General features: G+C 52.5%; 41 protein-coding genes (1 of these 41 running past the window's edge). 26 read left to right on the top strand and 15 right to left on the bottom strand.

The window, feature by feature from the left end:
* Nucleotides 1-305 precede the first annotated feature (305 nt).
* Complete coding sequence (gene argJ / locus E6Q52_RS04490) at nt 306-1,532, bottom strand: bifunctional glutamate N-acetyltransferase/amino-acid acetyltransferase ArgJ (protein ID WP_292819020.1); 1,227 nt, start codon at nt 1,530-1,532, stop codon at nt 306-308.
* A gap of 42 nt (nt 1,533-1,574) precedes the next feature.
* Nucleotides 1,575-2,933, bottom strand: coding sequence for a cysteine--tRNA ligase (gene cysS, locus E6Q52_RS04485; RefSeq protein WP_292819018.1), 1,359 nt, complete (start codon nt 2,931-2,933; stop codon nt 1,575-1,577).
* A gap of 283 nt (nt 2,934-3,216) precedes the next feature.
* On the opposite strand from cysS, the gene E6Q52_RS04480 reads away from it, so the two are divergent.
* The 6 genes from E6Q52_RS04480 to E6Q52_RS04455 all read left to right on the top strand — a co-directional run bounded on the left by E6Q52_RS04480 (nt 3,217) and on the right by E6Q52_RS04455 (nt 8,212).
* A complete protein-coding gene (locus E6Q52_RS04480) occupies nt 3,217-4,305 on the top strand; it encodes a tetratricopeptide repeat protein (RefSeq protein WP_292819015.1) in 1,089 nt (362 codons plus the stop codon).
* Nucleotides 4,306-4,407: 102 nt separating this feature from the next.
* Nucleotides 4,408-5,655, top strand: a complete 1,248-nt coding sequence (locus tag E6Q52_RS04475; RefSeq protein ID WP_367124849.1) for a L,D-transpeptidase family protein — start codon at nt 4,408-4,410, stop codon at nt 5,653-5,655.
* Nucleotides 5,655-6,224: a peptidylprolyl isomerase gene (locus tag E6Q52_RS04470; protein ID WP_292819009.1), complete on the top strand. Its 570-nt coding sequence runs from the start codon at nt 5,655-5,657 to the stop codon at nt 6,222-6,224. The genes E6Q52_RS04475 and E6Q52_RS04470 overlap by 1 nt, the downstream gene beginning before the upstream one ends.
* A gap of 46 nt (nt 6,225-6,270) precedes the next feature.
* Nucleotides 6,271-6,765, top strand: a complete 495-nt coding sequence (locus E6Q52_RS04465; protein ID WP_292819006.1) for a peptidylprolyl isomerase — start codon at nt 6,271-6,273, stop codon at nt 6,763-6,765.
* Between the two features lie 3 nt (nt 6,766-6,768).
* Complete coding sequence (locus E6Q52_RS04460; protein WP_292819002.1) at nt 6,769-7,512, top strand: UDP-2,3-diacylglucosamine diphosphatase; 744 nt, start codon at nt 6,769-6,771, stop codon at nt 7,510-7,512.
* A 223-nt stretch (nt 7,513-7,735) separates the two neighbouring features.
* Nucleotides 7,736-8,212: a PEP-CTERM sorting domain-containing protein gene (locus E6Q52_RS04455; RefSeq protein ID WP_292818999.1), complete on the top strand. Its 477-nt coding sequence runs from the start codon at nt 7,736-7,738 to the stop codon at nt 8,210-8,212.
* Nucleotides 8,213-8,300: 88 nt separating this feature from the next.
* On the opposite strand, the gene nusB is transcribed toward E6Q52_RS04455, so the two are convergent.
* Genes nusB through E6Q52_RS04440 form a run of 3 tightly spaced genes read right to left on the bottom strand, consistent with a single transcriptional unit; the run spans nt 8,301 to nt 10,960 of the window.
* Nucleotides 8,301-8,792: a transcription antitermination factor NusB gene (gene nusB, locus E6Q52_RS04450; RefSeq protein ID WP_292818996.1), complete on the bottom strand. Its 492-nt coding sequence runs from the start codon at nt 8,790-8,792 to the stop codon at nt 8,301-8,303.
* Entirely contained in the window at nt 8,789-9,238 is a 450-nt protein-coding gene (gene ribH / locus E6Q52_RS04445; protein ID WP_292818994.1) for a 6,7-dimethyl-8-ribityllumazine synthase, read from the bottom strand. Before ribH ends, nusB begins: the two co-directional genes overlap by 4 nt.
* A gap of 60 nt (nt 9,239-9,298) precedes the next feature.
* Entirely contained in the window at nt 9,299-10,960 is a 1,662-nt protein-coding gene (locus E6Q52_RS04440) for an OFA family MFS transporter (protein WP_292819040.1), read from the bottom strand.
* Nucleotides 10,961-11,126: 166 nt separating this feature from the next.
* Here E6Q52_RS04440 and phoB point away from each other — a divergent pair, with 166 nt between their 5' ends.
* From phoB to lnt, 6 genes are all read left to right on the top strand, one after another.
* A complete protein-coding gene (phoB, locus tag E6Q52_RS04435; RefSeq protein ID WP_019883356.1) occupies nt 11,127-11,831 on the top strand; it encodes a phosphate regulon transcriptional regulator PhoB in 705 nt (234 codons plus the stop codon).
* Nucleotides 11,832-11,941: 110 nt separating this feature from the next.
* Nucleotides 11,942-13,570 carry a hypothetical protein gene (locus tag E6Q52_RS04430; protein WP_292818991.1) on the top strand — a complete coding sequence of 543 codons (1,629 nt, stop codon included), beginning with the start codon at nt 11,942-11,944 and terminating at the stop codon, nt 13,568-13,570.
* 46 nt (nt 13,571-13,616) lie between these two features.
* On the top strand, nt 13,617-14,597 hold the full coding sequence (locus tag E6Q52_RS04425) for a glycosyltransferase family 2 protein (protein ID WP_292818988.1): 981 nt from the start codon (nt 13,617-13,619) through the stop codon (nt 14,595-14,597).
* Between the two features lie 7 nt (nt 14,598-14,604).
* Nucleotides 14,605-14,979, top strand: a complete 375-nt coding sequence (locus tag E6Q52_RS04420; RefSeq protein WP_292818985.1) for a GtrA family protein — start codon at nt 14,605-14,607, stop codon at nt 14,977-14,979.
* Nucleotides 14,980-14,987: 8 nt separating this feature from the next.
* Nucleotides 14,988-15,824, top strand: coding sequence for a ChbG/HpnK family deacetylase (locus E6Q52_RS04415; protein WP_292818983.1), 837 nt, complete (start codon nt 14,988-14,990; stop codon nt 15,822-15,824).
* A gap of 41 nt (nt 15,825-15,865) precedes the next feature.
* A complete protein-coding gene (gene lnt / locus E6Q52_RS04410) occupies nt 15,866-17,308 on the top strand; it encodes an apolipoprotein N-acyltransferase (protein ID WP_292819037.1) in 1,443 nt (480 codons plus the stop codon).
* Between the two features lie 705 nt (nt 17,309-18,013).
* Here the strand turns inward: lnt and E6Q52_RS04405 are convergent.
* The 4 genes from E6Q52_RS04405 to E6Q52_RS04390 all read right to left on the bottom strand — a co-directional run bounded on the left by E6Q52_RS04405 (nt 18,014) and on the right by E6Q52_RS04390 (nt 23,955).
* The gene (locus E6Q52_RS04405; RefSeq protein ID WP_292818980.1) at nt 18,014-21,088 is read right to left on the bottom strand and encodes a CusA/CzcA family heavy metal efflux RND transporter; all 3,075 of its coding nucleotides are present in this window, start codon (nt 21,086-21,088) and stop codon (nt 18,014-18,016) included.
* Between the two features lie 3 nt (nt 21,089-21,091).
* Nucleotides 21,092-22,180, bottom strand: a complete 1,089-nt coding sequence (locus tag E6Q52_RS04400; RefSeq protein ID WP_292818977.1) for an efflux RND transporter periplasmic adaptor subunit — start codon at nt 22,178-22,180, stop codon at nt 21,092-21,094.
* A complete protein-coding gene (locus E6Q52_RS04395; protein WP_292818974.1) occupies nt 22,177-23,457 on the bottom strand; it encodes a TolC family protein in 1,281 nt (426 codons plus the stop codon). Before E6Q52_RS04395 ends, E6Q52_RS04400 begins: the two co-directional genes overlap by 4 nt.
* A 63-nt stretch (nt 23,458-23,520) precedes the next feature.
* Complete coding sequence (locus E6Q52_RS04390; RefSeq protein ID WP_292818971.1) at nt 23,521-23,955, bottom strand: hypothetical protein; 435 nt, start codon at nt 23,953-23,955, stop codon at nt 23,521-23,523.
* A 152-nt stretch (nt 23,956-24,107) separates the two neighbouring features.
* Between E6Q52_RS04390 and glyQ the strand changes: the two genes are divergently transcribed.
* From glyQ to E6Q52_RS04365, 5 genes are read left to right on the top strand one after another with little or no spacing between them, the layout of a single operon-like run.
* On the top strand, nt 24,108-25,049 hold the full coding sequence (gene glyQ, locus E6Q52_RS04385; protein ID WP_029147150.1) for a glycine--tRNA ligase subunit alpha: 942 nt from the start codon (nt 24,108-24,110) through the stop codon (nt 25,047-25,049).
* Nucleotides 25,046-27,145 (top strand): glycine--tRNA ligase subunit beta, encoded by a 2,100-nt coding sequence (gene glyS, locus E6Q52_RS04380; protein WP_292818968.1) that lies wholly within the window; start codon nt 25,046-25,048, stop codon nt 27,143-27,145. The genes glyQ and glyS overlap by 4 nt, the downstream gene beginning before the upstream one ends.
* A 25-nt stretch (nt 27,146-27,170) precedes the next feature.
* The gene (gene gmhB, locus E6Q52_RS04375) at nt 27,171-27,713 is read left to right on the top strand and encodes a D-glycero-beta-D-manno-heptose 1,7-bisphosphate 7-phosphatase (RefSeq protein ID WP_292818965.1); all 543 of its coding nucleotides are present in this window, start codon (nt 27,171-27,173) and stop codon (nt 27,711-27,713) included.
* Nucleotides 27,713-28,426, top strand: coding sequence for a 1-acyl-sn-glycerol-3-phosphate acyltransferase (locus E6Q52_RS04370; protein WP_292818962.1), 714 nt, complete (start codon nt 27,713-27,715; stop codon nt 28,424-28,426). Before gmhB ends, E6Q52_RS04370 begins: the two co-directional genes overlap by 1 nt.
* Nucleotides 28,423-29,136, top strand: coding sequence for a M48 family metallopeptidase (locus E6Q52_RS04365; protein ID WP_292818959.1), 714 nt, complete (start codon nt 28,423-28,425; stop codon nt 29,134-29,136). The genes E6Q52_RS04370 and E6Q52_RS04365 overlap by 4 nt, the downstream gene beginning before the upstream one ends.
* A gap of 58 nt (nt 29,137-29,194) precedes the next feature.
* On the opposite strand, the gene E6Q52_RS04360 is transcribed toward E6Q52_RS04365, so the two are convergent.
* From E6Q52_RS04360 to E6Q52_RS04340, 5 genes are all read right to left on the bottom strand, one after another.
* On the bottom strand, nt 29,195-30,118 hold the full coding sequence (locus tag E6Q52_RS04360) for a DMT family transporter (protein WP_292818955.1): 924 nt from the start codon (nt 30,116-30,118) through the stop codon (nt 29,195-29,197).
* A 116-nt stretch (nt 30,119-30,234) separates the two neighbouring features.
* The gene (locus E6Q52_RS04355; protein ID WP_019883336.1) at nt 30,235-30,462 is read right to left on the bottom strand and encodes a (2Fe-2S)-binding protein; all 228 of its coding nucleotides are present in this window, start codon (nt 30,460-30,462) and stop codon (nt 30,235-30,237) included.
* A 134-nt stretch (nt 30,463-30,596) separates the two neighbouring features.
* A complete protein-coding gene (gene bfr / locus E6Q52_RS04350) occupies nt 30,597-31,073 on the bottom strand; it encodes a bacterioferritin (RefSeq protein WP_292818952.1) in 477 nt (158 codons plus the stop codon).
* A 9-nt stretch (nt 31,074-31,082) separates the two neighbouring features.
* Nucleotides 31,083-31,571: a bacterioferritin gene (gene bfr / locus E6Q52_RS04345; RefSeq protein ID WP_292818949.1), complete on the bottom strand. Its 489-nt coding sequence runs from the start codon at nt 31,569-31,571 to the stop codon at nt 31,083-31,085.
* Between the two features lie 168 nt (nt 31,572-31,739).
* Nucleotides 31,740-32,330, bottom strand: coding sequence for an SCO family protein (locus E6Q52_RS04340; protein WP_292818946.1), 591 nt, complete (start codon nt 32,328-32,330; stop codon nt 31,740-31,742).
* Nucleotides 32,331-32,441: 111 nt separating this feature from the next.
* On the opposite strand from E6Q52_RS04340, the gene E6Q52_RS04335 reads away from it, so the two are divergent.
* Both E6Q52_RS04335 and E6Q52_RS04330 read left to right on the top strand, forming a co-directional pair.
* A complete protein-coding gene (locus E6Q52_RS04335; RefSeq protein ID WP_292818943.1) occupies nt 32,442-33,377 on the top strand; it encodes a branched-chain amino acid transaminase in 936 nt (311 codons plus the stop codon).
* A 35-nt stretch (nt 33,378-33,412) separates the two neighbouring features.
* Nucleotides 33,413-33,601 carry a zinc-finger domain-containing protein gene (locus tag E6Q52_RS04330; RefSeq protein ID WP_292818940.1) on the top strand — a complete coding sequence of 63 codons (189 nt, stop codon included), beginning with the start codon at nt 33,413-33,415 and terminating at the stop codon, nt 33,599-33,601.
* 868 nt (nt 33,602-34,469) lie between these two features.
* On the opposite strand, the gene murI is transcribed toward E6Q52_RS04330, so the two are convergent.
* Nucleotides 34,470-35,252 (bottom strand): glutamate racemase, encoded by a 783-nt coding sequence (murI, locus tag E6Q52_RS04325; RefSeq protein ID WP_292818937.1) that lies wholly within the window; start codon nt 35,250-35,252, stop codon nt 34,470-34,472.
* Between the two features lie 62 nt (nt 35,253-35,314).
* Here murI and E6Q52_RS04320 point away from each other — a divergent pair, with 62 nt between their 5' ends.
* The 7 genes from E6Q52_RS04320 to rimI form a co-directional block, all read left to right on the top strand.
* The gene (locus tag E6Q52_RS04320; RefSeq protein ID WP_292818935.1) at nt 35,315-35,866 is read left to right on the top strand and encodes a cob(I)yrinic acid a,c-diamide adenosyltransferase; all 552 of its coding nucleotides are present in this window, start codon (nt 35,315-35,317) and stop codon (nt 35,864-35,866) included.
* A 34-nt stretch (nt 35,867-35,900) separates the two neighbouring features.
* On the top strand, nt 35,901-37,247 hold the full coding sequence (gene pcnB, locus E6Q52_RS04315; RefSeq protein WP_292818932.1) for a polynucleotide adenylyltransferase PcnB: 1,347 nt from the start codon (nt 35,901-35,903) through the stop codon (nt 37,245-37,247).
* Nucleotides 37,247-37,732, top strand: a complete 486-nt coding sequence (gene folK, locus E6Q52_RS04310) for a 2-amino-4-hydroxy-6-hydroxymethyldihydropteridine diphosphokinase (RefSeq protein WP_292818929.1) — start codon at nt 37,247-37,249, stop codon at nt 37,730-37,732. The genes pcnB and folK overlap by 1 nt, the downstream gene beginning before the upstream one ends.
* A gap of 22 nt (nt 37,733-37,754) precedes the next feature.
* Nucleotides 37,755-38,393: a deoxynucleoside kinase gene (locus E6Q52_RS04305; RefSeq protein ID WP_292818926.1), complete on the top strand. Its 639-nt coding sequence runs from the start codon at nt 37,755-37,757 to the stop codon at nt 38,391-38,393.
* A 184-nt stretch (nt 38,394-38,577) separates the two neighbouring features.
* The gene (panB, locus tag E6Q52_RS04300; protein WP_292818923.1) at nt 38,578-39,387 is read left to right on the top strand and encodes a 3-methyl-2-oxobutanoate hydroxymethyltransferase; all 810 of its coding nucleotides are present in this window, start codon (nt 38,578-38,580) and stop codon (nt 39,385-39,387) included.
* 833 nt (nt 39,388-40,220) lie between these two features.
* Nucleotides 40,221-40,922 (top strand): tRNA (adenosine(37)-N6)-threonylcarbamoyltransferase complex dimerization subunit type 1 TsaB, encoded by a 702-nt coding sequence (gene tsaB / locus E6Q52_RS04295; protein ID WP_292819029.1) that lies wholly within the window; start codon nt 40,221-40,223, stop codon nt 40,920-40,922.
* Nucleotides 40,923-40,927: 5 nt separating this feature from the next.
* On the top strand, nt 40,928-40,976 hold the 5' portion of the coding sequence (gene rimI, locus E6Q52_RS04290) for a ribosomal protein S18-alanine N-acetyltransferase (protein ID WP_292818920.1). Its footprint extends 413 nt past the window's final position; only the first 49 of its 462 coding nucleotides appear in the window; its start codon is at nt 40,928-40,930; the stop codon falls past the right edge of the window.

Raw genomic sequence — 40,976 nt, 5'->3', positions numbered from 1 at the left:
ATCCCATCCCATCCCATCACGCTGAGTAGCGGAGACAAAATAAGAGAAGAGGGAGCGACTGTCCGAATCCCGCGGCGGGCTGCGTAGTTTGCAGCCCGCTAGGATGAGTTTCGTGACCGGCTTATTTTGTTGAGCAACGCAAGGGAGCCGCAGGCCGTGATGGCTGGGTGCCCTCTTTTTGGTTACTTTTTTGGGGCAAGCAAAAAAAGTAACTCGCCAACAAGGCGAAATAAAAAAGCCACCCAAACGAGACTAGGCGTCAGGGTGGCTTTTCAGTGATTCAAGGTATGCTGGTTACTTGCGTATTACGATCTGTAATCCGCATTAATCTTCACGTAATCATAAGAAAAATCGCAGGTCCATACCGTGGCATCCGCCTGGCCGCGATTCAGCACCACGCGAACCAGTATGTCACTTTCTTTCATCACGGCTGCGCCTTGTTCTTCAACATAACTCGCGGCACGGCCCCCTTTCTCAGCGACTAATACATCACCTAAATATAGCTGCATGGTGTTGACGTCGAGGTCATCAATGCCCGCATAACCAATCGCGGCAAGAATGCGGCCCAGGTTAGGGTCAGAGGCGAAGAAGGCAGTTTTAATCAGCGGGGAGTGGGCGATGGCGTAGGCGACTTTGCGGCACTCCTCTACATCTTTACCCGCTTCAACCTGAATGGTCATAAATTTGGTGGCGCCTTCGCCGTCTCTTACGATGGCTTGAGCCAGTTCGGTGGCGACATCGGTTAAGGCGTCGCGCAAGGTGGCAAAGTCTGCACTTTGTTCGTTGATGGCAGCATTGCCTGCTTGGCCAGTAGCCATCAAGATCAGGCTGTCGTTGGTGCTGGTGTCGCCGTCGACCGTAATGCAGTTAAACGATTTATTTACTGCGTGCTGGATAATGCTGTCGAGCGCCGCTTGGCTGATGGCGGCATCGGTGGCGATATAACCCAGCATGGTCGCCATGTTGGGGTGAATCATGCCGGAACCTTTGCTGATGCCGGTAATGGTGATTTGTTTGTCATCAATCATCAGCGTGCGTGAAGTGCCCTTGGCCACAATGTCGGTGGTCATGATGGCTTCTGCTGCATTTAACCAATTATTTTCCTGTAAGTTGGCGACGGCTGGGGCGATGCCTGCCAGCAATCTTTCCATCGGTAAGGTTTCCAGAATCACGCCGGTAGAAAACGGCAAGACTTGCTCAGGGCTAATGTTCAACGCCTGTGCGACGCCAATACAGCTGGCACGCGCGTCATCCAGGCCTTGCTGGCCGGTGCCTGCGTTGGCGCAGCCGGTGTTCACCAGCAGGGCGCGGATGCCTTTGTTGTGTTGTAAATGAGCCTTACAGACAGTTACCGGCGCTGCGCAAAAGCGGTTGAGCGTAAACACACCAGAAACGCTGCTGCCTTCGGGCACGGTGATCACCAGTACGTCTTTACGGTTGGGTTTGCGGATATGTGCCTGGGCAAAACCCAGTTGTACGCCTTTGACAGGCAGCAGTGCTTCGGCGGTGGGAGCAGACAGTTTAACGGGCATCCGTTTTCCTTCAGTTTCTCAAAAGAATGATGTGTTTACAAATCAGGCGCGACGCCAGGTGGTGCCTTGCGCGGTATCTTCTAATACGATGCCTGCATCGGCCAGTGCTTTGCGGATGCGGTCTGCCTCGGCATAGTTTTTGGCAGTTTTGGCCGCAATCCGTGCTGCAATCAGGCCTTCGATATCCAGATCGCTATTGGTTTCGCCTTGCATAAAGCTTTCCGGGTCGCGTTGTAGCAAGCCGATAATCGCAGCCAATTGTTTCAATAATGCGGCAGTGGTGGCGCATTTATCTTTGTTCAGGTCATTGGCCAGTTCAAATAACACGGCAATGGCTTCTGGGGTATTGAAGTCATCGTCCATGGCGGCTTTGAATTTTGCCGCTTGTGGCTGTGCCCAGTCGATGGCACCGTCGGCGACTTCAATGCCACGCAATGCTGTATATAGGCGAGTTAGAGAGGCTTTGGCGTCGTCCAGATGTTTGTCGGAGTAGTTGAGCGGACTGCGGTAGTGCGCACGCAGAATGAAAAAGCGCACCACTTCCGGGTCGTATTGCTCTAGTACTTCTCGAATGGTAAAAAAATTGCCCAGCGACTTGGACATTTTTTCGTCATCAACGCGGATAAAGCCATTGTGCATCCAGTAGTTAGCCATGGTGCAGCCGTGGGTGGCTTCGGATTGAGCGATTTCGTTTTCGTGGTGCGGAAACTGCAAGTCCTGGCCGCCACCGTGGATATCAAAGTGCTGACCTAAATGCGCAGCGCTCATGACCGAGCATTCAATATGCCAGCCTGGGCGGCCATTGCCCCAGGGCGATTCCCAATAGGGTTCGCCAGGCTTAACCGATTTCCATAGCACGAAGTCCATCGGGTCTTGTTTGTGGTTGTCGACATCGACGCGCTCGCCGGCACGCAGGTCTTCCAGTGACTTGCCAGAAAGTTTGCCGTAGTCGTTGAAGCTACGCACTTTATAAAACACGTCGCCATTGCTGGCCTGATAGGCAAAGCCTTTGTTGATGAGCTGGCTGATCATGTCCAGCATGCCTTGCACGTGCTCGGTCGCGCGCGGCTCAATGTCCGGGCGGATAATGCCGAGTTTGGCCGAGTCTTCATCCATGGCAGTAATAAAACGCTGGGTCAGGCTTTGGATGCTTTCGTTGTTTTCTTGAGCACGTTTGATGATTTTGTCATCAATATCGGTGATGTTGCGTACATAAGTCACCTCGTAACCACTGGTGCGAAACCAGCGTGCCACCATGTCAAACACCACCATCACGCGCGCATGCCCCAAGTGGCAAAAGTCATAAACAGTCATGCCGCAGACGTACATGCTGACTTTTTTGGCTGTGATAGGCTCAAAAACCTGTTTGCTGCGGGAGAGGGTATTGTGTAGTTTTAACATGCTAACGAAATGTAAAATGGATGAAGGCGTGATAAAATTAGCAGAAGTATTGTAGTGTTTAATTTTTGTTAAGAGGGCGATGCTTGTTTTTCGTGTCGGCGAAGGCGGTCATGTTTGATCGGATGGTTTGATCTTTTGCCTTCTGGTAAACCACGCAGGACACATACAGAACACATATTGGTGCTGATGCTGCTTGTAATAATCACCTAAAAGCGCACTGTCTCTTGTACAATTCCAGTATAACATACTGCTAAAAATCAACGATTGCTCAGGTAATAAACTCATGAACGCAACATTAAAAAAATCTTTGCTGGTGTTGGGTGTCCTGTTAAGCCAGGTCGCCTTATCTCACTCTGCTTTAGCAGGTCAAACCAATGTCGAGCTGCGTGAAATCAACCAGCTGTCTGAGCAGGGCAATCAAGCTGCTGCGCTGGAGCGTGTGAACAGCTATTTGTCTGCCAACCCTAAAAACGCCGAGGCCATGTTTATGCGTGGCGTGATTCTGGTGGAATTGGGCAAGCGCGATGAAGCAATTAAGTCATTTACCGAGCTGACAGAAAAATATCCTAACTTGCCTGAGCCATATAATAATCTGGCGGTGCTCTACGCTGATCAGGGCCAGTATGACAAGGCGAGAAAGGCATTGGAATCTGCTATAAAAACTCACCCAAGCTATGCGACTGCGCATGAAAATCTGGGGGATATTTATGCGCGTCTGGCGTCTGAGGCCTATGACAAAGCGCTTAAACTAGACACCTCTAATAGCCGTGCGCAAAGCAAGCTGGCCATGATTACCGATTTGTTTGGCGGTAAGCGCACTGTGGCGCGTACGACAACGACGGTGCCGCCTGCGCCAGCAGCCACGACGCCAGCGGTGACTCCACCAGCTAATCCTGCACCCGTGACTCCGCCAGCGACATCAGCGGCTGTGACACCCACACCACCTGCTGCTGCGCCGTCGGTGGTAGAGACTAAAAAGCCTACGGTTGAATCTAAGCCAGTGGAAGAGAAGCCAGCCAATAGCCAACAGGAGCGAGCAGTGCTGGATGCAGTCAATGCGTGGGCCGATGCTTGGGCTGCGCAAAATGTAGACAAGTATCTGGATAGCTACGCCAAGGAGTTTAAAACGCCTGGCGGCGAGTCGCGCAAACAGTGGGAGTCTACCCGCCGTGACCGTGTGAGTCGCCCAAGCAAGATTTCGGTCAAGCTGAGCAATCTGTCAGTCAAGATGGAGAGTGATACTGCAGCCAAGGTCACATTCCGCCAGATGTATAAAGCAACGGGCCTGGATGCAAACTCGAACAAGACGCTGAATCTGGTTAAAGAAGGCGGTCGCTGGTTGATTCAACAAGAGCGCGTCGGCAAGTTCTAAGCTACGTTGCAAGCACCGCTCTAACCCGGCGGCACTACTGTTAAAAACGCTCAATTGGGGGCGAATTTGGCAGCTTAAGCAGGCAAGATTTTAATTAAACAAATGTATAATATCGGCATGAGGAGTTTAAGAAAGTACTGCTATATTGCGTTTGTCAGTGCTGCGCTATTGCCTTGGAATGCAACCGCGGTTAACCATGAAGCGTTAACTGCGCGTTTGTTCGTGCAAAACAAGAACACCAATGCGGTTGAACGCATGCTGGTACAAACGCTGCAATCTATTAAAGAAGGCCGCCTGCAGCAGGCGCTGGATTACGTTGACCAGCTGCTGACGATCTCTCCCAACTTTGCCCTTGCGCACCTGATTCATGGCGATTTACTCTCTGCCAAAGCCCGCATATTAAACAATTTTGGTGATGCCAATACGGCCGATGTCACCCGTATTCAGGATTTCAAAGAAGAAGCAGAAATCCGTATCCGCAATTATTTTGACCGTAACCGTGGCTTGACCCAGCCGAATATGCTGGTCGAGCTGTCAGAAAAACAAAGCCATGTTTTGTTTGTCGATACTGCGCGTTCTCGCCTGTATGTGTATGAAAAAGGCGAGGGCAATGTATTGCGTTATATCGCCGACTACTATGTCACCATCGGTAAAAACGGTATTGGTAAAAAGGACCAGGGTGACAAACGCACGCCGATAGGCGTCTATTTTGCCTCGCGCAAACTCAATCGCCCGTTGCCTGACTTGTATGGCGATGCTGCGTATCCGCTCAATTATCCCAACGAAATAGACAGTTACGAACGCAAAACCGGTTCTGGCATCTGGATTCATGGCACGCCAAGAGACACCTACAGCCGCCCGCCACGCGCCAGTGATGGGTGTGTGGTGTTGTCTAACCCGGACATGAAAGCCTTGCAAGAGGTGTTGCAGGCCGGCAATACGCCAGTGGTGATTGGCGTTAACTTTCAGTGGGTGAATCCAGACTCAGTGCGCAATCAGGACCGTGAAAAAGCAGCCCTGAAATCGGCGATTGAGCAATGGCGTAAAGACTGGGCGGCGCAAAAGACGGATGCCTACCTGTCGCATTACACCAGTGATTTCTTTTATTCTGACGGCGATTTGTCGCGCTGGGCCAGCTACAAGCGCCAGATTCAGGCGGCTAAGCCTAAAGTGAATGTTAACTTGTCTGAGGTCAGTATGTTCACTTATCCGAACTCCAAGCGAAACATGGTGGTCGTAGATTTTGAGCAAGAGTATGTGAGTGCTGCCTTACGTAATGTCATGAAAAAACGACAGTACTGGGTGCAGGAGAATGGTGAATGGAAAATTTTGTACGAGGGATCAGCTTGATGCGTATGTTGTCTTGGATGTTAGGGTGTTGCCTGTTGGCTGCCGTGGGTGTGACCAATGCAGCGACGCAAGTACTGTTTGAAACCAATCAGGGTAATTTTGCCGTTGAGGTATATGCTGACAAAGCGCCTAAAACGGTTGAAAACTTTTTGCAGTATGTCAAAGACGGTTTTTACACCAATACCATTTTTCACCGTGTGATTGGTCGCTTTATGATTCAGGGCGGCGGCTTTGATCGCGAACTGAATGAAAAACCAACACGTGCACCAGTCGTGAATGAGGCTGGTAATGGCCTGGTCAACCAGACTGGCACCATTGCCATGGCGCGCACACCAGACCCTAACTCTGCGACGGCGCAATTTTTTGTGAACGTGGCCGACAACCAGTTTCTGGATTACAGAAGTCCGGAACCAGACCAGATTGGTTACTGTGTCTTTGGCAAGGTTGTGTCTGGCATGGACGTCGTGTTTAAAATCAGCAATTTGCCAACAGGCAATCAACGCGGCTTTTCGGATGTGCCGATTCGGACGGTCATCATTAAACGTGCAACGATAGTGACTAGCAAGTAACTATCCTCAATATCACTGGCATTAGCCACAACAAACGGAGAATATTTTGGTCAAACTGACTACTAACTTTGGCGACATTATCATTGAACTCAACGCAGAAAAAGCACCGATTACCGTGGCAAACTTTTTGAGCTATGTTGAAAAAGGTTTTTACGACGGTGTGATTTTTCATCGCGTGATCAAAGACTTTATGATTCAAGGTGGCGGTTTTGATACCAACATGAAACAAAAAGCAACGGATGCCACCATCAAAAACGAGGCTGACAATGGCTTGTCTAACGACAAGTACACCTTGGCGATGGCCCGTACCATGGTGCCAGACTCAGCTTCTGCACAATTCTTTATCAATGTGAAAGATAACGACTTTTTGAATTTCACGGCACCTACCAGCCAAGGCTGGGGTTACTGTGTGTTTGGTAAAGTGGTTGAAGGGATGGACATTGTTGATAAAATTAAAGCGGTGCCGACTACCAGCCGTGCTGGTCACCAGGACGTGCCGGTCGAGCCAGTGATCATCGAAAAAGCCGTCGTGGTTGCCTAAGGCATGACCACCTGGATCATTTCTGATCTGCACTTATGTGCGCAAAGGCCTGCGGTAACGCAGGCTTTTTTGCATTGGCTGCATACCGAAGTCACGACCGCTGACGCGCTGTATATCCTCGGTGATTTTGTGGAGGTATGGGTGGGCGATGATATTCTCTCTGACCCGCAACATGGCGCCGAATTTGTGCCGATTGTGCAAGCCTTGCGAGCGCTCTCAGAGCGCGACGTTCAGTTGTACTTGATGCACGGCAATCGTGATTTTTTAATTGGCGAGCATTTTGCCCGCGCTTGTGGCTTGCAATTGCTGCCTGATCCCACGTTGCTGACATTCGGCAGCACGCGCGTACTGTTAAGTCACGGTGATGCGCTTTGTACCGATGATGTGGCTTATCAGCAGTTTCGTGCACAAGTGCGCAGCTCGCAATGGCAACAGGCTTTTCTGGCGCAACCACTCTCAGCACGGTTGGCCTTTGCAGAACAGGCGCGCAGCCAGAGCGCAGAAAATAAAAGCAAGTATGGCATGGACATCATGGATGTGAATTCCGCAGCCGTGACCACTCTGCTACGCGAGTACGATTACCCCGAGGTGCTGTTGCATGGTCATACGCATCGGCCCGGACGTCACCCGCTGACTGTAGACGGGCATCAGTGCGAGCGCGTAGTGCTCGGAGACTGGCACGATACCGCCGTCGTTGCAAACATCAATCATACATCCTGCGAGCTGCAGACACTCACCTTAAGCTAATACCATCCCATCAAGATACAGAAGTATTGCAGCGCTGCATTGATGACATGGCATCGCTTGTAAACCTTTGCTGCAGATAAACAACAATTGGATAGTCGCCTAACTAAGCATGTTGGTTTTATTCGAGTTGTAAAATTATTTTAATTAAAGTAGGGTTTAGCTTGCGTTGGCCCCTTTACGACGCATCCATCACAGCCACCTTTTTTACAATGAGGAGCACGCCATGCGTCATTTAAACTTTAAACACATTGCCATTCCGCTGGGCCTGCTCGTTGCCAGTATTGATGCGCAGGCTTTTGAACAGAAAAACATTCATACTACGTTTTCTTGCAACACCGCAGGTAATTGCATCTTTAACCTTGATGTGCCAGACAGTGATCCTATTACCAGTTTTCATGTGCAAGTCAAAACGGACCCCACCGCCCTCACACTGATGTCAGTGACACCAGCCAGCTGGACTCCTGGTAGGAATGTTGGATCGGTTTTTTTTCAAGGGGATAGCTATTATGGAGACCTGAAGTTTGTCATTGGTATCTCTAAAACGGACATCATTAGTTGGTCTTACGATTATCTGGATGGTGCGGGAAACACCGTTGTTACGTCACCTACGATGGTGCCCGAACCGCAGACTTATACAATGCTTCTCTCAGGTTTGTTGATGGTCGGTTTGCTTAGGCAGTATAAAACCTTACAAAAGTAGCACTGGCGAATACAATAAAAAACCCCGAACATTGAGCGCGGGGTTTTTTGCAGTCAGGCAAATGACAAGCCCTGGCACAAGCACATGATTATCTTTTAGTTTGCTGGCCAAACTCATGAGGCCGTGCTTGTGCGGCAATTTTATCTAGCACGCCATTAATGTATTTATGGCCATCAATGCCGCCATAGGCCTTGGCCAACTCAACCCCTTCGTTGATGGCTACGCGGTAAGGGATGCTGACATCAAACATCAGCTCATAGCCAGAGATACGTAAAATAGCATGTTCAATCGGGCTAAGCTCTTCTAGCTGGCGGTCGATAAACTGGCTGATCATGGCATCAATCTCAGCGGTGTGGTCGAGTACGCCGGTCAATAGCAGCTTGAAGTAAGTCTCGTCTGCTTTAAAGTAATCTGGGTCGTCCAGGCTATCCAGCCGCAGCTGCTTCACGTCACCGGCATTCATGCGGTTACTGTAGAGCGCTTTGAGTGCCAGTTCGCGTGATTTGCGGCGGTTTTTACTGCCTTTGCTTTTGGCGGGCGCCGCTTTGTCCTGGCTCAAAGCTGCTTTATCGTCACTCATAGTGCGCTCACTAAATTTGCCATTTCAATGGCGGCTTGGGCGGCTTCAGCGCCTTTTACCGCCACGCGCACTTCTGCTTGCTCATCATTTTCTGTGGTGAGAATCGCATTGGCAACTGGCACGCCGGTATCACGTTGTACTTCTGAAATGCCACGCGCAGACTCATTAGAAACCACTTCAAAATGATAGGTCTCGCCGCGGATAATCGCGCCCAGTGCGATCAGGGCATCATACTTTTCAGTCATGGCCATGTGTAACAGAATCAACGGTGTTTCCAGCGCACCAGGCACGGTGGCGAGGGTGATGTCTTCAGCAGCGACGCCGAGCTTGAGCAGCTCTTGTTCGCAGGCTTGTAATAAGCCCGCGCCAATATTTTCATTAAAACGGGAGAGGACGATACCGATTTTTTTACCGTTACCGTCCAGGTTTTTAGCAATTTTGTTCACTTGTGCGTCCGTGGGTTAAAACATAAACCGCTATTTTAACCCAAACGGCAAGGTTACGGATTATGCGAATAGTGACCAGGCTTTTTGTATGGTCATCCAGATACCATAACTGATAGGAATCAGCACTGCCAGCCACGCCAGTTTAACCAGAATATCAGGCGTTTTCTGGTTGTTTTGTTTAATGCTCACGACCTGTTGGCTGGTGGTTTTACCGCCACTTTGCTCTGCCGCCAATTCGCTATCTGACATAAAGTATTTGTCTGCGACTGGCCGCACTAGCAGGTTGGCGACAAAGCCCACACCCAGCAAGGCTGCCAGCGTCATGAAGATCGGCGCATAAATATCAGCATAAGGGACATTGGCCTCTAGCCGTACGTCGTGCAGATAGTTGACGATGACAGGACCCAAAATACCCGCGGTTGACCAGGCGGTGAGCAGGCGGCCATGAATAGCGCCGACAAACTGCGTGCCGAACAAATCAGCCAAATAAGCCGGGATGGTGGCAAAGCCGCCGCCGTACATAGAAGCGATGATGCAAAATACCAGCAGGAACAACGCCAGTTGATGATGATTGGCTGCGTAAGTGCCACAGACATACATCATGATGCCAAGCACAAAAAAGATGAAATAGGTTGTTTTGCGGCCCAGTTTGTCTGACGAAGTGGCCCAGCCGATGCGGCCAAAAATATTAAACAATGAGATCAGTCCGACAAAACCGGCGCCGACTGCTGCTGCCGCAGCGGTCAGTGCTTCATCAGCCTTAATCTCGGCAAAGCCAAGGGTAGGCTGGCCAATCAATACGCCACCAAATGTTTCCTGCAACATGGGGGCTGCGGCGCCGATAATGCCGATGGCGGCAGACACATTCATGCACAAAATGAGCCACAGTAACCAGAATTGCGGCGTTTTGTGCGCGTTTTTGAGATGCACGTGGCGTGTAGCGACCAGACGATTATGTTGAGTGTCTGGTGGCGTCCAGCCAGAGGGTTTCCAGTTAGCGGCTGGCACGCGATAGCCCAATGAGCCGCAGGTCATAAACACGGCATAAATCAGGGCAAGTACGACAAAGGTTTGCCAGACACCTGGAGCGGTGGGCGTGGCGAAGATGCTCATGAGTTTGGTGGCCAGGGGCGAGCCTATCATGGCGCCGCCGCCAAAGCCCATAATGGCCAGGCCAGTCGCCATGCCGCGACGATCCGGAAACCATTTGATCAGGGTCGAGACCGGGGAAATATAACCCAACCCGAGGCCAACACCACCAATGACACCGCTGCCTAGCCACATCATCCACAACTGGTGTTGGTAGACACCGAGGGCTGAAATTAGCAAGCCACCACACCAGCAAAGCATGGCGACCAGTCCTGCTTTGCGTGGGCCAGCACGTTCCAGCCAGCCACCCCAGACGGCGGCTGAGCAGCCCAGCAGCACAAAAAACAAGGTATACATCCAGCCGAGGTCAAACTGAGTCCAGTTGCAATCGGTGGCGGTCAGCGCTTTGGCGGTGCCTGCCAGTTTGTCCGCAAAGGTGCTTGCCCCAGCGGCGCAAGCGGCCACCGGTTTGCCGTCAGGCCCAGTGAGCGCATTGCCCAGTGGTTTCCAAAAGACGCTAAAGCCATAAGCCATGCCGATGGAGAGGTGGACTGCCAATGCTGCTGGTGGTACTAGCCAGCGATTGAAATGATTGCCAGCGGTGATGTGTTCTTTGGAAAGATTAAGCAAGATTAAAACCCTTTATTAACGTCCGTTACATCTTGTTACAATTTGCTTTAAAAGGCAATAACAGCAAAATTAAATTTATGTGATGTTGTCATTAAAATGTCATAATTCATTCATAAACTGGCGAGCATTCAATCAATACTTTGATCTCAAATTGCTTAAAGGGAGTGTCATGGCTGCAGCGAATATTTTGGTGGTAGAAGACGAACCGGCGATCCAGGAATTGCTGGCGTTGAATATCAAACAAGCGGGGCATCATGCGATCCGTGCCACCAGCGTTGAACATGCGCAAATGCTGTTACGTGAAACCATGCCAGACCTGATTTTGCTGGACTGGATGTTACCAGGCATGAGCGGCATTGAGTTTGCGCGTCGTCTGAAATCGGACAGCTTGACCAAAGAAGTACCGATTATCATGCTGACCGCCCGTGGCGACGAGTTTGATAAAGTGCGCGGCCTGGAAGTCGGTGCAGATGATTATGTGACCAAGCCGTTTAGCCCACGCGAGTTGAATGCGCGTATCAAGGCGGTGTTGCGCAGACGTGCACCGCAAATGACGGATGATCCGATTGAAATTGCCGGTTTGCATCTGGATCCGACCACCCACCGCGTGACTGGCCATAATGTACATATTCCACTGGGGCCTACCGAGTTTAAGTTGTTGCATTTCTTTATGACCAACCCGGAGCGCGTGCATAGCCGTACGCAATTGCTCGACAAGGTTTGGGGGGATCGCGTGTTTGTTGAAGACCGTACAGTGGACGTCCATATTCGCCGCTTGCGCAATGCACTGGTGGCGTCCAAGCATGAAGAAATGATCCAGACCGTGCGCGGCTCTGGTTACCGCTTCTCGGTACATACCGATCCTGGTAATTAATCTGGCAGTCTTGCCCAGATTTATTTGAGCGCGGCAGGGGTCGCGCTCTATCCTCAGGCAGGGTGTCGTGATACGCTTGCGCGTGTCAATTTTTCACGATTAAATAGCCCATGAAACCCCTTTTTGCCCAAGCTTGCTCAGCTGTCACGTATCGCTGGTTGATACGTTTCTTTTGGCTGGCGCTTATCATTTGGGTAGCCCTCACTTTTCGCCAGCACGGCATCAGCAACGACGAGTATGTGCAGCATACTTATGGCCAGATGCTGCTCGACTGGTATCAGTCCGGCTTTAAAGACCAGGACGCTTTTCACTACCGCAATCTATATCTATACGGCGGCCTGTTCGACATTGTTGCCGCCGCGCTCGACCCCTATATCCCGATCATGATCTGGGATATTCGCCACTTGCTTTCAGCCTTGTTTGGCCTGCTCGGTTTTTATGGCGTCTCCAGGTTTGCGCATTTGCTGGGCGGTGAGCGCCTGGCGTTGCTGGCGATGACGCTGCTGTTTCTCACCGTGTCATGGTCTGGCACCATGTTTACCCATACCAAAGATGTGCCCTTCGCCACCTGCATGTTGTGGGCACTGTATGCCACTGCGCTGGTGGTGCGCGATATGGAGAATGTCAGCGGTAAAGCCATTGTGTTGCTCGGCTTCGCGGTCGGCGGCGCATTGGGCTTGCGCGTGGGCGGCGCCTTTGCCGTCATCTACCTGGTGTTGATGGTGCTTGCACGCGTCTTGCTCGACCATAGATCTGAACGCACACCAATCTGGTCGCGCTTGCTGCGCATGGTCTTGGTGTTGCTGCCCGCAGCCGTCCTGGCGTTTGTCTTTATGGCCATGTGCTGGCCGTGGAGTGTGATTGAGCCTGATAACCTGCTGGAAGCCGCCAAGTCGTTCTCACACTTTGACTTTAATATGCAGACCATTGCCAATGGCGTGGTCTACAACATCAGCGAAGTGCCACGCAGTTATCTGTTCCAATACCTGGCAGTCAAATTGCCAGAAGCGGCTTTATTAGGCATTTTCAGTCTGCCTGTGCTGTGGTTTTTGCACCGACCAGCTTTGCGCCTGGCTGATCAGTCGACACGTATGGTTATGTACACCCTGTTGATGGGTATCTTATTCCCGCTCATTTTTGTGATGGATGACCGGCCTGCCTTGTATAACGGCGTGCGCCACTTTACTTTTTTGCTGCCTTTGCTGGCGATTTTCTCGGCTTGGACGATGGTGGCCGTCTGGCAGGCATTCGCCACTAGCCAGTTACAGGCACGAGTGGCTTATCAAGCCATTTGGGGCGGCGTGATGGCTGGCTTGATGCTGGTGACGCTGGTGGATATTGTGCAATTGCACCCATACCAATACGCCAGACTCAACCGTTTAGCAGGCGATCAAACGCAATCCCAGTTTAAGTGGGAGGGCGATTACTGGTCGAGTGCCTTACGTGCCGCCACTGATCAACTCACCGAGATGCCTTTGCCTGCACGCGATACACCTTACTGGGTGGCCGCTTGTGTAGATACCCCGCAAATCGAACCTTATCTGGATGGCCGTTTTAGCGTCACCCGCCGCTGGGAAGAGGCCGACTTTTTCCTCTCCACCACCAATATGCATTGCCATGAGGTGATGCAGGGCAAGCTGATCGGTGGCGTGCAGCGGCAGGGCATGTGGCTGACCGTGATTAAAGACCGGCGCCACCTGCAAGGGGATGATCGCCGCGCTACCCCGGCCAAAAATTAGTCGCATCCACTACAATAACCGCACCGAACCTGCTAATCTGATTGCCATGACTACTGTTGACGCTCACCGCCCCACCGCCCAGCCGCATATCACGGTGATGGTGCCTGCTTACAATGAAGAAAAAAACATTGCGCATACGCTGCAAAATATCCGTGGCGTGTTGCAACAGATGTCACCACATTGGGATATGGTGGTGGTGGATGATGGCAGCCGTGACCATACCTCACAGGTGGTGCAGTCAATGGTGGAAGCGTGCCATGTCACTTTGGTCAGGTTTTCGCGTAACTTTGGCAAAGAAAACGCCATTAGCGCTGGCCTGAGTTATGCCAAGGGCGACGTAGTGATTTGCATGGATGCAGATGGCCAGCATGCTTCAGAGCTCATGTTTACCATGCTGGAAAAATGGCGTGAAGGCTATGATATGGTCTACGCTGTGCGTCAGGATCGTGAGCAGGAGTCGTCCTTTAAGTTATGGGGCTCGCGCCTGTTTTACCGCATGATGAGCGCCAGCACCCATGTTGAAATCCCACGTGATGCCGGTGATTTCCGTTTGATGAACCGCGCGGTGGTGGATGCTTTGTGCGCTTTGCCTGAGCGTAACCGCTTTATGAAAGGCATTTATGCATGGGTCGGCTACAAGTCCATTGGTATTCCTTATACCCCGTTGCCACGCTTGCACGGCGAAAGTGCTTATTCAAAACTCAAATTGATAGCCTTGGCGTGGACAGGCATTACCAGCTTCTCAGTCTTACCATTGCGTTTGGCCAGTTTAACAGGGGCCACGCTGGCTTTATTAGCATTTGCCTATGGTGCTGTGGTGGTGATTGATGCCCTGTTTTTACACGAGTCTGTGCCTGGTTGGCCGACGGTGGTGGCCAGTATGATGTTCTTCGCTGGCGTGCAGTTGTTATTTATCGGCGTACTCGGTGAATACCTCGCCCGCGTCTATGATGAAGTCAAAGGCCGTCCACCTTATATTGTGGCTGAAGTCGTTGCGCCAGCTGCTTCGTCCAGCCATCAATCCTGAGATATATATGCGCGCCTCTGTGCTAGGGTTTGTCAGTGTGGGGGCGTTGGCTGCCGCGGTGCATTATGTTGTGGCATTGTTGGCCCATGCCTGGGGCTGGCAGCCTTCAGGCGCAAACTGGTTAGGCTTTTTATGTGCCTTTCCGGTCAGCTATATCGGGCATCGTCGCTGGTCGTTTCGGGGCACACAGGCTAGTCACAAAGCCGCATTTTTCAAGTTTCTCGCTGTGGCCTTGCTTGGCTTTGTGGGTAATCAGGCTCTGTTATGGCTGGCGTTGACCTACACGCCATTGCCTTTCTGGTTTGTGCTTGGCGTAGTGATGGTGTTGGTTGCGGTCAGCACCTGGCTGCTCAGCCGTTTTTGGGCTTTTCAGCATGATTAAGGCGTTGTATGGCTAAGGTGATTATTTGTGCGGATGATTATGCGCAGTCGGCAGCGATCGATGCCGCTATTTTGACCCTGATTGAGCGTGGCATTTTAACTGCGACCTCTTGCATGACGCTGAGCCCGCGCTGGCCGGAGAGTGCGCGGCAGCTCACCCCGCAATTGCGCACCAAGGCGGACCTTGGTCTGCACCTCGATTTCACCCAATTTTCACGCACCATGCGTGTCGCTCACCCTGTGCTGGTGCTACGAAGCTTGACTGGCTTGCTCAGCACACAAACCGTGATGGCCAATATCAAGCAACAGCTAGATGCGTTTGAAGATGCGTTGCATACGCCGCCAGATTATATTGATGGTCATTTGCACGTGCATCAACTGCCCATCATCCGCGAGGCACTGCTCACCATTTTGCAACATCGCTATAGCCACTTAGCCCCAGCTGAGCGGCCATGGTTGCGTATCTCCAGCCCACCTGTGGAGAGTGGCTTTAAGGCCAGAATCATTCATTGGCTAGGTGCGCAAACACTCAAGCAACTGGCCACCAAAGCTGGGTTTCGCGTCTCACCCCTATTGTTAGGCGTCTACAACTTTCAGGGCGATGCCGCAGCCTATCAGGCACATTGGTTGCACTGGGCCAGGCAACTCAAACAGTTGGCCATCTCTGAAACAGACTTGCCGCCGGTGCTGATGTGTCACCCGGCACGGCCTACGCAAGCCATTGACCCACAAGACCCGATCGCTATCGCCAGGATGATAGAGTGGCAAGTCATGCAATCGGCCGACTTTTCTGCCTGGCTGTCCATGGCGGATATACAAGCGGTGAAAGGTTTGGTGAAAGGGTGATCGCATTGAATGCTGTGAAAGTTTGGGCAAGTCATGCCCCGATGTGGCAACGCGCCACGCTGGCGCTCACCCTGGGTGCGCTCACCGTGCTGGGTTTTGCGCCTTATGGTTTGTTCTGGCTGCCCTGGCTCACGCTAGCCGCCTTGCTGTGCCTGTGGCAGCAAGCCACAACGCTTGCACACGCATTTAAACTGGGTCTGGCCTTCGGTCTCGGTCTGTATGGCTTCGGCATCTACTGGATTTACATTAGCCTGCATACCTTTGGCGGCATGCCGTGGTGGTTTGCCGAATTTGCCACCTTATGCCTGTGTGTATTTATGGCACTGTTTCCGGCGCTTGCCGGTTATTTGGCCAAGCGGCTGGGCCAGTTGTTGTGGGGTGCGCCGCTGTTGTGGGCGTTATCAGACTGGGTACGCAGCTGGATTTTCACCGGATTCCCCTGGTTAACGCTTGGTTACAGTCAGGCGCCGGATAGTCCGCTGGCAGGCTTCTTCCCCGTGATGGGTGTTTATGGCGTTTCTGTGATGGTGATGCTAATGGCGGCTTGTATGCTCGCCTTAGCCACCACTCAGCAGCGTCTACGCCCAATGGGCATCCTGGCTCTGTTACTCATCGGTGGCAGTCTACTCACGCAAGTGCCATGGACCAAGCCCGTCGGCAAGCCGGTCAGCGTGGCCTTGCTGCAGGGCAACATCAGCCAAACCATCAAATGGTCGCCCGAGCACGCCGAACAAACCTTGCGCCAATATGTCGACATGGTGCAGCAAGCCAACGCGCAATTAATCGTCCTGCCGGAAACGGCTTTACCTGTATTGCTCGAGCAACTCGCGCCGGTGTATCTCGATGCGCTGAAACAACACGCCCAAAAGCACCAAGGTGATTTGCTGGTTGGGGTGGTAGAGAGCAAGCATGGGGAATACTTTAATAGTGCCATCAGCCTTGGCGCGTCAGCCACGCAATCTTATTCCAAAAGCCACCTGGTGCCCTTCGGCGAGTTTATTCCGCTCAAAAGCGTGTTCGGCTGGATTTACCGCGACTGGCTGCATATGCCGCTGAGCGATTTATCGCGCGGCACCTCTAAGAAACCACTGCTGATCGCCGGGCAAAAAGTCGGCGTCAACATCTGTTATGAAGACGTGTTCGGCGAAGAAATTGCGCAGCAACTGCCGCAAGCGGAGTTGTTGGTGAACATCAGCAACGATGCCTGGTATGGGCAATCGTTTGCGGCGGATCAGCATATGCAGTTTAGTCAGGTGCGTGCGATAGAAACCGGGCGTATGGTGTTGCGTAGTACCAATACTGGCGCGACGGCGATCATCGATAAAAATGGCCAGGTGTTGCAGCATGCAGCACATGACCAAGCGGTGATATTGACCGGAGATGCGCAGAGTTATCGTGGGCAGACGCCTTATGTGTGGTGGGGGAACTGGGCGTTTCTGGTGTTGAGTGTTGGTGGATTATTGTGGATTCGGTTTAAAAGGTAATTTTTTGGTTTCTTTGTGCATTTAGGCGAGGTTGCTTTTCGCCCTTTTGGCGAGTTACTTTTCTTTGCTTGTAGCAAGCCCGGTTTGTGGAAAGATCTATTTCGCCCTTTCGGCGACCATTCTTTCTTATGCTTGTCCATAAGAAAGAAGGCAAAGAACAAGACACCCCAGCTTCCGCTTGTTCCCTGCGCTACTCGGCTTGTCGGGCGTCCATCGAAACTCAACCTGGCATCTCACACAAAGCGTGAGCTGCTGCGGGATTCGGACAGCCTATGGCCGAAAGCTCCCGCCAACCCTGCGTTGCTCGGCGCTGCAGATGGGGACCCCGAACACCATGCGACTGCAACTGTTCGCGAACTGAATAAAAACAGAATCTGTTTTTTGAACCGTCCAAACTTTGGCACTGCTGCTTAAGTGAGATAAATCCCATTCCATCACGCTGAGTAGCGGAGACGAAGTGGGGGTAGTCGTCCATCGGCTGTTCGAGTTCCGCGGTGGCTTGCGTCTTTTGCAAGCCGCTAGGGCGAGTTTCGATGGACGCCCACTTTGTTGAGCAACGCAAGGGAGCCTTTAGGCCATGATGGCTGGGTGCCCTCTTTTTGGTTACTTTTTTGGGGCAAGCAAAAAAAGTAACTCGCCAACAAGGCGAAAGAAATCGTTGCATTAATCAGCCAATAGCTATTTCGTAAAGAATTACTTTCTCATTTAATCCACTTTCTCTTTGCCGAAAAAGTATTGATACAAAATCGGCAATACAAACAACGTCAAAAACGTGGCCGTAATCAGCCCGCCAATCACCACAATTGCCAATGGTCGTTGAATCTCCGCCCCCGGCCCCGTGGCAAACAGCAACGGGATCAACCCAAACGCGGTGATGCTGGCCGTCATCAGCACGGGCCGCAGGCGTCGTTTGGCGCCTTCATAAGCAATCTTGCTTGCTGCCATGCCTTGCGCGGCCAACTGCTGAAAATGGCTCACCATCACCACGCCATTGAGTACGGCGATGCCTAGCAAGGCAATAAAACCAACCGAGGCGGGCACTGACAAATATTCGCCCGAGAGCCACAGTGCAAAGACGCCGCCTATCATGGCAAACGGGATGTTGGCGAGTATCAGCAGCGCTTTGGGCAGCGAGCCAAAGGTCATGAACAACAGCAGGGCGATGAGCGCAATGGCCATTGGGATGACGATGCTAAGGCGTGCCGCGGCGCGTTGCTGATTTTCAAACTGACCGCCCCATTTGAGCCAGTAGCCTTCGGGTAGTTTGACTTGCTGCTCGACTTTCTGTTTAGCTTCCTCGACAAAACTCACCAGATCACGGCCTTTGACGTTGGCGGTGACGACGACCATGCGGTTGCCACGTTCGCGGTCTATTTTGACCGGGCCTTCTTCGCGCACAACATGGGCGACGCTGGAAAGCGGCACGGTGCCGCCTTGCGGGAGCGCCAGCATCAGTTGGCTGAAGTCTGAGGCGGATTCGCGCACGACCTGACTGCCGCGAAGCAAGATGGGCGTGCGGCGAGTGCCTTCGAGCACGATGCCTAACAATTTGCCTTCAAGCTGACTTTGTAGCAGAGCATTGATGTCGGCCACACTGAGGCCTAACCTACCAGCGGCGACGCGGTCTATGCGGATTTGCAGGTATTGCACGCCACTGTTTTGCGGTGTGTAAACATCTTGATTACCCGGCACCGATTCCAGCACCTTGATGATCTCTTGCGCTTTCTGGTTGAGCACATTGAGGTCGGTGCCAAAGATCTTCAGTGCCAGGTCGCCACGCACGCCGAGGATCATTTCATTGACGCGCATTTCGATCGGTTGTGTGAAGTTGTAATCCAGGCCTGGCACGCTTTGCATGACGTGGCGCAGTTTTTCGATCAGCGCGGCTTTGTCCGGCACCTGCCATTGCGCGCGCGGCTTGAGCACCAGAAAGTTGTCCGTCTGGTTGACGCCCATCGGGTCCAGCCCCAGCTCATCCGAACCCGCTCGTGAATACACGCCCTGAATCTCAGGCACTTGTTGCAACAAGGTTTGTTGTAAATGGCTATCGGTGGTCACACTTTGCGCCAGGGCGATGGATGGCAGTTTTTCAGTGCCGATAATGACGTCACCTTCATCCATGGTCGGCATAAAGGTTTTGCCAATCAGTGGATAGACGACCACCGTGAGCGCCAGCAGAATGGCGGCTACCAGCAGCACCGGGCGTTTGTGTTGCATGGCAGCGCCTAGGCTGTGGGCGTACCAGCGATTGAGGTGGCGGATTAACCACGGATCTTCAGCGGCATGGTCTTTAATCAGGAACGATGCCAGCACTGGGATGATCGTCAGCGACAGCAGCAATGAGGAACCCAGCGCAAACATGATGCTGAGCGCGACTGGCGCGAACAGTTTACCTTCCAGCCCTTGCAGCGTGAGCAAGGGTAAAAACACCGTAATAATAATCACGATACCTGCGCTGACCGGCACGCTGACCTCACGCATGGCGGCAAGGATAATGGTCAGCTTGTTTTGCTCAGGCGTTTTTGGTGCATGCGCCAGATGGTCGACGATGTTTTCTACCACCACCACAGCGGAGTCGACCAGCATGCCGATGGCAATCGCCAGACCGCCTAATGACATCAGGTTAGCTGACATACCGTAGCGCTGCATCAGCCAGAACGTTGCCAGCATGGAGAGGGGCAGCGCGCAGGCGACGGTGAGCGCGGCACGCAGGTTGCCCAGAAACAATACCAGTAACACCAGCACCAACACGACGGCTTCCATCAGCGCTTTATTGACGGTGTGCACGGCCTGTTCTACCAGGTTGCCACGATCGTAAAACACTTCTATCTTCACGCCTTTGGGCAATGCCGGCGCCATTTCGGCCAGTTTGGCGCGCACGCCTTCTACCACTTGCCTGGCGTTGGCGCCACGTAGGCCCAACACCAGGCCCTCGACGGCTTCGCCTTTGCCGTTGCGGCTGACGGCACCATAGCGCGTCAAGGCGCCGATGCGCACTTCTGCCACATCGCCTATGCGTACCGGGCTGCCTTGATGACCTTTGAGGACGGTGTTGCGCACATCATCCAGCGTTTTAAAGGCACCTTCGGCACGTACCAGCAACGATTCTTCGCCATCTTGCAGACGACCCGCACCATCGTTGCGGTTGTTATCGCTGGTTGCTAGCTGCAACTCACTGAGCGCAATGCCACGTGCTTGCAGTTTGGCGTTGTCGGGCACGATTTCAAAACTACGCACTAAGCCGCCCAAGGCGTTGACGTCAGCGACACCAGGCACGGTACGCAAACGCGGACGAATGACCCAGTCGAGCAGGGAGCGTTTTTCCTGCAGGCTCAGCGTGTCTGATTCAATGGTGAACATAAACATCTCGCCCAGTGGCGTGGTCATGGGCGCGATGCCGCCGGAGACTTGGGCGGGTAAATTGGGCCAGGCATTGTTGAGCCGCTCGGTGACCTGCTGGCGCGCCCAGTAAATATCGGTGCCGTCCTCAAAGTCGATGGTGATGTCGGTCAGCGCGTATTTGGCGACGGCGCGCAAACTGGTCTGCTTGGGGATGCCCAGCATCTCTACTTCAATCGGCGCGGTAATCCTCGCCTCGACTTCTTCCGGTGTCATGCCGGGCGATTTGATGATGATTTTGACCTGCGTCGAAGACACGTCTGGAAACGCATCAATTGGGATGGTTTGATACGCGGTCCAGCCTGCAATCAGTAGGCCAATGGCGAAGACGCAGACCAGTAAACGCTGCTTGAGGGAGGTTGCTATAAGCCAATCTAACATACTCTACTCCCCACCCAGGCCAAGCCAGTGGCCTTTTAACGCGGCCACGCCTTGTACGGCGATGGTCTCGTTGCCACGCAAATTGACTTGTACGGTTAACTGCTGGTCTTGCTCCAGCATGACTTTCACAGGCGTCACCGCCACGCCTTTGGCCTCTTGCACAAAAATCACCGCCTGCTCGCCTTGTCTGGCCACCGCGCTTCTGGGCACAGCAAAGCTGCCTGCTGCGGTCTGTTCCACCAGCGCTACATCGACCACTTGTCCCACGGAGAGCTGTTCTGCACCTTGGCTGATGGTGGCCCGCACTTGTGTGGTCTGGTTGTTTTTGTTCAACTGCCGCAATACGGTGTCAACCTTGGCAGTCAAGTTGTGCTTAGGCAAGCGCACTAAGGCACCGGGGCGCAGTTGCTGGGCTTGCGCAATCGGCACTTGTATCATCAGCCATAATGGGCTGGGATTGCTGATAATATAGATCGGCATCGCCATATCCACGCGTGCGCCTACCTGCTGTTGCTGTTCCATAATCTGCCCGCTGATCGGTGCGATAATCGCCATGCCATTTTGCATGCTGCGCTTTTGCGCCAGTTGCTGGATTTGGCCCTCGCTCATGCCTGCCAGTTTCAAGGTCTGTTTGCGCTCATGCATCAGCGCCTGGCTGGTTTCATAAGCGCTTTGCGTTTCCTGTATGCGGCGCTGGGCAATAATGCCATCTTTAAACAACTCCTGATCGCGTTTGAGCGCCTGCTCGTGCAGCCTGGCCTGGGTGTCACTTTGCAAATAGTTGCTTTGCAAAGCCACTAAATCGGGGCTGCTGAGTTGGCCTATGACTTGGCCTTGTTTGACGGTGTCGCCCACGCTGACGTTGAGCCGGGTAATCAAGCCGCCTTGTGGCGCGGTGACGACGCGGGTTTGTGTCGGTGGTAATACTACTTCTGCCGGATAACTGGCGGATAGCCCTTCTTGCTGGGCTTGCAAATGGCCCCATTGCACCTGCATCTGCTTCAGTTGTGCGGATGAGAGCGGTAACAGGGTGGCTGCCGAAGCGTGCAACGACAGGCAAAGCGAGCTAACTAAAAATAGAATTCTTTTCATGGTAGGACTCCTACGGCCTGGTTGTATTTGGCAATGTTCCATTGCACTTGTAGCTGCTGGCTGCTCAAGCTGCGCTCCGCTTCAAAGGCCAGTAATTGCAGGCGTAATAATTGGTTGAGATCGAGTTCGCCCAAACGATAGGCTTTGCGCGCCAGGCTGGCATTTTCACTGGCGATGGCTTGTTGTTGCTGTATGAGCGTGAGTTCCTGACGGCTGACGTGCAGGTTATGCTCGGCTTCGTGCAGGTTGTTTTCCAGCTGGCGGCGCAAGGTTTCCAACTGGGTGCGCGCATCGCCGATGTTCTGCTCGGCATTGGCCAACAGGGGTGCGCGTTGCACTTCGCTTTGCAGCGGAATGTTGATGGCTACCCCCATGCTGGAGTTGTAGGCGTAATCAAAGCCGCCCTGGATGGTGCGCGTGCTGAGGGTAAGCTGCGGGTTTTGTCGCTGCTCTATCATGGTCAGGTCGCGCTGGCCTTCTGCCAGCTTGACCTTGGCTTGCGCGGCCTGCCAGTAAGGCGAGTCAGCATAGTCTTCACGGGTCGATAGTGGCTCTTCCAGTTTGGCAGGCATCTCATTCAGCCCAGTGAGTTGCTGGTAGCGGAATTGCGCGTGCATGAGCTCGGCATGGGCGGTCACGCGCAGGCGTTCGGCTTGCAGGGTTTCCTGGTCTACCTGCATCACTTCCAGTTTGGCCACTTCGCCAGCTTTAAAGCGTTTTTGGACATCTTCGGACAGGCTGCGCATGGTATTGCGACGGGCGTCAGCTAGCCCGACGTCGTTGCGGCGCATGGCGATATCCCACACCGCATTGCGTAATAAATCGGCCGCCAGTTGCTGCAAGCCTGCCCGGTCTTGCGACAGGCTGTCATCGGCCAGGCTGGCTACTTGGCTGCGTGCCTGGCGCTGGCCGGGTAACCAGATTGGGATTTGCATTTGCGCTTGCCACTCGCGCTCGTCACGATTGCTCATCAAGGCATCGTTTTGATGCGAGAAGCCAACTGACGGCGCTTGTGGCAACCAGCTATTGGCCATGGTGCGGCGTGCATGCACCATCTGTTGATGGGCCGCCAGCAACGATTGCTGGGGGTGGATAGCGACGACCTGCTGCAATACCTCATGCAGGCTTAGGCGCGGGTTGGCGGCGACCGTGTCTTCGTGATCGCTGGCCAAGTTGGCCATGCTTTCGGCCATGGCAGGCGTGACATGGCTTATCATCAGCCAGATGCCGCATGCGATTAACCGGGAGTGAAACACTCCCCGAGATAAATGAAACATAGATTCTCCTGAACAAAACAGGCAAACGGATGGCAAGCGCCAGCCGATGCGTTAGTGGTTTGTTCAGGCGTGAGGCGGGGCGCGCGGGGTGTGGCGGGTGAGCGGGGACGGATGTAGGGCGTTGTGATTCGGCTGTCGTGCAAACTGGCGACGTGGCAGCAGCAGGCACATAGACAACACGAATAAGACAGGTACGAGCGCAGCCAGCCAAATATTGGCAAATGCATCAATCAAGGACAATAAAGTATTGCTTTCACTGATGGCTTGACCCAGGCCGATGATTTGACCGTGCGATTTATCTGAGTGCATATGCCAATGAAATGGGTGTTGGGACTCGGCTGTTTCGGTATGCAGTGCAGGAATATCCACCATATGCATATGCGGGCCATCGTCAGCCGCAGTATCGCCTGCCGCATGGGCGTGCATCAGCGGCGCGATGGTTTGCAACAAAGCAAACCATAACGTCAGCAACAATACCCATGTGCGATAAGATTTCATCTTCTCAATCTACCAAATTTTATGTGATGCCACAATCGCAAAAAACCGTAAAAACCACTCTATCTCTTATAACGGGTCAGCAATGCGATTTCTTAACCTAGTCTGAATCAGGTAAAATATTCGTTTTACAATTAAGCAGATCAGGCGTCATGGTGCTGACCTTTCAACAAATCATTTTAAAGCTGCAGGAATACTGGGACAAACAAGGCTGCACATTGTTGCAACCTTACGATATGGAAGTCGGCGCAGGCACCAGCCACACCGCGACTTTCTTACGCGCACTTGGCCCAGAACCCTGGAAAGCCGCCTATGTGCAACCCAGCCGCCGCCCGAAAGATGGCCGCTATGGCGAAAACCCTAACCGTTTGCAACATTACTACCAATACCAGGTGGTATTAAAACCGGCGCCGGCCAATATTTTGGAGCTCTACCTGGGCTCACTCGAAGCGCTAGGCTTTAATCTGCAAGAAAACGACATCCGTTTTGTGGAAGACGACTGGGAAAACCCGACGCTGGGCGCCTGGGGACTGGGCTGGGAGGTCTGGCTCAACGGCATGGAAGTGACGCAGTTCACTTACTTCCAGCAAGTCGGCGGCATCAACTGCAAGCCGATTACTGGTGAAATTACTTATGGTTTAGAGCGTTTGGCCATGTATCTGCAAGGCGTAGAAAACGTCTATGACCTGGAATACTCGCCAGGCGTGAAATATGGCGATGTGTTCCACCAGAATGAGGTGGAGCAATCGACTTATAACTTTGAGCATTCTGATGTCGACTTTTTGTTCACCGCCTTTAATGCGCACGAAAAACAAGCCAAGCATTTGATGGAAAATAAATTGGCTTTGCCGGGCTATGAGCAAGTGCTCAAAGCCGCGCATACCTTTAACCTGCTCGATGCGCGTGGAGCGATTTCTGTCACCGAACGGGCGGCGTATATCGGCCGTATCCGTAACCTGGCCCGCGCCGTGGCCGCTAGCTACCTCGATAGCCGCGCCAGACTGGGTTTCCCGATGGCGCCTAAAGCCTGGGCCGACGAAGTGTTGGCCAAACTGGACAGCGAACAAGCAGAACAAAACAAGAAAGCCGCCGCATGAGTACCCGCAATCTGTTAGTTGAATTATTTGTTGAAGAACTGCCACCAAAAGTTTTAAAAAAACTAGGCGAGTCTTTTAGTGGTGTATTGGCCGAGAGCCTGAAAGCCTCAGGCTTGCTGGCAGACGGCAGCGCGGTGACTACCTTTGCTTCGCCACGTCGCCTGGCCGCGCATATAACCAATGTTTCTGCTAAAGCGGCAGACAAACAAGTGGCGCAAAAACTGATGCCAGCGACGGTGGGCTTGGATGCTAACGGCAATGCAACGCCTGCGCTGCTGAAAAAATTGCAAGCCTTGGGCGAGGGCGAAAGTGCCGTTGCCAAGCTGCGCAAAGAAAACGATGGCAAAGCCGATATTCTGTTTTTGGATGCGACGCAGGCTGGCGCCACATTGGCAGAAGGTTTGCAAAAAGCACTGGATGAGACGCTGGCTAAGCTGCCTATCCCCAAAGTGATGACTTACCAGATTAACGATGGCTGGGAGAGCGTGAATTTTGTGCGTCCGGCCCATGGCTTGGTAGCGCTGCATAGCAGCGAGGTGGTGCCAGTGTCTGTGCTGGGATTGTCTGCGGGAAACACTACGCAAGGCCACCGTTTTGAGGCGAAGCAACCAGTGGTTACCCTCACTTCTGCGGATACATACGCGCAGCAATTGATTGAAGAAGGTGCGGTGATTGCCGGGTTTGATGCGCGTCGTGCCGAGATTGTGAAACAATTGCAGGCCGCTGCTGACAAGCAAGGTTTGAAGCCGATTGAGGATGATGCCTTGCTGGACGAAGTGACTGCGCTGGTGGAGCGCCCTAACGTATTGCTGGGCCAGTTTGAAGAAGAATTTTTGGCTGTGCCGCAAGAGTGTCTGATCTTGACCATGAAGGCCAACCAGAAATACTTCCCGTTACTGGATGCAAGCGGCAAGTTAACAAATAAATTCCTGATTGTTTCCAACATCAACCCGGCTGATGCCAGCAAGGTGATTGGCGGCAACGAGCGCGTGGTGCGTCCACGCCTGGCTGATGCCAAGTTCTTCTTTGACCAGGACCGTAAAAAGACGCTGGAAAGCCGTTTAGCTGGCTTGGGCAAAGTGGTTTACCACAACAAGCTGGGCTCACAAGGCGAGCGCAATGAGCGCGTGGTAGCGATTGCATCTGCGATTGCCCAACAGATTGGTGGTGACGGCTTTGTGGCTAAAGTGGCGCAAGCCGCACGTTTTTCTAAAGTCGATTTGCTGACCGATATGGTGGGCGAGTTCCCTGAGTTGCAAGGCATTATGGGCCGCTATTACGCCCAGCACGAAGGCCTGGCTGATGACGTGGCCTATGCGATTGAAGACCATTATCGTCCACGGTTTGCCGGCGACGAATTGCCACGCAGCCAGGTCGGTGTGGTGGTGGCATTGGCAGATAAACTGGAAACCTTAGTGGGGTTGTTCAGCATAGGTGAAAAACCAACGGGTGATAAAGACCCGTTTGCCTTGCGCCGTCAGGCACTGGGGATTTTGCGTATGCTGATGGAAACCGATTTGCCATTGGCGTTTGACCAGTTGATCGCACAAACTTTGAGCGTCTTTAATGGCGGTCAGGAAGTAGCCGAAGCGATCAAAGCCTTCTGTTTTGACCGCCTGGCGGTGAACCTGCGTGACCAGGGCGCGAGTGCGCAAGAGGTGGACGCGGTATTGTCATTGTCACCGAATCAGTTAGCCGAAGTGCCGCGCCGTTTAAGCGCCGTGCAAGCCTTTGCCAACCTGGCCGAAGCGCCAGCACTGGCGGCTGCCAACAAACGTGTATCTAATATCTTGAAAAAGGTGGAAGGTGAAGTGAAGGCCGCAGTGAATGTGGAGTTGCTGCAAGAGGCGGCTGAAAAAGCCTTGCATCAGGCGCTGGCTGAAACCAAACCCAAGGCTGACCAGTTGTTTGAAACCGGTGATTACACCGCTTCTTTACAGGCGCTGGCAGTATTAAAAGCACCGGTAGACACTTTCTTTGACGCCGTGATGGTGAATGCGGATGATCCAGCACTCAAGGCCAACCGCCTGGGGTTGCTGGCGACCTTGCATCAGGCCATGAACCGCGTGGCCGACTTATCTAAACTGGCCAGTTAATCGCATTGCCGTCAGGAGTTTATGCATGAAATTAGTCATTCTCGACCGTGACGGCGTGATTAACCGCGACAGCGCGACCTTTATCAAAAATCCCAACGAGTGGATTCCGATTCCTGGCAGCCTGGAAGCGATTGCGCTACTTAATCAGCATGGCTATCGCGTCGCTGTGGCGACCAATCAGTCTGGCATCGCGCGTGGCTATTTTGATATGGCCACCTTGAATGCCATACACGACAAAATGCATAAAGCATTGGCGCAAGTGGGCGGCCGCATTGACGCGGTATTTTATTGCCCGCATGCCGCTGATGCGCATTGTGCTTGCCGCAAGCCAAACACGGGCATGCTAGAGGAAATCAGTCGCCGCTTTAATATTGAGCTGACCAAAGTGCCTGGGGTCGGTGATGCCTTGCGTGACTTGCAGGCGTTTGCCAAAGCCGGTTGCCAGCCGTATCTGGTGCGCACGGGTAAGGGTGAAGAAACCTACAACTTGTCTGATGTTCCCGAAAATACCATTGTCGTTGCCGATCTGGCTGCCGCAGTGAAAGACATTATTGCAGGTGACCGATAATGCAAAAAGCCGTGTTGTATGTGCGTGCCTGGTTGTTTTATCTCGGATTGGTGGCACTGACAATCCCGTTTTCGCTACTGGCAATCATCTTAATCCCCTTGCCAGCGGTCACGCGTTCACGCTGGGTCAGCGGTTGGGCGTATAGCGTGTTGTGGTGGCTCAAGGTCACTTGCAATCTGCGCTACGAGGTCCGTGGCCGCGCGCATATTCCTGCGCATGCCCATATTATTCTGTCTAAACATCAGTCCGCCTGGGAGACCATCGGCTTGCAGTGTATTTTTCCGCCGCAAATCTGGGTGATGAAAAAAGAATTACTGATGATTCCTTTCCTGGGCTGGGCATTTTGGGCGCTGGATGCGATCCCGATTGACCGTAGTGCTGGTCGTGAGGCTTTAAAAAAGCTGGTGAATCATGGCAAAAATAGACTCGCACGCGGCTTGAGTGTGGTGATTTTCCCCGAGGGCACGCGCATGGCGCCAGGCGTGCGTGGCAAATATCATATCGGTGGTGCCTGGCTGGCGTCGCATACCGCCACAACCGTGGTGCCCGTGGCGCACAATGCTGGACGTTTCTGGCGTAAAAACTCCATGCTTAAATATCCAGGTGTCATCCAAGTGGTGATTGGTCAGCCGATAGAAACCGCTGGTCTCAAGCCAGATGCCGTCAATAAACTGGTTGAAGACTGGATTGAAGCCGAGATGTTAACCCTGTGATTGCGCGGCAGCTGCAACTGCCTAACGGGCATCGTATCGATTATCAGCTCGACCTGCGTGCGCGCAGGACCATAGGCCTTAAAATCACCGCCAATGGCTTGGTGGTGCACGCACCAACACGTATTTCTGCCACGCAACTCCAGCAAGTGTTATTAGAAAAATCCAGCTGGATACAGCAAAAACTCGCCTTGCGCGAAGCTAATCAGGTCGCGCCCATGCAATGGCAGGACGGCGAACCGCTATTGTTTATGGGGCAGGATATTGTACTGACGCTGCAACAGCATGCCACTAATAAAGCGGTGACACTGCAAGGCAACCAGTTACTGATTAGGTCGCCACAGATCGACCAGCCAGCGCTGGTCGCACGCAAAGTACTGCAATGGTATGCGCAGCAAGCGCTGCCGGATTTCACGCGCAGAGTTGAACTCATCGCCGCGCAGATGGGCGAAAAAGTCAGTGCCGTGGGTCTTTCAAATGCTAAATCACGCTGGGGCAGTTGTAACAGCCGCAAACAGATTCGCCTCAACTGGCGCTTGATACAAGCACCACCGCATGTCATTCAATATGTCGTCTGCCACGAAATGGCACATCTCAGGGAGATGAATCACTCGGCTAAATTCTATGCCGTGCAAGCCAGCCTGTTCCCGGGCTATGTCCAGGCTGAAAAAGACTTAAAAGCGCTGTCATCTATCTTGCATCGCATGGCTTGAATGCGGTGTCAGGCCTGCCTGCCATCTCACCTTCATCAACACTCAGACTGTTTAATACTCAAACCTTGCCAGAGGCTGCGTTGTTAGCGCTGTTGGCTAGCCAGATTCCAGAAAAAATAGTCAACATGCCCGCCAGCTGATAGCCATGAAAAGGTTCTTTTAACAATAGGCTGGAAAGCAGCGAGCCAAAAATCGGCATCGCGTGAATAAACACACTGGCGCGTACCGAGCCCACCAGAGTCACTGCCTTGGCGTAGGCCAGAAAGGCAATCACTGAGGGGAAGATACCGATATAGAGCAGTACCCATATCGTCTGTGGGTGGTCGATATGCGCCGTGATAGTGTGGCTTTCCCAAACGTAAAGCGGTAGTAGCAATGCTAAGGCGATGAGCACTTGGCATAACATGAGCCCGGTACGGTCTATCGTGGCCGGAATCTGTTTGAGCCATAAAGTGAACAGTGCCCAGCAAATCATGGCCAGAAAAATAATCACATCACCGGGGGCAAACGCCAGTGTGAGTAGCACCTGCAAATCGCCATGAGAGACGACGGTGAGCACGCCCGCGAGCGACACCAGCAGCCCGAGCAGTTGATTAGTCGGCAAATGCTGGCGATAAAACAAAAAGCCAAAAATCGCCACCAGGAAAGGGATAAAGGAGTTGAGGATAATGCCATTGGTGGCGCTGGTGGTGTGCAACCCCCAATACACCAGCAAGTTAAATGTGGCAACGCCGGTGATGGCCGTGCCCAGCACATGCCAGCGATAAGTCAGGTAATGAGCGCGATCACGCAAAAAAGGTTTGAGTGCAAATGGCAGCAGGCACAGGGTCGCCAGCCCCCAGCGAATCAGTGATAAAGCGACGGGCGGCACATCGCCGCTAACGGCGCGTCCGGCGATAAAGTTACCAGCCCAGAATAGGGGTGGCAGCAGCAGTAAGATTAATGTGCGCCAGTCTAGTGAGGTGCTTGGGGTATTTGCCATGCCTATGAATGCGTGATGGACCAGCGCAGATTGTAGTAGGCAATGCGGCTAGCTGCCAAGCATGTTGTGTGAAATAAAAAAGGGGCTGATCGCCCCATTTTTGAAACCAAATATACTTAGGCCGCGCCTAATTGTACGGGTGTTAACTGAATCAGTTTTTTTACCAGGCCAGGATGCTGTTCTGCGTGCGCTTCTTTCAGGCAGGCTTTAGCGCAGCTGGCACATTTGCCGCACTCCGCTCCAACGCCTAACTGTTCTTTCAAATGTTTCACGGTTTTTGCACCATTTCTCACCGCCTGGTGAACTTGACGCTCAGTGACTGCATTACACACGCAAACGTACATATTGCCTCTCATAGGATTACTAATGATAATTATTATCATTTATTGAGAGTTTGTCAAGGTGAAAATGGTTCCTTACAGCCAAGAAAAAAGCCGCTTTCGCGGCTTAATTCAACAGCTTATATGAATACCGGGGATTAGTCGGATTCAATCTGCGATTGCAGATAGTTAGGCAGCGTCACATCTGTAATCAGGCGCTGCTGGGTTTCCAGCCAGTCTACGGCTTCTTCGCAGGCTTCCAGTAGCTCAGTCAGCAAGTCACGGGTAACGTAATCTTGCAATTTTTCTGCCTCGGCAATCGCCTCGACCAGTTGCGGATGCTGCACTTCTTTTTCAAAGCTGAGGTCGCCTTGCAAACATTCCACCACCTCTTCGCCAATCAGCAACTTGCCCAGGTTTTGCAAATTAGGCAGGCCGTCCAGAAACAGGATGCGTTCAATCACTTCATCCGCTTCTTTCATCACGCGGATGGATTGTTTGTACTGGTAATCGTTGAGCTTTTCCAGGCCCCATTTTTTAAACATGCGGGCATGTAAAAAATACTGGTTAATCGAGGTTAGCTGGTTTTTCAACACCTTGTTCAAGGTGATGATCATTTGTTTATCGCCTTTCATGGCTACTCCTTATTCTGCCGCTGGGCTGTTATTCATCTGGCTTTGGCAATAGTTTTCCATGCCCACCAGTTTGATCAGGCTGAGTTGTTTTTCCAGCCAGTAGGCGTGGTCCATTTCGGTGTCATCCAGTTGCACCAGCAGCATTTCACGACTGACAAAGTCCTGCGCTTGTTCACAGGCCTCAATGGCTTTTTTCAGGTGTTTGACCACGGTGTATTCCAGCGCCAGATCAGACTCCAGCATCGACTTCACATCTTTGCCAATGTTGAGCGGATCACGCTTGGCCACATTGGGTTTGCCTTCAAGGAACAAAATGCGTTGGATGAGTGCGCGGGCATGTTCACGTTCATGTAAGGACTCATGCAGAATGTGCTCTGAGATCACGCTCAGCCCCATGTCCGCATACATTTCACCGTGAATGAGGTACTGGTCGGTGGCGGATAATTCGCCTGCCAGCAAGTCATTCAAGATGTCTATAATTTTTTTATCGCCTTTCATGGACGGCTCCTGTTTGCATTTTTGATGCAGCCATCATACAGGAAAGCAGAAATCATGCAATGAAAAATATAAATGTAAGTATTTGATTTTAAATAATATTTTAAATAAAAATATAAATGAAAATCGTTCTTGATGCGTTCTTGGTCAGCTTGTTAAGTGCTGGCTAAATTACAATAAAAGTCGTAAATCATGCGCGATATTTTCTGGTTTCTCGCCGTAACCCAGATAAATGCGGGGCGCCCCGGTTTTATCAAATACATACATGCCTGCGCTATGGTCCATGGTGTAGCCAGACTTACCTGGCTCACTGACTTTAGCCGCATACACTTTATATTCACTTAAATTGGCCGCCACTTCGGCCTCGGTGCCGCGCAAGCCGATAAAGCGCGCGTCAAACCCCGGCACAAACTGCGCCAGCACTGCCTGCGTGTCGCGCGCCGGGTCCACCGTCACAAACAGCACTTGCACGTCATTGGCCTGGTCAGCCAGCAGCTTCATGGTTTGCTTGAGGTCGCTCATGGTGGTCGGGCACACGTCCGGGCAATGCGTGTAGCCAAAAAACATCACCACCACCTTGCCTTTAAAGTCGCTCATGCTGCGTAATTTGCCGGTGTGGTCGGTTAACGACAGCGGTTTGCCAAACTGGGTGCCCGTTAAATCGGTGCCGATAAAACGGCTAGCGTTGCTTTGCTGGCAAGCCGCTTGCAGCATGGCTAAAAGCATCATTAGCAGGTAAACCCACTTAAAACCCATACGCATCTAAAAAATCCTTGTAAATCATCATCGAAATGGATTCTAGCATAGGCGAAAAGTCGCAAGATTAGTTTACAATATTGGTTTTGATGATTGACGGATTAAAGGCGAGTTTAAATGGCAATACCGAGTTCGATGGCAGACCGTGACGGCGTTATCTGGTACGACGGCAAAATGGTCAACTGGCGTGACGCCACCACCCATGTATTAACTCATACCCTGCATTACGGCATGGGCGTATTTGAAGGGGTGCGTGCCTACAAAACTGATAAAGGCACCGCGATTTTCCGCCTGAAAGAGCATACCGACCGCTTGTTTCGGAGCGCACACATCCTCGGCATGAAAATGCCGTTTGATAAAGAGACCATCTCCGAGGCGCAAAAAGCCGCCGTGCGTGAAAACAATCTCGACTCTGCTTACCTGCGCCCAATGGCGTTTTACGGAGCAGAAGCCATGGGCATTTCTGCTAAAACCTTGTCCACCCACGTCATTGTGGCTGCCTGGAGCTGGGGCGCTTACATGGGTGAAGAGGCGATTACCAAAGGTATCCGCGTCAAAACGTCCTCATTTGCGCGTCACCATGTCAACATCACCATGTGTAAAGCCAAAGCTAACGGCAACTACATGAACAGCATCCTTGCGCACCAGGAAGCCGCACAAGACGGTTACCAGGAAGCGCTGTTGCTGGATGTAGACGGTTTCGTGGCTGAAGGTTCCGGTGAAAACATTTTTATCATCCGTAACGGCAAATTGTATACGCCAGACCTGACCTCAGCGCTGGAAGGCATCACCCGCGACACCATTATCCATCTGGCAAAAGTAGAGCTGGGCCTGGAAGTGATCGAAAAACGCATCACCCGTGATGAAGTGTATAGCGCCGACGAAGCGTTTTTCACCGGCACTGCGGCTGAAGTGACGCCTATCCGTGAACTGGATAACCGCGCGATTGGTGAAGGCACACGTGGCCCGATCACAGAAAAACTGCAAACCATGTACTTTGATGTCGTTAAAGGCAAAAATCCTAAGTACGCACATTGGTTGACATTGGTTTAATTGATTGGCAACTGCTAATTTGCTGGAGAATTTGAATGTCTGATGTCAAAGAGTTTGAAGTAGACGGCAAAGACCTGCCATTGCACTGCCCGACCAAAGAAGTCGCTTTATGGGCATCGCATCCACGCGTGTTTCTGGATGTGGCAAAAACGGGTGAGGTTTTATGTCCGTATTGCGGGACTAAATATAAGTTAAAGCCCGGCACGCATGTGCATCATCATTAAGTAGAAAAACCCACGCAATGCGTGGGTTTTTTGTTGGTGGATTTGAGATGCGTGGGTTTGGATGGCTTGAGAAAGTCATTCTTTCATCATTCTACTTTGTGTAATTCAACCTATTGTCGTCATTCAGGCGTTGGTTGGAATCCATGTGTGGTGAGATTGCGATAAAAGGTTGTTCTTTGATTGGTCGGTGTAGGGTGGGCATGGATGCCCACGGGTTTGTGGTTGTTTGTAATGATTCTTTTCGCTTTTACAGCGAGTGACTTTTCTTTGCTTGCCCAAAGAATAAGTAACCAAAAGAAATGCACCCCAGCTTCCGCTTATTTCCTGCGTTGCTCGCCAAAGTGGGCGCCCATCGAAACTCGCCCTGACAAGCCACACAGAACGTGGCTTGTTGCGGAGCTCGAACAGCCGATGGCCGAAAGCCCCCACTTCGCCTGCGCTACTCGGCGCGTCAGATGGGGACCCCGAACACCTACTGAGCGCAACGATTGGTCACTTTAAGGAATGAATCTGGTTTTTGAACCTTCCAAACTTCCACGCTGTAAGTTAAATGAGAAGAATCCCATCCCATCACGCTGAGTAGCGGAGACAAAATAAGAGTAGAGGGAGCGACTGTCTGAGCTCCGCGGCAGCTTGTGTTTTGTGCAAGCTGCTAGGGCGAGTTTCGTGACCGGCTTATTTTGTTGAGCAACGCAAGGGAGCCGTCAGGCCGTGATGGCTGGGTGCCCTCCTCTTTGGTTACTTTCTGAGGGGCAAGCATCAGAAAGTGACTCGCCAAGAGGCGAAAGACAATGTTACGGAAGTTCGCCACAGCTGTAAAACTCCTAGGAATTATTTTTATAACGATTCCATCGTCGCACAGAAAAGTCTAGGCAGTCAGCCTCCAAAGCTGTTCCATGACGATCTCAGTCTCTTTCGTCCCGCTTGTCAAAAACACATAATCCCCAGCTTCCGTTGCTGCATTGAGCATGTGCTGTTGCTCCAGCACTTGCTGCAAGCGCTTCGCCACTGCCGCGCCAGTATCGATTAAAGTGACATTTGGCCCTGTGATGTCTTGAATGTGTTTACGCACAAACGGGTAGTGCGTACAGCCTAGCACAATGGTGTCTGCGCCTGCGGCGATGAGTGGTTGGCAATATTGTTGCAATAACGCGAGCGTGTGCGGGGTTTCTAGCTGACCTTGTTCTATGCATTCGACTAGCCCTACGCAGGCTTGGGTGATGACTTGTACATTTTGGCCGTAATGCTCTAGCAAGGCGGCAAATTGTGCGCTTTGCAGGGTGCCTGTGGTGGCAAGTACGCCGATGATGCCGTTTTTGCTGGCGGCAGCCGCGGGCTTGACGGCGGGCTCCATGCCGATAATCGGCAGGGTGTAGTGTTGGCGCATGGCGCCGATGGCTGCAGCGGTGGCGGTGTTGCAGGCGACGACCAAGGCTTTGGCGCCTTGGGCAATGAGGGTGTCGGCGATGATGGCGCAGCGTTGCTGGATTTCTGTGGCGGTTTTGTTGCCGTAAGGGGCGTGCGCACTATCAGCAAAGTAGATGAAATGCTCGTGTGGAAGCTGGCGTGTGAGGTGCTTGAGCACGCTGAGGCCACCGACCCCGGAATCCATCACGCCGATGGGGGCATTGACTGCAATCGCTGAGCACATCGAAATGGCACGGTATGATTTATAATGGCTGGATTATATCGGATTTTAGACAGGTGTCAGGCATGGCCAACCGGCTGAGTAAGATTTATACACGTACGGGTGATAGTGGCACGACCGGGCTGGGCGATGGCTCGCGCGTGGCAAAATCTGACTTGCGGGTGGAAGCCATGGGCGATGTCGATGAGCTGAATGCGGTGCTCGGCATGTTGCTGGTCGAGGATGTTGCCGAGGATGTGCGTGACAGTGTGCTGGCGATTCAGCATGACTTGTTCGACCTTGGCGGCGAGTTGTGCATGCCCGGGCACGCTTTTTTACAGGCAGGGCGAGTGACGTTTCTGGAGTTGACGCTGGATGCCTGGAATGAGGAGCTGAGTCCGTTAAAAGAGTTTATTTTACCGGGTGGCAGTCGCGCCGCTGCAGTGTGTCATTTGGCGCGTACGGTGTGTCGGCGTGCCGAGCGTGTCTTGCATGCGTTACAGGCGCAGTCGCCGGTGACGCCGGTGGCTTTACAATATCTGAATCGCCTGTCTGATTTACTCTTTGTGCTCTGTCGTACCCTGAACCGGCATGCAGGTGTGCCGGATGTATTGTGGAATAACCAACATAAACTGTAGCGCGGCCAACGCTGGCGCTCGAAATGCAAAAATAATGATTAAACAATTACTGCAAAAAATATTTCGCCGTCGTGCGAAAGCGAATACCCATACCCAACTGCCTGCGGCGCAAATCATCCAAGTGGGCAAACACAAAATCAACCAGAAGCATATTAGCCAGGCCGCACTCAAAACCTGCGACCAACTGCAAAAGGCCGGTTTTCAGGCCTATATTGTCGGTGGCGCGGTACGCGATTTGCTGCTCAATCATCCGCCCAAGGATTTTGACGTAGCGACCAATGCCACGCCTGAGCAGGTGCACAAGGTGTTTAGACGTTCGCGCATTATTGGCCGTCGCTTTCGCCTGGTGCATGTGTTGTGGGGGCACGAGACGATAGAAGTGTCGACTTTCCGTGGCCATCATTTAAGTGAGGGTGACTCTGAAACCAACGACAGTGGCCGCATTATTCGCGATAACGTGTTTGGCTCAATTGAAGAAGATTCTGTGCGCCGTGATTTCACTGCCAATGCGCTGTATTACGACCCCAAGCGTCAGGAAGTGCTGGATTTTCATCACGGTGTTGCCGATGTGCGCGCCAAAACCTTACGCATGATTGGTGACCCGGTGACGCGTTATCAAGAAGACCCGGTGCGTATGTTGCGCGCGGTGCGCCTGTCTGCCAAATTGGGCTTGAAGCTGGAGCGGGAGACCGAGGCGCCGATACGCAAACTGGCGGACTTGCTCGAAGATGTGCCGCCTAGCCGCTTGTTTGATGAAATGCTCAAGCTGTTCTTGTCCGGCCATGCGATTGAGAGCATCAATGCCTTGCGCGCCCAGCAGTTGCACCATGGTTTGTTGCCTTTGCTCGATGTTGTGCTCAAGCAGCCAATGGGTGAAAAATTTGTCATGCTGGCGCTGAAAAATACCGATGAGCGTATTTTGTCCGGCAAGTCTTCCAACCCTAGTTTCTTGTTTGCCACCTTGCTGTGGCATGAGGTGCTGCAAGCTTGGCAAGAAAAGCAAAAGCGTGGCGAGCACATCATTCCGGCCTTGCATGAGGCGATGAACGAGGTGATTGACAAGCAGGCCGAAAAAATGGCGATTCATAACCGCTATACGGCGACCATGAAAGAAATCTGGGTGATGCAGCCACGCTTCGAACAGCGTTCTGGCAAGCGTCCTTATGCCTTGCTGACTAATCCTAAATACCGTGCTGGCTATGACTTTTTGCTGTTACGCTGCGCCTCGGGGGAATTGCCACAAGAAGTGGGCGATTGGTGGACACGCTTTGCCGATGCGGGCACCGAAGAGCGTACCGCCATGTTGCTGCCAGAAAGTGGGCCGAAAAAACGTCGCCGCAAACCGCGCAAGAAAAAGCCTGCGGGTGGAGAATCGGCTTAATGGCGATCGCCCTGATTGCGTTGGGTAGCAATTTGCAGCAGCCGCAGACACAGGTCAGCAACGCGATAGCTACCCTGGCCAATACGCCCGGTTTAATGTTAATCAAAGCATCCAGCCTGTATGCGACTGCGCCGGTTGGTTACGATAATCAGCCCGACTTTATCAATGCCGTGGTGCAGGTAGCGACCGAGATACCGGCGCCGCAATTGATGCAGTTATTGCTGGAGATTGAACAGACCTTTGGCCGCGAGCGCCCGTTTCCTAACGCGCCACGTATCCTGGACCTCGACTTGCTAGATTATGACGGCATGCAACTGGACACCGAACTGCTCAAATTACCGCATCCACGCATGCATGAACGCGGCTTTGTCATTTTGCCGCTGGCTGAAATTGTGCCTGACTTTATACTGCCACAAGGACAGACTGTTGTAGAATGGACAACAGAACACCCGCACGATGACGTGCGCAAACTGAATTCGAATTAAATCCGCTGAACGAGCAACCATCATGTTTACCCGTTTTCCTTATGTTGTGATTGAAGGGCCGATCGGTAGTGGTAAAACCACATTGGCGCGCATGCTGGCCGACAAGTTTGCAGTCGAATTGCTATCTGAAAAAGCCGAAGCCAATCCGTTTTTGACCCGCTTTTACCAGGATGCGCAGCGTTACGCCCTGCCAACACAGTTATTCTTTTTGTTCCAGCGTTCGCGTCAGATTGAAGACATGGCCCAGCGTGATATGTTTGGCCAGCCCACCGTGTCCGATTTCTTTCTCGAGAAAGATCCACTGTTTGCGCGCCTGAATCTGGATGAAGAAGAGTATTCGCTCTATCACCAGATCTACCACCATTTGCAGCTCAAAGCGCCAAAACCAGATTTGGTGGTGTATTTGCAAACGCCGGTCGATGCGCTGATGGACCGCATTGAAGAGCGCAATATCAGCTATGAGCAGGACATGCCGCGTGAGTATATTGCGCGCCTGGCCGAGGCCTACAGTGAGTTTTTTCATGGCTATGATGCCTCGCCGCTGCTGATTGTAAACAACGAAAAGCTCAATATTATTAAAGACCCGGAAGCGTTTAATCTGCTGATCGAGCGTATTAGCCAGATAAAGAGTAGCCGCGAGTACTTTAACCCCAACTTCTGATTAAAATGCATCTACGGGCAAACTCCTGCGTTGCGCGCTTTTTTAGTTTCGGCGTAACCTTAAGGTTAGCCTACACTGAAACTGCGTTTTCGAAATCCTCATGTACTGCTGTACATGGCGGTTTCTGCGTTCCGCGCGTCTTGGTTTTTATCCCGTATATGTATTTTAAAATTCTCAGTCTAATATGCTAAACGCTCTATTATCACGCGCAAGCGTGGGCGAAAAAATCGCCATGCTCACCTGCTATGACGCCACCTTTGCCAAGCTGTTGGCGCTGGCAGGCGTCGATGTGCTGCTGGTGGGTGATTCGCTGGGCATGGTCATACAAGGTGACACGACAACGTTGGGCGTCACCATGCAGGATATGCTCTATCACACGCGTATCGTTGCTAACGGTGCACCGCATACCGTGATTATGAGCGACATGCCTGCAGGCAGTTATGAGCACGACAAAGCTACTGCGTTGGCCAATGCACAGGCATTAATAGACGCTGGTGCACACATTGTGAAAATTGAAGGCGGCGGCGAGATGGTCGCTACAGCACAATACCTGGTTGAACACGGCGTGCCAGTCTGTGCACATTTGGGCTTTACGCCGCAGTCGGTTGAAAAGCTCGGTGGTTATAAAATCCAGGGTAAAACTGAAGCGGCTGCCCACGCCATGCTGGCCGACGCGCAAGCCATGGCGCACGCAGGCGTGAGTATGGTGCTGTTTGAAATGGTGCCTGCAGCGCTGGCTGAACAGATTACGCGGGCGATCAATGTGCCAACCATCGGCATAGGGGCTGGGGCGGGTTGTAGTGGCCAGGTGCTGGTGCTACAAGATTTGTTGGGGATTTATAGCGGCCCCGCAGATAAAGCGCCGCAAGACTACAAAGCACCCAGATTTGCGCAAAATTTTTTGCAGCAGGCGGGGAGTGTGCAGCAGGCGGTGGAGGATTATGTCAGGGCAGTGAAGGACGGGCGTTTTCCAGAGGCTAAGCATAGCTATTAGTGGTCGGCGCTGTGATGCTGGGGCGCTTTAGAAAGTCATTCTTTCATTTATCTACTTCGTAGATTAATCTCATTCTCGACATTCTAGTGTAGGCGGGGGGCATTGATGCCCACGGGTTTGCCGTTGTTTTTGATGTTTCTTTTCGCTATTTCAGCGAGTTACTTTTCTTTGCTTGCCCAAAGAACAAGTAACCAAAAGAAATGCACCCCAGCTTCCGCTTGTATCCTGCGTTGCTCGTCAAAATAAGCGGTCACGAAACTCATCCTAGCGGCCTGCACAAAACGCAGCCCACCGCGGGATTCGAACAGTCGCTCCCTTCCTCCTTATTTTGCCTGCGGTACTCGGCGCGTCAGATGGGGACCCCGAACACCATGCGACTGCCACCGCTCCCAAATTAAACAAACAAGAAAAAAGAATCGGGTTTTTGAATCGTCCAAATCCCGAGGAGGTTCGTTTGGCGAGAATCATCCTATCCCATTTCATCCCATCCCGCTGAGTAGCGGAGACAAAATAAGAGTAGAGGAGGCGACTGTTTGAGTTGCGCGGCAGCTTGCGTTTTATGCAAGCTGCTAGGGCGAGTTTCGTGGCTGATTATTCTGTTGATGACTAAGGCTGTGCCTCAGTCAAAGAGTAACCTTACTCACGCATCAGGCAACAAAAAAGGCGTTGCCCGATTGGTTATTTTAAGTGAGTGGCAATTAAATCTAATAATTGAGATGAATGATTGCTTTTACTAAAATGATAATGAGAGGTGGGTAAGGTTACGCGATCGTAAGTAATCGCTGCATGACGGGCCGTCCTTATGGCAAAATAGCGGCTTGGCGCCCTCTATGATGAATGTACTCGCTCTCGAATCCTCCACTGAAACCTTGTCACTTGCCTTGCAAACCAAGGCAGGGCTACGCACGTTTGATGAAGTCACCGGCCCGGCGGCGTCGCAGCGTATCTTGCCGGAGATTCAGCGCTTGCTGACTGAGGCTGGCATCAAGCTCTCGGCGCTGGATGGGATTGTTTACGGCACCGGCCCTGGTGCTTTTACTGGTGTGCGGGTTGCTGTGGGTGTGGCGCAAGGCTTGGCATTTGGTGCTGATTTGCCCGTGGTGGGGATTAGCTCGGTGCTGGCGGTGGCCGAAACGGCCTGGCAAACCGCAGGGGCTGACAAAGTGCTGGTGTGCCTGGATGCACGAATGGGTGAGGTGTATCACGCGGCCTTTATAAGGCATGGTGATGGCTGGGCCGAGGTATCGCCACCTGTGGTCTGCAAGCCGCAAGAGGTGCCTGCCGTTGCAGGCGATGGCTGGCTGGGTGCATGCTCTGGATGGCGTGTGTTTGAGCAGGTTTTGTCAGAAAAATATCGTGGTCAGCTGGCAGGTATCCGCCCGGAGTTGATGCCTACAGCCACTGCGATGCTGACGTTGGCGCTGCCACAGTTTGCAGCGGGCCAGGCGCACGCTGCGCATGAAGCAGCGCCCTTATATGTGCGTAACCGTGTCGCGTTGACGGCGGCTGAGCGTGCGCAAGGGCAAACGCTGTAAGTGATATGAGCGCCTTGCCCCAACATCAGGTAACGTTCAGGCCAATGACCTATG

Source organism: Methylophilus sp., assembly GCF_008015755.1.
Lineage (GTDB): Bacteria > Pseudomonadota > Gammaproteobacteria > Burkholderiales > Methylophilaceae > Methylophilus.
The sequence above is the reverse complement of the archived record's forward strand: the minus strand, read 5'-3'. Positions and strand labels throughout refer to the sequence as shown.

Excerpts from the sequence above, each read along its gene's own strand:
- E6Q52_RS04370 (WP_292818962.1), top strand. The coding sequence starts at position 27,713 with ATGCAAAAAGCCGTGTTGTATGTGCGTGCCTGGTTGTTTTATCTCGGA.
- E6Q52_RS04420 (WP_292818985.1), top strand. The coding sequence starts at position 14,605 with ATGCGCGCCTCTGTGCTAGGGTTTGTCAGTGTGGGGGCGTTGGCTGCC.
- gmhB (WP_292818965.1), top strand. The coding sequence starts at position 27,171 with ATGAAATTAGTCATTCTCGACCGTGACGGCGTGATTAACCGCGACAGC.
- E6Q52_RS04390 (WP_292818971.1), bottom strand. The coding sequence starts at position 23,955 with ATGAAATCTTATCGCACATGGGTATTGTTGCTGACGTTATGGTTTGCT.
- nusB (WP_292818996.1), bottom strand. The coding sequence starts at position 8,792 with ATGAGTGACGATAAAGCAGCTTTGAGCCAGGACAAAGCGGCGCCCGCC.
- tsaB (WP_292819029.1), top strand. The coding sequence starts at position 40,221 with ATGAATGTACTCGCTCTCGAATCCTCCACTGAAACCTTGTCACTTGCC.
- lnt (WP_292819037.1), top strand. The coding sequence starts at position 15,866 with ATGTGGCAACGCGCCACGCTGGCGCTCACCCTGGGTGCGCTCACCGTG.
- E6Q52_RS04355 (WP_019883336.1), bottom strand. The coding sequence starts at position 30,462 with ATGTACGTTTGCGTGTGTAATGCAGTCACTGAGCGTCAAGTTCACCAG.
- E6Q52_RS04415 (WP_292818983.1), top strand. The coding sequence starts at position 14,988 with ATGGCTAAGGTGATTATTTGTGCGGATGATTATGCGCAGTCGGCAGCG.
- E6Q52_RS04330 (WP_292818940.1), top strand. The coding sequence starts at position 33,413 with ATGTCTGATGTCAAAGAGTTTGAAGTAGACGGCAAAGACCTGCCATTG.
- E6Q52_RS04455 (WP_292818999.1), top strand. The coding sequence starts at position 7,736 with ATGCGTCATTTAAACTTTAAACACATTGCCATTCCGCTGGGCCTGCTC.
- E6Q52_RS04400 (WP_292818977.1), bottom strand. The coding sequence starts at position 22,180 with ATGAAAAGAATTCTATTTTTAGTTAGCTCGCTTTGCCTGTCGTTGCAC.
- E6Q52_RS04335 (WP_292818943.1), top strand. The coding sequence starts at position 32,442 with ATGGCAATACCGAGTTCGATGGCAGACCGTGACGGCGTTATCTGGTAC.
- E6Q52_RS04480 (WP_292819015.1), top strand. The coding sequence starts at position 3,217 with ATGAACGCAACATTAAAAAAATCTTTGCTGGTGTTGGGTGTCCTGTTA.
- E6Q52_RS04320 (WP_292818935.1), top strand. The coding sequence starts at position 35,315 with ATGGCCAACCGGCTGAGTAAGATTTATACACGTACGGGTGATAGTGGC.
- E6Q52_RS04340 (WP_292818946.1), bottom strand. The coding sequence starts at position 32,330 with ATGCGTATGGGTTTTAAGTGGGTTTACCTGCTAATGATGCTTTTAGCC.
- murI (WP_292818937.1), bottom strand. The coding sequence starts at position 35,252 with ATGTGCTCAGCGATTGCAGTCAATGCCCCCATCGGCGTGATGGATTCC.
- panB (WP_292818923.1), top strand. The coding sequence starts at position 38,578 with ATGCTAAACGCTCTATTATCACGCGCAAGCGTGGGCGAAAAAATCGCC.
- E6Q52_RS04360 (WP_292818955.1), bottom strand. The coding sequence starts at position 30,118 with ATGGCAAATACCCCAAGCACCTCACTAGACTGGCGCACATTAATCTTA.
- folK (WP_292818929.1), top strand. The coding sequence starts at position 37,247 with ATGGCGATCGCCCTGATTGCGTTGGGTAGCAATTTGCAGCAGCCGCAG.
- E6Q52_RS04430 (WP_292818991.1), top strand. The coding sequence starts at position 11,942 with ATGAAACCCCTTTTTGCCCAAGCTTGCTCAGCTGTCACGTATCGCTGG.
- E6Q52_RS04305 (WP_292818926.1), top strand. The coding sequence starts at position 37,755 with ATGTTTACCCGTTTTCCTTATGTTGTGATTGAAGGGCCGATCGGTAGT.
- E6Q52_RS04460 (WP_292819002.1), top strand. The coding sequence starts at position 6,769 with ATGACCACCTGGATCATTTCTGATCTGCACTTATGTGCGCAAAGGCCT.
- E6Q52_RS04405 (WP_292818980.1), bottom strand. The coding sequence starts at position 21,088 with ATGTTAGATTGGCTTATAGCAACCTCCCTCAAGCAGCGTTTACTGGTC.
- cysS (WP_292819018.1), bottom strand. The coding sequence starts at position 2,933 with ATGTTAAAACTACACAATACCCTCTCCCGCAGCAAACAGGTTTTTGAG.
- pcnB (WP_292818932.1), top strand. The coding sequence starts at position 35,901 with ATGATTAAACAATTACTGCAAAAAATATTTCGCCGTCGTGCGAAAGCG.
- E6Q52_RS04395 (WP_292818974.1), bottom strand. The coding sequence starts at position 23,457 with ATGTTTCATTTATCTCGGGGAGTGTTTCACTCCCGGTTAATCGCATGC.
- E6Q52_RS04470 (WP_292819009.1), top strand. The coding sequence starts at position 5,655 with ATGCGTATGTTGTCTTGGATGTTAGGGTGTTGCCTGTTGGCTGCCGTG.
- E6Q52_RS04475 (WP_367124849.1), top strand. The coding sequence starts at position 4,408 with ATGTATAATATCGGCATGAGGAGTTTAAGAAAGTACTGCTATATTGCG.
- glyS (WP_292818968.1), top strand. The coding sequence starts at position 25,046 with ATGAGTACCCGCAATCTGTTAGTTGAATTATTTGTTGAAGAACTGCCA.
- argJ (WP_292819020.1), bottom strand. The coding sequence starts at position 1,532 with ATGCCCGTTAAACTGTCTGCTCCCACCGCCGAAGCACTGCTGCCTGTC.
- E6Q52_RS04425 (WP_292818988.1), top strand. The coding sequence starts at position 13,617 with ATGACTACTGTTGACGCTCACCGCCCCACCGCCCAGCCGCATATCACG.
- phoB (WP_019883356.1), top strand. The coding sequence starts at position 11,127 with ATGGCTGCAGCGAATATTTTGGTGGTAGAAGACGAACCGGCGATCCAG.
- bfr (WP_292818952.1), bottom strand. The coding sequence starts at position 31,073 with ATGAAAGGCGATAAACAAATGATCATCACCTTGAACAAGGTGTTGAAA.
- bfr (WP_292818949.1), bottom strand. The coding sequence starts at position 31,571 with ATGAAAGGCGATAAAAAAATTATAGACATCTTGAATGACTTGCTGGCA.